This window comes from Streptomyces sp. NPDC057623 (assembly GCF_042800355.1).
Lineage (GTDB): Bacteria > Actinomycetota > Actinomycetes > Streptomycetales > Streptomycetaceae > Streptomyces.
The window spans coordinates 1-56006 of sequence record NZ_JBHVGZ010000065.1 but is presented as its reverse complement, the minus strand read 5'-3'; the positions used below and the strand labels follow the sequence as shown (position 1 = coordinate 56006).

Sequence of the window (56006 nt, the reverse complement as noted above, 5' to 3'; positions counted from 1 at the left end):
GGTGTGGGGTCAAAGCGAGCCCGTCAAAAACAGGAAAAGCCGCGCGGGGTGTGTCCCAGGTTTGTTTCACCGGAAACGAAAAGCCTCCCCTCGGAGACCCTCCGGCGCCCCGCTTCGTCAGGGGCTGGGAAGCGATCTGGGGCCCGGGCTATCGCTGGCTGTACTTGAAGCAGACGCCGATCGGCTTCCACGCTTCCTTGTTCTTCTGGATGATCCCCATGGTCACCGTGTCAAGGACGTCGAACTTCTTCCCGGAGTACTTGGTGTAAGCCGTCAGGGTGCCGTACTTGCCATGAGGTACTTCCTTGCTGCCGCTGACGGTGATGCTCCGTCCCTTCGTGACGTCCCACCCGACCCCTGCGTTGATGATCTTGATCGTTGCATTGATGTCTTTTGAGGTCGTGGTGTTCACGGTCCTGGTCTCATCTATGCGCAGCGTCATCTCGCCTCGCCCCGAAGCGGCTGCAAGTGGCTTCTTGCCGCACTTCATCCCGAGCGACTTCACGTGCACGAGCTTGCGCTTCCACGGCATGTTCCAGCTGCGCGTGGACATGTTGGTGGTCAGGTCAGTGGCAATGGATTCGTTGGCAGCGGGTGGAGTCTGTGCCTGCGCCGCGCTTGGAGCAGCCTGTGCCGAGGCGCCCACGCCGAGCAGACTCATGGACAAGACGGCAACGGTGGCCCCGCGCTGGATTGTTTGGAGCTTCAAGTGATCCCCCATGATCATAAGAGAGAAGGCTTTGATCGCCTCCGGTCGAGCTCAGTCGATCAATAGGGGAAACGCTTCTGCAATCGATTTGAGGTGGATCTGGGCGTGTGCATGGCGACTCTGGTGGGCTCTCGGGCTCCCTACTCCTCTAGGAAGCCCGCGATTCCCTGAGAGATCCCTTTTGCCGCCTTCTGTCGCCACGCGCCGCTGGTGAGCAGTGTCGCGTCCTTGCTATCGCGCATGTTGCCGCACTCGATGAACACCTTGGGAACCGTTGACAGATTGAGACCGCCCAGGTCCTCACGCGTGACGAGACCGGTGCCGCCGCCGACGTAGTTGGAGGGGGCGCTGCCCGTGACGCGGACGAAGGAACCCGCGATGCGCTCGCCGAGGTCGCGGGACGGGGCGACGATGGGGCCGGTGTCGGCGGCGCCCGCGTTCACCTTGCCGGGGAGGATGACGTGGAAGCCCCGTTGGCCGGTGCCCGCGCCGTCCGCGTGGATGGAGACGACGGCGTCGGCGTCCGCCTTGTTGCCGATCTGGGCGCGTTCGTCCACGCACGGACCCCAGGAGCGGTCGCCGTCCTGCGTGAACTCGACCGTGGCGCCCTGCTTCTCCAGCAGGGTGCGCATGCGGTGGGCGACGTCGAGGGTGAACTTGGCCTCGGTGTAGCCGTCGTTCGTGGAAGTCCCTGTCGTGTCGCACTCCTTCCAGTTCGTGCCGATGTTCACCTTGCGGTTGATTTCGGCCGTGTGCTGGAAGTTGTTCGGGTTGTGGCCCGGGTCGATGACGACGACCTTGCCCTTGAGGGGGCCGGAGGCGGACGTGGAGTCCGCGGTGGGGGTCGGGCCCGGTGGCTTGTCGTCGTTCGTGGAGGACACCGTCGGCGCGGCGTCCGACGCGGGCGACGACGGCCGTACGGCAGCGGTGCCGGAGCCGTCCCCGTTGCCGGGGCCGCCCACGGCCTCGTAGATCACCCATCCGAGCAGTGCCCCCGGCACCAGTGCGGCGACCGCGACGGTCAGGGTGCGGCGGCGGCTGCGGCGGGGCTGGGGAGGATCGAAGTCCGGACCTGCGTACGACACGCCTGACACCTTACGGGCCGAACATGGCCTGCGCCGGGAGGCACGGTCGAGCGGCGCCGGAGATCAGACGCCCGCGCCCGTCCGCCTCAGCACGCGCAGCGACTCCGTCACGGACACCTCCGTGAAGGCCCCGGACTCCAGTGCCCGCAGGTACACGCGGTAGGGAGCCTGACCCGTGAATTCGTCCGCCGGGTCCGGGAACACGTCGTGGATGACCAGCAGGCCGCCCTCGGTGACATGCGGGGCCCAGCCCTCGTAGTCGGCGGTGGCGTGCTCGTCGGTGTGACCACCGTCGATGAAGACGAGGCCGAGGGGGGAGTTCCAGATCTTCGCGACCTGCGGGGAGCGGCCGACGAGGGCGACCACGTGCTCCTCCAGGCCGGCCCGGCGCAGGGTCCTGCGGAACGTCGGCAGCGTGTCCATCAGGCCGATCTCGGGGTCGACCGTTTCCGGGTCGTGGTACTCCCAGCCCGGCTGCTGCTCCTCGCTGCCGCGGTGGTGGTCGACCGTGAGGGCGGTCACGCCGGCCTCGCGGGCGGCGTCGGCGAGCAGGATCGTGGAGCGGCCGCAGTAGGTGCCGACCTCCAGGAGGGGGAGGCCGAGCCGTCCGGCCTTCACGGCTGCCGCGTACAGGGCCAGGCCCTCGCCCGCGGGCATGAAGCCCTTCGCGGCCTCGAAGGCGGCCAGGATCTCGGGCTTGGGGGCCGGGGTCATGGGGAGGGGCCTTCCGGTCGTGCGTGCGTCTGGGCGCCCCATGCTGCCGTACCCCCTGGTCGGCAGGCGACAGGGGGTACGGCGATACGGCGGGGTGGATCAGGGCGCGTCGGAGCTGTCGAGCCTGTTCACCTTGATGCGGCTGGTGTCGTACTCCCAGACGACGAAGAACTTGCCCGGGGCGTACTCATCGGCCATCGCGTAGGTGTCCCAGCCCTCCCCTGTGGTGCCGGGAGAGTCGACCTGGGGCTCCGTGCCGTTGGCGAAGAGCGTGGGGGCGCTCCAGCTTCCGTCGCGGCGTTTGGTCTTGTAGTAGAGGACGTCGCGGTAGGTGGGGTCCGGTGGGTTCGCGCTCCGCACGGGGCCGTTGTAGATGTACAGGTACTGCCCGTTGCTGTCCTTGGTGAAATAGGCCTTGGACGTGTCCGCGCTCGGCAGGCTGGTGTCCCGTTCGAAGGGCGACCAGCTGACGCCACCGTCGGGGCTCGTGGACTTCATGGCGTAGTCGTTGGTGCTGCGGGCGACCATGACCAGTTCGTTCGCGGGCGTGCTGCTCTGGGAGAGGGCGATCTGGTTTTCGCCGGCCTTGACGGTGTCGGCGTTTCCATTGATCACCGAGCCGGCCTTCGACCAGGTCTTCAGGTCCTTGGAGGTCAGCACTCCGTTCTCCCGCTTGCTCGCCCAGTACGGCATGACGTGCCGGACGTCGTCCGGTTCGGTGGGGTTCGTCCACTTCAGCGGGTGTCCGGCGAAGACCATGTTGGGGATGTCCGTCGGGAAGGTGGCGGGATAGGTCTGCCAGGAGTGGCCCTCGTCGGTGCTGCGCTTGACGACGGTGTCGCTGATCGGAAGGCCGTCGTGGTTGATCCCGTCGTCCGCGCTGTCGTTCCCGTCGTCGTTGTCCGTGTCCGCGATCGGGGTGCGCCCCATGAACGCGAACAGCTCGCTGCCCGACTTGTAGAGGATGACGTAGTGCCAGGCGAACGCGCTGGTCTCCTGGGCGAGCATCTGGGGGCGGCTCCAGTTGGCGCCGCCGTCGGTCGTGTACGAGTACCGGATGTACCCCATGTCGACGTTGCCGGGCCGCAGGCCCTCCCGCCAGGCGACGACAGCGTTGTTCGCGCTGGTGCTGACGATGTCGGGGGTGCGTGTCCCGTCGCCCCCGGTGACGACGTTCGCGTAGACCGTCGACTCGGACGACGTGCCCTCGGCGGCGGCCGACCCCTGCAGCAGCAGGCCGGACACGACGGTGAGGACGAGCGCGGTCAGGAGTACGGGCCAGGCCCGTCTGCGCGTCACCACATCCACTGCTGGCTCCCGCTTGTCGAGCAGGTCCACTGAATGGCCTCCGTTCCCGGGGTCTGACTGGAGCTTGGGATCGCGAGACACAGCCCGCTGTTCTTGTTCTGGAACCGGTCCAGACTGATGCGGACCCAGACCTGCTCGTCGCCGCCGCCGCACGGCCACTGCACGACCTTGGCGCCGTTCTGCGTGCTCGCGCCCGCGAGAGCCAGGCACTTGCCGTTCACCTTGTTGACGACCCGGAAGCCCCCGGACACCGATTGGAGCGCCCAGTAGTTGCTGTCGCTGTTGCTGCACGACCACTGGATCATCGCGACGCCGTTGTCGTAGCTGGAGCCGGGGTTGGCCAGGCACTGGCCGGTGCCGAAGTTGTAGAGACGGGCGTAGGTGGAGGTGTCCTCGGACCACACCCAGCGCTGGTCCAGGTTCGTCGAGCAGGTCCACTGGATGATCGCGGCGCCGTTGGCGGTGGTGGAGTTGGGGACCGCCAGGCACTTGTCGCTGTTCAGGTTCCGCAGCCGGTTCCAGCTGTCGTGGACCCAGACCTGCTCGTCGCCGGTGCTGTCGCAGGGCCACTGGATGGCCTGTGTGCCGTCGGCCACGCTGGAGTTGGGCATGGCGAGACACCGGTCGCTGAAGCGGTTGCGGACCAGGTAGCGATCTCCATTTCCGCCCGCCACCTTGGTGAACGTCCAGTCCTGGTCATGGTTCTCGCTACAGGTCCACTGGACCAGGCCCGTGCCGTCGGCCGTACTGGAGTTGGGGACGGCCAGGCATCTTCCCGCGTTGAGGTTGCGGAGGTTTCGCCAGTCGTCCTCCGCCTTCGCCGGGGTGGACGAGGCGAGCGTGTACACCAGCGTGGCGGCGATCGAGCACACCAGCGTGGCCAGGACGGCCAGTACGCGCGTCGGTTTTTTCATAGACATGACATCGAGCAATCTCTCCGTTTCCGTTGCCGCATGGCTGGCAGGTCGAATCTCCGTACATGCGACGGATGTTGGGTGTTGTTGTGTGCATGCGGGCACCGAGTGACAAGCCGATGCGGACGGGGTGACGTGGCGAGGAACGGTTGGCCACGGGTGCGCGGCGTGGCGGCAAACTCTCCCCCGGTGTTCGAGGGCTCCCGGGCGTGCGAAACGCCGTACCCCCCTGCCGGGTGGCGGCAAGGGGGTACGGCGTCAGCGAGAGGCGAGCGGCGAGAGGGGAGAGGCGGGAAGCGAGAGGCGAGAAGCGGGGCCGGTTACGCCGAGACCGCTGCCTCCGGCAGTGCCAGATCCACGTCCACCGCGCTGTCGTCGCCCTTGTGCGTCGCCGACGAGGCGAGCGGAGCGTGGCCGTCGGCTCGGGCGGCCAGGACGTAGGCGCCCTGGGCGGGGACGGTGAGGGCGTAGCGGCCGTCCTCCGCGGAGAGGGTGGCGCCCGCCTGGCGGCCCCGGCGGTCGATCAGGGTGACCTTGGCGCGGGCCACGGGGGTGCCGGTGGCGTCCAGGACGCGGCCGCGGAAGCCGCGCAGGACCTCCTCGGCGTGCTTCAGGTTGGCGTCCTCCTCGCTGCTGGCGCGCAGCTGCGGGTGGGCGGTGGCCGGGCGCTGCTTCGGGAGGAAGAGGGCCAGGAGCAGGCCGACGGCGACCGCGGCGGTCGCGATCAGGAAGGAGACGCGGAAGCCGTGCATCGTGGGGATCTCCACGCCGCCGACGTCGTTCGCGGTGTTGGCCAGCACCATGCCGATGACGGCGCTCGACACCGACGTACCGATGGAGCGCATCAGCGTGTTGAGGCCGTTCGCCGCGCCCGTCTCCGAGGCGGGGACCGCGCCGATGATCAGGGCGGGGAGGGAGGAGTAGGCCAGGCCGATGCCGGCGCCGAGGATCACGGAGATGACGAGGCTCTGCCAGGGGGCGCTCATCAGGCCGAGGCCGGCGCCGTAGCCGATGGCGATGATGAGCAGGCCGAGGATCAGGGTGGTCTTGGGGCCGTACTTCGCGGAGAGACGGGCGTAGACGGGGGCGGTGAACATCATCGTCAGGCCGAGCGGAGCGACGAGCAGGCCCGCTACGACCATCGACTGGCCGAGGCCGTAGCCGGTCTCCTTCGGCAGTTGGAGCAGCTGAGGGAGGACCAGGGAGACGACGTAGAACGAGACCCCGACCATGATCGAGGCGAGGTTGGTGAAGAGGACGGCCGGGCGGGCCGTGGTGCGCAGGTCGACGAGGGGGGCCTGGGCGCGCAGCTCGTAGACGCCCCAGAGGAGGAGCACGGCGGCCGACGCGCCGAACAGGCCGAGGGTGGTGCCCGAGGCCCAGCCCCAGTCGCTGCCCTTGGTGATCGGCAGGAGGAAGAGGACGAGGCCGGCGGAGAGGCCGAACGCGCCGAGGCCGTCGAAGGAGCCTTCCGCGCGGACCTTGGACTCCGGTACGACGAGGAGGGTCAGGGCGATGGCGAGGACGCCGAGGCCGGCGGCGCCGTAGAAGAGGGCGTGCCAGTTCGCGTGCTGGGCGACCAGGGCCGCGGCGGGCAGCGCGAGTCCGCCGCCGACGCCGATCGAGGAGCTCATCAGGGCCATCGCCGAGCCGAGCCGCTCGCGGGGCAGCATGTCGCGCATCAGGCCGATGCCGAGGGGGATCGCGCCCATGGCGAAGCCCTGGAGGGTACGGCCGACGATCATGGGGAGCAGGGTGCTGGTGAACGCGCTGACCAGGGCGCCGACCACCATCACCGACAGGCTGGCTATCAGCATGCGCCGCTTGCCGTAGAGGTCGCCGAGGCGGCCCATGATCGGGGTTGCGACGGCGCCGGAGAGCAGCGTGGAGGTCAGGACCCAGGTGGCGTTGCTGGGCGCGGTGCTCAGCAGTTGCGGCAGGTCCTTGATGACGGGGACGAGCAGGGTCTGCATCACCGCGACAACGATGCCCGCGAAGGCGAGGACCGGGACGAGGGGGCCGGTCGCTCTGCCGGTGGGCTGTTCGTTCGTCGTTTGTGTCATGTGGGGGATCAACCCGGTGTGCCTGGGCAACTATTCCGATGCTTTGGCCAGCTAACGATTTCTTGACCTTCTCTTGGGGAACGGGCGTGGACCTAGGTCCGGCCTGGGTCCCTGTGAGGGGGGCCTAGGCCCAATTCCTGATGCCAGGAGCGTCGGTCGTTGAGAGCATGACACTCATGCTCCGAGCCGCTGACACCACCACCCGTATGTCCCGCCGCAGCGCGCCCCCCACCTGGCTGGTGGTGGCGCTCGCGTGCGCCGGACAGTTCCTGGTCGTGCTCGACGTGTCCGTCGTGAATGTGGCCCTGCCCTCCATGCGGGCCGACCTGGCGATGAGCGCGCAGGGCCTGCAATGGGTCGTGAACGCGTACGCGATCGCTTTCGCCGGGTTCATGCTGCTGGGCGGGCGGGCCGGTGACCTGTACGGCCGTAAGCGGATGTTCCTCTTCGGGCTCGCCGTGTTCACCCTGGCCTCGCTGGCCGGCGGACTGGCCCAGCAGGACTGGCAGCTGCTGATCGCACGGGCCGTGCAGGGGCTGGGCGCGGCCGTGCTGGCGCCCTCGACGCTGACGATCCTGACGGCGGCGGTACCGGAAGGGGCGGCGCGGGCGCGGGCCATCGGCACCTGGACGGCCGTCGGCGCCGGGGGCGGTGCGGCGGGCGGGCTCGTCGGCGGGGTCCTGGTGGACGTGCTGTCGTGGCGCTGGGTCCTGCTGATCAACGTGCCGGTGGGCGCGGTCGTGCTGGCCGGTTCCGTGCTCTGGCTCGCGGAGAGCCGGACCGGGGCCGGGCGGCGGCTGGATCTGCCGGGGGCGGTGCTGGTGACGGCGGGGCTGGCGACGTTGGCGTACGGCATCTCGCAGACGGAGGCGTCGGGCTGGACGGCGACGGCCACGGTCGTGCCCCTGCTCGCCGGTCTCGCCCTGATCGGCGCCTTCGTGCTCGTGGAGTCGCGTACGGCGGCTCCGCTGATGCCGCTCGGGCTGTTCCGGGTGCGGGCGGTGTCGTCGGCGAACGGGGCGATGTTCCTGTGCGGGTCGGCGATGTTCTGCATGTGGTTCTTCATGACGCTGTACGTGCAGAACGTGCTCGGCTACACCCCGCTGGAGGCCGGCCTCGCCCTGGTGCCGAGCTCGCTGGCCGTGCTCCTCGGCTCCAAGCTCGCGCCGCGCCTCATGCCACGGCTCGGCATACGCGACCTGGCGGCGGCCGGCACGCTCGTGGCGGTCGTCGGCTTCGGCTGGCAGTCGACGCTGAGCGCGCAGGGCGCGTACGTCACGTCGATCATGGTGCCGGGCATCCTGATGATGCTGGGGGCGGGCCTGGCGGCGACCCCGCTGGCGGCGCTGGCCACGTCCGGGGCAGAGCCGGGGGAGGCCGGGCTGGTGTCGGGGCTGGTCAACACCTCGCGCACGATGGGTGGTTCGCTGGGCCTCGCGATCCTGTCGACGCTGGCGGCGGCCCGCTCGGGCGGCGTCGCGACGCCTGAGGCGCTGACGGAGGGGTACGCGCTGGCGTTCCGGACGGGGGCGTGGGTGCTGGCCGGGGGTGTGGTGCTGATGTTGGTGTGGTTGCCGCGGAGGCCTGCCGGCCACTGAGGGGAGCGATGGGGTTGGAGGCAGCAGGGGGGCAGCTGGGGGGCAGCTGGGGGGGGCAGCTTGAGGGGCGGTGATCACGGCCGCCGACCTGAGCGACTCCGGCCGACCTGGGCAGACCCGGGACTGGCCGTCGCCGCAGGGTGGGTTCGGCCGGGAGCGGCATGACTCGGGCCGTCGGCGCCGACAGCGGACACGGCCAAAGCAGCGCCGTCGTAGCAGCCCCGTCAAAGCATCCCGCCAAAGCAGCCGGTCAAAGCAGTCCGCCCGCTACCGGACATCATTCGCAGTGTTCCGGCCTTCAGGCCGGGGGCGAAGCGAATCTTGCGCCTGCGACGCGGGTTCGGCTTTCCTAGTGTGATCGTCATGCAGCTCCGGTACTCCTTCAGGGTGTACCCGAACACCGTCCAGCAGGCCGCTCTGGCCCGGGCGTTCGGGTGCGCGCGTGTCGTGTTCAACGACGCCGTGCGTGCCCGCGAGGACGCCCGTAAGGCCGGGCAGTCGTTCCCGACGGCCGGTCAGCTGTCCCGGGAGCTGATCACGGAGGCGAAACGGACGAAGGAGCGGTCCTGGCTGGGAGGGGTCTCCGCGGTCGTCCTCCAGCAGTCCCTGCGCGACGCCGAGGCCGCCTACCGCAATTTCTTCGCCTCCCTCACGGGTATGCGGAAGGGCCGAAAACTGGGCTCGCCCCGTTTCAAGTCCCGCAAGGACAGCAGGCAGTCGATCCGGTTCACGGCCAACGCCCGCTGGAGCATTTCCGACCGGGGACGGCTGAACCTGCCGAAGATCGGGGCGGTGAGGGTGAAGTGGTCCCGTACCCTGCCCGCCACGCCCACCTCCGTCACCATCGTCTAGGACGCGGCCGGAAGATTTTTCGCCTCCTTCGTCATCGACACCGACCCCCCGCCGCCGACCAGGCGCGGATGCCGGAGACCGACCGCACCATCGGTATCGATCTCGGCCTCACTCAATTCGCGGTGCTCTCCGACGGCACGAAGATCGACTCCCCGCGTTTTCTGCGGCGCGCGGAGAAGAAACTGAAGAAGAACCAGCGGGAACTGTCCCGCAAGCAGAAGGGATCAAAGAACCGGGCCAAGGCCCGCCACAAGGTCGCCCGCGCCCACGCCAAAGTGGCCGATGCCCGCCGCGAGTTCCACCACCAGCTCTCCACGAAGCTGATCTCCGAGAACCAAGGAATCGCCGTGGAGGACCTGTCGGTGGCGGGACTGGCCCGTACCAGGCTGGCCAAGTCCGTGCATGACGCCGGATGGGCTCAGTTCCTCGGCATGCTGGCGTACAAAGCAGAACGGTACGGCCGCACGCTGGTCATGATCGGCCGGTTCGAGCCGACCTCCCAGACCTGCTCGACCTGCGGTATCAAAGACGGACCCAAGCCCCTGAACATCCGGGAGTGGACCTGTACCGCCTGCGGCACCGTCCACGACCGGGACACCAACGCCGCACTCAACATCAAAACGGCCGCCGGACTGGCGGTGACGGCCTGCGGAGCGCCGGTAAGACCAGGAGCAATCCCGGCACAGCGCGAAGAAACAGGAAGCCACGGATTCCCGACCGGAAACCGGGCCGCGTAGCGGCACAGCAACCAGTCAAGGAAGGCCAGAATCCTCGTCCTTCAGGGCGAGGAGCAAGTCAAAGCCACCCCTGCTGCCGTGCCTCCCGCAACGCCTCCATCCGGTTGCGGGTGCCCGTCTTGCCGATGGCGGAGGAGAGGTAGTTGCGGACCGTGGACTCGGACAGGTGCAGCTTGCTCGCGATGTCGGCGACCGTCGCGCCGTCCGTCGAGGCGCCCAGGACGTCGCACTCGCGGGCGGTGAGCGGGTTGGGGCCGGCGCTCAGCGCGGCCGCGGCGAGGGCCGGGTCGATCACCGTCTCGCCGGTCAGCACCCGGCGGATCGCGACCGCCAGGTCCTCCACGGGGCCGTCCTTCACCAGGAAACCGGCGGCTCCCGCCTCCATGGCCCGGCGCAGATAGCCCGGGCGGCCGAAGGTCGTCAGGATCAGCACCCGGCAGTCCGGGACCTGGTCGCGCAGCTCGGCCGCGGCGTCCAGTCCGCTGCGGCCCGGGAGTTCGATGTCGAGCAGGGCGACGTCCGGGCGGTACACGAGGGCGGTGTCCGCGATCGTGTCCCCGGCCGACACCTGCGCCACGACGTCGATGTCCGGTTCCATCGCGAGCAGTAAGGCGAGAGCGCCGCGCATCATGCCCTGGTCCTCGGCGAGCAGCACCCGGATGGACTTGGCGGGACGGTGGTCCCGCGGCATCTCGTTCACGGCCCAAGAGTAGGTGCCACGGTGCTTTATGGATCGTGCCGTGCGGCGTGGGGCGGCCGTGTGGTGTCTCGCCCCCGCCGCCCCTACCCGTCCCGTCCCTTGAAGGGGCTTCGCCCCTTCGACCCCACTGGGGCTGCCGCCCCAGACCCCGCTTCGGCCCTGAAGGGGCCTCGTCCTCAAACGCCGGACGGGCTGAAGGTGCCTGGGCCGGCGTGGTGTCCCGCGGGTGGGTGGGGGTTCGGGATGGCGGTGGCCTTGTCCTCGAACGCCGGACGGGCTGACATGCCGGGCCCGGTGCCGAGAGGTGGTCGTGTTCGGTCTCAGACGCCGGACGGGCTGAAAGGGCGATCGCTCGTAGGTGTCGGCTCGCGCACGTCCGTCAACTCCCAGGAGTCCACCGGGAGTTCCGCCGTCACCACGAAACCGCGCCGGGGCCCCGGGCCCGCCGTCAGGGTGCCGCCGGCCGTGGCGAGGCGTTCCGTCAGGCCCCTCAGGCCGGTGCCGCCGATGCCCTCGCGGGGGGTCGTGACGGGCGTGCCGGTGCCGTCGTCGGTGACGGTGAGGCGGACGCGTTCCGGGGTGCCGGAGAGGGCGATCTCGCAGTGGGCCGCGTCGCTGTGCCGTACGACATTGGTCACCGCCTCGCGCACCACCCAGCCCAGCAGGGCCTCGGTCCGCGGGGCGAGCGGCGGGCCGGACCGGTGGATCCGCGGAGTGACACCCGCCGCCGACAGGGCCGAGCCCGCGCGGTCGAGTTCCGTGGCGAGGGTGGCGTCGCGATAGCCCGTCACCGCCTCCCGGATCTCCGTGAGCGCCTGTCGGCCGACCGACTCGATGTCGCCGATCTGGGCCAGCGCGGCATCCACGTCGCGGGCCGCCAGCCGTCGCGCCGCCTCCGACTTCACCACGATCACCGACAGGGTGTGGCCGAGCAGGTCGTGCAGATCGCGGGAGAAGCGCAGCCGTTCCTCCTCGACCGCCCGCCGCGCCAGCTCCTCGCGGGCCGCCCGCAGTTCCCGTACCGCCTCCGACAGGGACAGGATCGCCGCCGTCACGATCGTCGAGATCCATGTGGCGTACGCGATGTCCAGGCCGCCCCAGCCGTCCCGGACGAACGCCGTCACACCGGAGAGCACGGTCACCGCGCCTCCCGGCAGACGCAGCCGCGGCATCCGGACCGCCGCCCCCGTCGCCAGCCCGAGCAGCGGGAAGAACAGCAGCCAGGAGCCGCCGTAGCCCATGCCGAGTGCGCAGGTCACGGCCGCCAGCGCGGCCAGTGCCAGCTGGGTGGAGCGGGCCTCCCGCTTCTCCTTCACGAACGCGCGGGTCGCGATGTAGATGTAGAGCGAGTTGAAGGTGAGCAGCCCCAGGCCGCCGATCCACGGGTTGGGCGCGTGGCCCTGGAAGAGGTTGGAGAAGGAGCCCATCCCCAGCAGCAGCCAGGGGAGCAGGGCGAAGCCGGTGGGGTGCGGACCCGGGGTGTCCGGGAGCCGGCCGGCCCGCAGCGGGGTCGGCGTGCACGACACCTTGCGCATCCAGGACATGTCCCGTCCCCCGTTCGTCGGTTCCGTCCTCAGTGTCATGCCTTCGACGCTACGGATCGAGGCCCGCGCGCGGCAGGTCCGCCTGTCCGCACTCCGGCAGGACAAATGTCACGGGGGCCGGAAGGGAGGAACCGCGCGGACTCAGCTGACGCACCGTCAGGAGCCTTCACAAGTGCGGTGCGCTCGGCTATACAGAGGGCGCCGGACTGGAACGCGTTCTAGATCGGCCCGCGACGACCTCGGTGCGGCCGACGGTGCGGACGGCCGTACCGGGGTCTTGACCGAAGCCACCTGTCAGGAGCCGTATGCCCATCGACGCAGCCAAGGCGCTCGCCGCCGGACCCCGGACCGGCGAGATCTCCTGGAACTCCAAGGACGTCCAGCTCTACCACCTCGGCATCGGAGCGGGCGTGCCGGCCACCGACCCCGACGAACTGCGCTACACCCTGGAGTCCCGGCTGCACGTCCTGCCCAGTTTCGCCACCGTCGCGGGCTCGGGCTCGCCGGGCGTGATCAGCGGACTGTCCATGCCGGGCATCGAGGTCGACCTCGCCAAGGTCCTGCACGGCGGCCAGTCACTGACCCTCCACCGCCCCATCCCGGTCCAGGGCACCGCCACCGCCACCCACCGCATCGCCGCCGTCCACGACAAGGGCAAGGCCGCCGTCCTCGTCCTGCGCACCGAAGTCGCCGACGCCGACGGCCCGTTGTGGACCAACGACGCCCAGATCTTCGTACGGGGAGAAGGCGGGTGGGGAGGAGACCGGGGCCCCTCCGCCCGCCTCGAACCCCCCGTCGGTGAGCCCGAGCGGACCGTCGAGCGGGCGATCCGCGAGGACCAGGCCCTGCTCTACCGCCTCTCCGGCGACTGGAACCCCCTGCACGCCGACCCCGAGTTCGCCAAGGTCGCCGGATTCGAGCGGCCCATCCTGCACGGACTGTGCACCTACGGCATCACGCTCAAGGCGGTCGTCGACACGCTGCTCGGTGGCGACGTGACCCGGGTGCGGTCGTACGCCACCCGGTTCGCCGGGGTCGTGTACCCGGGGGAGACCCTGCGGATCCGCGTGTGGCGGCAGGAGGGTGCCGTACGGGTCGCCGTCAGCGCGGTCGAGCGGGACGACGCGCCCGTCCTCGCCGACACCGTCGTCGAACACTCCTGAACCCAGAACGCCGTACGAGGGGAGCCGCACCATGCGCGCAGCCGTACTGCACGAGATCGGCCAGGACAAGCTGGAGGTCCTCGACGACGTCGAGGCGGTGGGCTTCGGGCCCGGCAGGGTGCGGGTCCGGGTGCGGGCCACCGGGCTGTGCCACTCGGACCTGTCCGCGATGGCGGGGGTACTGCCCCAGCCGGGCCCCTTCGTGCCCGGTCACGAGGGGGCGGGCGAGATCCTCGAAGTCGGGGAGGGCGTCCGCGATCTGAAGCCCGGCGACCGGGTCGTCGTCTGCTGGCTGCCCGCCTGCGGTGCCTGTCCCGCCTGCAAGCGCGGCCAGACCGAGCTGTGCCTGGCCGGGTTCATGAACGCCGGCACCCCCAACTTCAGGCGCCCCGCCGGTGACGTCTTCGGCTTCGCCGGCACCGGCACCTTCGCCGAGGAGGTCATCGTCGACGCCGGCTGCGCGGTGCCGATCCCCGACGACGTCCCCTTCGACATCGCCGCCCTCATCGGCTGCGGGGTGACCACCGGACTCGGGGCCGCCCTCAACACCGCCGACGTGGAGGCCGGTTCGTCGGTCGCCGTCATCGGCTGCGGCGGCGTCGGCATCTCCGCGATCCAGGGCGCCCGGCTCAAGGGCGCCGCGGAGATCGTCGCCGTCGACCCGGTCGCCTCGCGCCGCGAGTCCGCGCTCAGGTTCGGCGCCACGAGGGCCGTCTCACCGGACGAACTGGCCGACGCCAAACAGCAGGTCACCGCAGGCGAGGGCTTCGACTACGTCTTCGAGGTCGTCGGCAGGTCCGCCACCGCCCGCACGGCCTACGAGAACACCCGGCGCGGCGGCACCCTGGTCATCGTCGGCGCGGGCGCCATGGACGACTTCCTCCAGCTCAACATGTTCGAGCTGTTCTTCGACGAGAAGCGGATCCTGCCGTCCATGTACGGCGGCGGAGACGTCCTGCGCTCCTACGAGCGCACGATCGCCCTGTGGCGGGCGGGCCGCATCGACCTCGCCGGCCTGATCACCCACCGGGTGCCGCTGGCCGACATCAACGAGGCCCTGGACCAGATGCGGACGGGCACGGCGCTGCGCACGTGCATAGAGATCTGACCTGGAAGAGGTCGCATGACGTCGAAGGGGTCGTATGTCACTGCCACTTGAGGGCCTGTCCGCCATCGTCACCGGCGCCGGGCGCGGACTCGGCCGGGCCGAGGCGCTGGAACTCGCCCGGCTCGGCGCGGCCGTCGTCGTCAACGACTACGGACAGCCCGGCCGGGACGGCTCGGGCGAGGCATGCGCCGGGCCCGCCGAGGAGGTCGCCGCCGAGATCCGCGCGGCGGGCGGCACGGCGGTCGCCCACACCGGGGACATCGCCGACTTCGCCCAGGCGGGCGCGCTCGTCGAGTCGGCCGTCGCCGAGTTCGGCAAGCTGGACATCCTGGTCAACAACGCGGGCATCCTGCGCGACCGCATGGTCTTCTCCATGGCGGAGGGGGAGTGGGACTCGGTGATCCGGGTCCATCTCAAGGGCCACTTCAACACGACCCGGTTCGCCGCCGCGCACTGGCGCGAGCGGTCCAAGGCGGCGGGAGGCCCGGTGTTCGGGCGGATCGTGAACACCTCCTCGGAGGCGTTCCTCGCCGGGTCCGCCGGGCAGCCCAACTACGCGGCCGCGAAGGGCGGAATCGTCGGGCTCACCACCTCCACCGCCCTCGCGCTCGCCAAGTACGGCGTGACCGCCAACGCCATCTGCCCGCGCGCCCGCACCCGCATGACCGAGGACGTCTTCGCGGGCCTGGCCCGGCCGGAGGACGGGCTCGACCCGCTCGCCCCCGAACATGTCGCCCCCCTCGTCGGCTACTTGGCCTCGCCGGCCGCCGCCCGGATCAACGGCCAGCTGATCGTCGTCCACGGCGGCATGGTGGCGATCGCCGAACGGCCGCGGATCGCCGCGAAGTTCGACAGCAAGCAGGAGACGTTCACCTACGACGAGCTCGACGCGCTGCTCACCCCGCACTACGAGCAGCGGCCGCCGGGAGAGACGTTCGCGGCGGCTGAGGTGCTGGGACTGAAACGGGGCTGAACGCGGAGGCGGACAGGGAGGCGGACAGACGGGCGGGCACGGGAACGGCCCCGTCCCCCAGCGGGGACAGGGCCGTATGCCTTTGCCGGTGCGTGGCCTCAGGCCGCCGCCTCGGTCTTCTCCTCGGCCGGCTTGCGGTGACGGCCGCGGGGAGCCGTCTCACCGTCCTGGACCGACACCGGACCCCGGTGCCTGCCGTGACCGGCGGCCTTCTGAACGTCGTGAACGTCGGCCGGCCCCGGCTGGGTCGTGCTGGCGTTGCTCATCGGAAAACTCACCCCGTCAACATGATCTTTCTTACAGCCGGGCGAGTTTAACCAGACGACCACGGGCCGAATCCAGGCGGCCGCGCCAACCGCCACTAGTTCGTTACAAGACCACCCAACGGCGCTTGCTGCAAGGGCACGGGGCGCGTGCGCGCGGGGACCGCAGGTGCCTCCGTGGGTGCCGGGTCAGGTCGGTGGTCATGTGCGGCGCCGTCGTGGCTTGTCGCGCCCGCGCGGCGGTAGCCGCAATTCGAATCCAGCCCCGCGCCCCTGGGGGGTGATTCCGTGCCCGGGGTTTGCCAGTGCGCCACCCCGCAGCGTACCTCCGCCGTCGCATACGGCAGTTGGAGCACCCCGTCCCGCGTCCACCACCCGGTCCCCGTCAACCACCCCTCGGGCGCCGCAAGATGACGCACCTGTCGTTCGGCGGGGCGCCACACCCCGACCCAGCTGTCCGCCGGCCCGTCGATGCGCAGTGCCACCCCGCAGCCCTCCGGCGTCAGCATCTGCCCCGGCTGGATCGCGAACGGCGTCACCGTGCGGTCGGGCATCCGCAGGCACTCCGGGAACCGCACCGGCAGCGTGCTGCCCAGCACGCCCCAGCCCAACCGATCCCGCCCCGGCGACGGAGCGTCCGAGCGGATCAGCAGCAGCCCGCTGTCCGGGTCGGCGAGCAGCAACCGGTCGTCACTGTCCTCCGTGATCTGGAGCAGCGGCGAGACCTCGCCGCCCCGCTCCAGGTCGACCACGACGCTCTTCGTGCGGCCCCCGGACTCCCGGTCCAGGGCCAGCATCCGCTCGCCCCGGTCCAGCCACACCCCGCCGGAGCAGCGCCCGGGGACCTCCGCGAGCTGCTCCGGCCCGAAGGCACCCCCCGCCACCAGCCACACCGCGCTGGAGTGCCGGCCCACCGCGAGGGCGTACGCCTTGTCGCCGCCCGGCGCCGGGGGCAGCAGCCGCAGCCGGGTCCGCTCGTCCGGGCACTGGACCGCGCCCAGCAGCAGTTCACCGGTGCCGGGGCCGGTCGGATACAGCAGTGAGAAGACGTGCCGTCCGTCGGTCGGGCGGCAGATCAGGACCCGCCCGTCGCCCATCGGCTGCACCTCGGTGCCGGGCTCCTCCGGCTGGTGGGCGGGCAGTGGCACGGCGTACGGCTCGGGGCCGTCCAGGGTCCAGCGCTCCGGGAACCAGCAGTCGCCGGCCGGCGCGAGGCGGGCGGCGTAGGAACCGTCCGCCGTGATGGTGCATCCCGCCCGGGGCGCGTCGTCGTCCTCGTGCTCCGCCGCAGGCTCGATCGCACAGGCCGTCATGGTCCGGTCACCTCCGGTCACGAAGCTAGTTTTCGCACGCACAGGCGTGGGACCGGCAAGGTTCCGCTTCACACAAAGGGGTGGCCGAGGAACGATTCGCCTGAGGTGACGGGGGTGAGTGTGCTGGGCGGGGCCGGGACGCGGCGCAGGTTCAGGCGCACAGAGGGGCCCAGGTAGCCTTGCCCTCGTGCCCCGTCTGTCTGAAGTCATCGCCGCGCTGGAGAACCTGTGGCCCGCCGAGCGGGCCGAGTCCTGGGACGCGGTCGGCACCGTCGTGGGCGACCCCGACCAGGGCGTCTCGCGGGTCCTGTTCGCCGTCGACCCGGTCCAGGAGATCGTGGACGAGGCGGTGAAGCTGGGCGCCGACCTGCTGGTCACGCACCACCCGCTCTATCTGCGCGGTACGACGACGGTCGCGGCCTCCACCTTCAAGGGCCGGGTCGTCCACACGCTGATCAAGAACGACATCGCGCTGCACGTGGCACACACCAACGCGGACACCGCCGACCCGGGAGTCAGCGACGCGCTGGCCGGCGCCCTGGACCTGCGGGTCGTACGGCCGCTGGTGCCGGACGCGACGGACCCGGAGGGTCGCCGGGGCCTCGGCCGGATCTGCGAACTCGACCACCCGCTCACCGTCCGCGAACTCGCCGCCCGCGCCGCCGAGCGGCTGCCCGCCACCGCACAGGGCATCCGCGTGGCCGGCGACCCCGGGGCGACGGTCCGCACGGTCGCCGTCAGCGGCGGCTCGGGCGACAGCCTGTTCGACGACGTACGCGCCGCCGGCGTCGACGCCTTCCTCACCGCGGACCTCCGCCACCACCCGGCGTCCGAGGCGCTGGCCCACAGTCCTCTCGCGCTGCTCGACGCGGCGCACTGGGCCACCGAGTGGCCCTGGTGCGAGCTGGCCGCCGCCCAGCTCGACGAGATCTCCGACCGCGAGGGATGGGACCTGCGCGTCCACGTCTCGAAGACGGTCACCGACCCCTGGACCGCCCATGCGGCGTCCTCCGTCACCGACACATCTGGAGCCCCCAACTGAACGCCGAGCCCGCCGACCAGATCCGCCTCCTCGACGTCCAGGCCCTCGACGTCCGCCAGCAGCAGCTCGCGCACAAGCGGAGGTCGCTGCCCGAGCACGCCGAGATCGAGTCGCTGACCAAGGACCACACGCAGCTGCGCGACCTGCTCGTGGCCGCGCAGACCGAGGACAGCGACTGCGCCCGCGAGCAGACCAAGGCCGAGCAGGACGTGGACCAGGTGCGCCAGCGCGCCGCCCGCGACCAGCAGCGCCTGGACTCCGGTGCCGTCACCTCCCCGAAGGACCTGGAGAACCTCCAGCGCGAGATCGCCTCCCTCGCCAAGCGGCAGGGCGACCTGGAGGACATCGTCCTGGAGGTCATGGAGCGCCGTGAGTCCGCGCAGGAGCGGGTCGCCGAGCTGACCGAGCGCGTCGGCGCGGTCCAGGGCAAGGTCGACGACGCGACCGCCCGCCGGGACGCCGCGTTCGAGCAGATCGACGGCGAGGTGGCCTCGGTGACCAAGGAGCGCGAGGTCATCGCCGCCGCCGTCCCCGCCGACCTGCTCAAGCTCTACGACAAGCTGCGCGGGCAGCAGGGCGGCATCGGCGCGGCCAAGCTGTACCAGCGCACCTGCCAGGGCTGCCGCCAGGAACTCGCCATCACCGAGCTCAGCGAGGTCCGCGCGGCCGCGCCGAACACCGTGGTGCGCTGCGAGAACTGCCGCCGGATCCTGGTGCGTACCGCCGAGTCCGGCCTCTAGGAGTCTGTGCCGTGCGGGAGTTCATCGTCGAGGCCGACGGCGGGTCACGGGGCAACCCGGGGCCCGCGGGCTACGGTGCGGTCGTGATCGACGCGGCGACGGGGGAGACCCTGGCCGAGGCGGCCGAGTACATCGGCGTCGCCACGAACAACGTCGCCGAGTACCGGGGCCTGGTGGCCGGGCTGCGCGCGGCGTACGACCTCGACCCGACGGCCACGGTGCACGTGCGCATGGACTCCAAGCTCGTCGTCGAGCAGATGTCGGGCCGCTGGAAGATCAAGCACCCCGACATGAAGCCGTTGGCGTTCGAGGCGGCGCGCGTCTTCGCCGCTCCCCAGGTGACGTACGAGTGGATCCCCAGGGAGCGGAACAAGCACGCGGACCGGCTGGCCAACGAGGCGATGGATGCCGGGAAGCGCGGCGAGCAGTGGTCGGCGGCGGCTTCCACGGCGGAACTGCGGGCGGCTGACGCGAGGTCCGCGAGGGCGGCCGCCGGGCCTGAGCCGTCCGGCCCGCCGGGAGACGCCGCCGCGGGCGCGGCGCGGGCGCGCGCGGCGCTGGCGCAGGTGCGCGGCCCGGCCGCTCCCGCTGTCGACGCCGACGTCAAGGCCGAGGCCGATGTCGGCGCCGCCCGCACCGTGGCCGCGCCCTCGTCCGGCTGGGCCCCCGCCGACATGGGCGCACCCGCCACCTTCGTACTGCTCCGGCACGGGGAGACCCCCCTCACCCCGCAGAAGCGGTTCTCCGGCAGCGGCGGTACCGATCCGGCCCTCTCCGACGTCGGCCGGGACCAGGCCGAGCGCGTCGGCGCCGCCCTCGCCCGGCGCGGCACCATCCAGGCCGTCGTGGCGTCGCCGCTCGCCCGTACCCGGGAGACCGCCGGCATCGTCGCCGCCCACCTCGGCCTGGACGTGAGTGTCGAGGACGGCCTGCGCGAGACCGACTTCGGCGCCTGGGAGGGGCTCACCTTCGGAGAGGTCCGCGAGCGCTACCCCGACGACCTCACCACCTGGCTGGCCGACCCGGAGGCCCGCCCCACCGGTGGCGGCGAGAGCTTCGCGGCGACCGCCACCCGTATCGCCGCCACCCGCGACAGGCTGATCCCGGCGTACGCCGGCCGCACGGTCCTCCTCGTCACGCACGTCACGCCGATCAAGACGTTCGTCCGCCTCGCCCTGGGCGCCCCGCCCGAGTCCCTGTTCCGCATGGAACTCTCGGCGGCCTCCCTCTCGGCGGTGGCGTACTACGCCGACGGCAACGCGAGCGTACGGCTCTTCAACGACACGTCACACCTGCGCGCCTGAGCTTCTGAGGTCGGCGGCCGCCCGCGCCAGCTCCTCCACTCGCGTCCAGTCCCGCGCCGCCACGGCGTCGGCCGGAAGCATCCAACTCCCGCCCACACAGGCGACGTTGGGGAGTGCGAGATAGTCGGGGGCGGTCGCCGGACCGATCCCGCCCGTCGGGCAGAAACGGGCCTGCGGCAACGGCCCGTTCAGCGACTTGAGATACGCCGTACCCCCCGCCGCCTCGGCCGGGAAGAACTTCATCTCCCGCACCCCGCGCTCCAGGAGCGCCACGACCTCCGACGTGGTGGACACCCCGGGCAGGAACGGCGCCCCGGACGCCCGCATCGCGTCCAGCAGTACGTCCGTCCAGCCCGGGCTCACCAGGAAGCGGGCCCCGGCGGCGACGGAGGCGGTCACCTGGTCCGGCGTGATCACGGTGCCGGCTCCGACGACCGCGTCCGGCGCCCCGGCGGCGATCTCCCGGATCGCGTCCAGCGCCGCCGGCGTCCGCAGCGTCACCTCGATCGCGGGCAGCCCGCCGGCGACGAGCGCCCGCGCCAGCGGCACGGCGTCGGAGACGTCCTCGATGACGACGACGGGCACGACGGGCGCGAGATCCAGCACGGAGGCGGGCAGGGGAGAGGCCATGGCCTCATCCTGCCGAGGTCATGCACCGTGCGCAAAGGCGGTTGCGCATGTTGCAATGCGCGGCTCTTGTGGATCCCGCTAGTGGATCTCCGCCACCAGCACATCCAGCGACCATGCCTTCCCGGCCCTGGCCGGCGCCTCCACCTCCACCTCGTACCCGAGGTCCCGCAGCGCCTCCACCAGCTCGGCCGGCCCCTTGGGCACGGCACCCGCCGTCAGCAGGCTCCGCACGATCCGCCCCTTCGTGGCCTTGTTGAAGTGGCTGACGACCTTCCGCGTCGGAGCGTGCAGCACCCGCACCGTCGCCGTCCGCCCGGCCACCTCGCCCTTCGGCTTCCACGCCGCCGCGTACGCCGACGACCGCAGATCCAGCACCAGCCCGTCCCCGGCCGCCTCGGGCAGCACCTCCGCCATCGGCGCCCGCCAGTGCGCGCCGAGCGCCCCGAGACCGGGCAGCTTCACGCCCATCGAACAGCGGTAGGAGGGGATGCGGTCGGTGACGCGCACCGCGCCCCACAGCCCCGAGAAGACCAGCAGCGACCGGGCCGCCCGCTTCTTCGCCGCCGCGTCCAGCGACGCCAGGTCGAGAGCGTCGTACAGCACGCCCGTGTAGATCTCCCCGGCCGGCCGCGCCCCCGCCGTGGGCAGCCCGACGTTCTTCGCGACCTCGCCCCGCAGCCCCTCACTCAGCCCGAGGACGTCCCGCGCCTTGTCCTCGTCGCCGCGGCACAGCTCGACCAGTTCGTCGAGCACGGCCGCACGTGCCTCGGTGAGCCCCGGCAGGGACAGCGACTCCAGCTTCAGCGAGGCACCCCGACCGGATGAGGCCTTGCCTTCGGACGGCGGCAACAGGACAAGCACAGGTACTCCTTCTCTCAAGCTCCGCCACAGAGGGTACGGCGTGCCGCCCGGCCGCCCTCGCCCTACGCTCGACTCATGCCCCGCCGCCACATCCGCGTGACCGGCGCCCCCGAAGCCCCCCTCCGGGCCGCCCTCACCGCGCTGCGTACCGAACTCGGCGTCCCCGCGAGCTTCCCGCCCGAGGCGCTGGCGGAGGCCGAGCGGGCCGCCAAGGCTCCAGTCCTGCCGTCCCACGACGCCACCGACATCCCCTTCTTCACCGTGGACCCGCCCACCTCCACCGACCTCGACCAGGCCATGCACCTGTCCCGCCGGGGCGCCGGAAGCGGCTACCGCGTCCGGTACGCCATCGCCGACGTCGCCGCCTTCGTCGTACCGTCGGGCGCGCTCGACCAGGAGGCCCACCGGCGGGTGACGACCCTTTACTTCCCCGACGGGAGGATCCCGCTGCACCCCGCATCGCTGAGCGAGGGCGCGGCGAGCCTGCTCCCGGACCAGGACCGGCCGGCCGTCCTGTGGACGATCGACCTCGACGCGGAGGGCCGTACGTCCGCCGTGGACGTCCGCCGAGCCCTGGTCCGCAGCCGGGCCAAGCTGGACTACGCGGGCGTGCAGAAGGAGATCGACGGCGGGACGGCCGAGGAGCCGCTGGCGCTGCTCAAGGAGATCGGGGAGCTGCGGGAACGGCTGGAGGTCGAGCGGGGCGGGATCTCGCTCAGCGTCCCCGAGCAGGAGATCGTCGAGCGCGACCACACCTATGAGCTCGTCTACCGCGCCCCGCTCCGCGCCGACGGCTGGAACGCCCAGATCTCCCTGCTGGCCGGAATGGCCGCCGCCGACCTGATGCCGGCGAGCGGCACGGGCATCCTGCGCACCCTCCCGCCCGCCCCCGACGGCGCGGTCGGCCGGCTGCGCCGCACCGCCCACGCCCTGCGCATCGACTGGCCGCACCACGTCTCGTACGCCGCACTCGTCCGCTCCCTCGACCCGCACCGCCCGGACCACGCGGCCTTCCTCCAGGAGTGCACCACGCTGTTGCGCGGCGCCGGTTACACGGTCTTCCGGGACGGGGCCCTGCCCGACATCACCACCCACTCCGCCGTGGCCGCCCCCTACGCGCACTGCACGGCCCCCCTGCGCCGCCTCGCCGACCGGTACGCCTCCGAGATCTGCCTCGCCGCGGCGGCAGACCGGCCGGTGCCCGACTGGGTGGGGGCCGCCCTCGACGGACTGCCCGCCCGGATGGCCGAGGGCTCCCGCCGCGCGGGCACGGTGGAACGGGCGTGCGTGGACCTCGTGGAGGCGGCGCTGCTCAAGGGCCGGGTCGGGGAGGTGTTCGACGGCTGGGTGGTGGACGTGCAGGAGCGTCAACCCGCCGTAGGGACCGTGCAGTTGGAGTCCCCGGCGGTCATCGGCCGGATCGAGGACACGAACGGGGACCGGCTGCCGCTGGGGGAGCGGCTCCGGGTCCGCCTCACACCATCGGATCCGGGAGGGGCGAAGGTGCGCTTCGAGCCTGTGTGACGGCCTTCACGAAGCTGTCGGCGTCCTCGGCGTGGAGGCGTACGAGACGGACATCCTGACGGCGGCCGAGGAAGGTGGAGTGGGCGACGGGCTCGGTGAGTTCCAGCGTCACGGTGGTCTGCGCGCCGACAGCGAGGTTGAGTTCGCCCTCGGCCCGTTCATGGGTCGTGCGCAGCTCGCGGCGCACCTGCGCGATCTTCTCCAGCGGTATGCGCAGATCGACGTGCGCGGCACGGCGCACGCGCAGGAAGCCGGTGTCGAGGACATGCGGTCGTACGACGGAGGCGGCGTGCATCCCGATGATGATCACGAGGGTGTACATGTCCACCATGAACCACACTCGTTGCACCGCCGGGTAGTTCCGCAGCAGCACGGACATCGTGATCGACTCGATCGTGATCACGAACCCGAACCCCAGCATCATCGCGCCCTGCCCGCGCGCGTACCCGAAGCCGGTGCCGTCACCGAGCCCGTGCCGCCGCCGGGCCACCCAGAGCGCGAGACTGACGAGGAGCCGCAGCTCGTGCCGGGCGAGGACGAGCACGGTCCGCATCACGGCCCGCCTCCTTCCATGAGGAGGCGCAGGGTACGGCGGATGGCCTCCGCCTGGGCCGGGGCGAAGTCGGCGTAGAAGGCACGCAGGAAACTGTTGTCGGGGTCGACCTCCAACGCCCCCGGCAGCAGATCGCGGGGCAGACACTCGGCGAGAGCGCGGGCCGCCTCGTCCACGCGCGGGTCGCCGGGGTCGGCGTCGACGAGCTGATCGAGCAGGGCGTAGGCGGCGAGGGCCCGCTCCTGCCCGCCCGGCCGGGCGAGCGCGCTCCCCAGCGCGCCCATGAGCTGCTCCCGCCCCTCGGGATCGGCCGTGGTCTCGATCAGCGCGAGCATCTCGCGGTCCTTGGCGGCCATGGGGGAGTCGGGGAGGACGTGCGCCATGTCCTGGAACAGGGCGGTTAGCCGAGGTGAGACAGGCCCCTCGGCGGGCAGCCCGCCCTCCGTCTCCAGCAACGCCCGCAGCCGCGCCCGCCGCTCCCGGACGGAGGCCTCCTGCCGGGCCAGATCCTCGTCGAGCTCGGTGAGCACCTCGACGAGATCCTTCCCGGCGTCCTCGGCGAGCACGTCCCGCACCTCCGCGAGCCCCAGCCCCAGCTCCGTGAGCCGCCGGATCCGCGCCAGCACGACCGCGTGCCGCAGGGTGTAGTCCCGGTAGCCGTTCGGGCGCCGCTCGGGCTCGGGCAGCAGCCCCTGATGGTGGTAGTGCCGCACGGTCCGCGTGGTGACGCCGACGGCGGCGGCGAGTTCTCCGATCCGCATGGGATCAGTAGAAACGCTGACGTCGCGGCAGGGTCAAGCGGACGCCTGTGGCGGACTCTCGTACTGGGGACGAGGCCGCTGTTTCGCCCTGATGGGTTGCTCGGAGGCGTTTCATGGGGGCCATGGCACAGGATCCGATCACGCAAAAGCTGCTGCTGGACCGGTTCGTCGACCTGGACACCCCGGAGGGGCTCAGGGCGGAACTCGTCGAGGGCGAACTCGTGGTCACACCGGTGCCGGACGGGCATCACGAGCACTGCGTCAGCCGAGTCGTGGACCAGACGCATCGGCGATCTCAGACCGACATGCAGTTCTTCGCGAACAACGGGCTGAAGCTCGGGAACGCCGATGGCTACCCTCAGGACCACGTGATTCCGGACGGCACGGTCGCGCCGAGGGATCTGAGACTCTCCCGGGGGGCCGATCCCTGGATGTCCTGCTCAGGAGTCGCCATGGTGCTGGAGGTCACATCCTCGAAGCCGCGGACGGACCGGGAGGTCAAGCGCCGTGGTTACGCTCGTGGCGGCACCCCGCTCTACCTGCTCGTCGACCGGGAGACCTCGTGGGCCACGCTGCTCGGCGACCCGGAATCGTGCGACTACCAGGACCTTCGCGCCGTGGCCTTCGGCAGACCGCTCCCCCTGCCCCAGCCCTTCGCCTTCGACCTGGACACGGAGGACTTTCTCTGAGGATCCCCGTGTTGCACTGCTGAGAGGAGCGAAGGGGGTGCGAAATGGGCGAACAGGCGCTGTGGACCAGAGCGCGGCTGGGCCGAGGCGGGACCCCACTGGACCTTCTGACCGCCCGCTTCGACCGGCACGTCTACGCCCCGCACGCCCACGACGAGTTCACGATCGGCGTCTGCGTCGCCGGCAGCGAGATCATCGACTACCGGGGCGGCCGCATCCGCCCGACCCCCGGCTCCATCGTCGTACTGGCCCCGGGCGAGATGCACACAGGCGGCCCGGCCGAGACCGGGGGCTACGCCTACCGGGCCCTGTACGCCGAGACGTCCCTGCTGACCGACGGCACCCTGGGCCCCGCCGTGCCGCACTTCCACGAGCCCCTCCTCGACGACCCCGAACTGGCCGCGGCCCTGCGCCTCGCACACACGGAACTGTCCACCACCCCCGACCCCCTGGAAGCCGAGTCCCGCCTCCCCTGGCTCCTGACGGCCCTCGCCCGCCGCCACTCCACGGCACGCGCGGCGAGCGACACGGTGCCGGGCGCCGCCCACATCGCACACGCCGTACGCGACCGCCTGGCCGACGAGCTGACAGCCCCGCCCTCCCTCGAGGCCCTCGCCACCGACCTGGGCCTCTCCCGCTACCAACTGCTCCGCGCCTTCCGTACGGCGATGGGAGTACCGCCGTACGCCTGGCTCGCCCAGTACCGGGTGAACAGGGCCCGCACACTGCTGGAGACCGGTCTGCGCCCGGCCGAGGTCGCGGGCCTGGTGGGCTTCGCGGACCAGGCACACCTCACCCGCTGGTTCCGCCGGGTACTGGGCGTGACCCCGGCGGCGTACCGCAACAGCGTTCAAGACAGCGGGCGCTGATCCGGCCGAGAGTGCACCGTATGAGTGCACGCGGCTGGTTTCTGTTCGCCCTGATGAGCGTGGTCTGGGGCATCCCGTACCTGATGATCAAGGTGGCGGTGGAGGCGGTGTCCCCGTCGATGGTGGTGTTCACGCGCTGCGCGCTGGGAGCCGTACTGCTGCTGCCGTTCGCGATCCGGCAGGGGGGCCTGCCCCGGACGGTACGACGGCACTGGCGGCCCATGCTGGCCTTCGCGTGCATCGAGATCATCGGCCCCTGGTGGACCCTGACGGACGCCGAACGCCACCTGTCCAGTTCGACGGCGGGGCTGCTGATCGCGGGCGTACCGATAGTCGGCGTGGCCCTGGCCCGCTTCTTCGGCGCCACGGAGCCCCTGGGCGTCCGCCGCCTGACCGGCCTAGCCCTGGGCCTGGCAGGCGTAGCGACCCTCACGGTCCCGCACCTGACGGGCGGCGACGCGCGCTCCTTGGGGGAGGTGCTGCTGACGGTGCTCGGCTACGCCACCGCCCCGTTGATCGCGGCGCGCTGGCTGAAGGACGTGCCGTCCCTCCACCTGACGGCGGCGTGCCTGACCCTGGCGGCACTGGTCTACGCCCCCGCGGCGGCACTGACCTGGCCGGCCGCCGTGCCCTCCGCCGAGGTCCTGGCCGCCCTGGCGGCACTGGGCGCGATCTGCACGGCCGTCGCCTTCGTGGCCTTCCTGGAGCTGATCAAGGAGGTCGGCCCGACGAGGGCGACGGTGTTCACGTACGTCAACCCGGCGGTGGCGGTCGCGGCGGGGGCGGTGTTCCTGGACGAGCCCCTGACGGCCGGGGTGGTCGCCGCTTTCGTCCTGATCCTCGCCGGATCGGTCCTGGCGGCGGCCGCCCCTCGCAGGCCGGTAACATGGTCCCCACGGCAGACGAGCCGGGCGGGCGGCCGCGTGGAGTCCCTCAGGGGGCTTCCCGAGGAACGTCCGGGCTCCACAGGGCAGGGTGGTGGCTAACGGCCACCCGGGGTGACCCGCGGGACAGTGCCACAGAAAGTAAACCGCCCAGCGCTTCGGCACTGGGTAAGGGTGAAACGGTGGTGTAAGAGACCACCAGTGCTCAGGGTGACCTGAGCAGCTAGGTAAACCCCACCCGGAGCAAGGTCAAGAAGGGGCCGCCTTCTCGCAAGAGAGGCGTCCCTGCGCGGACGTTCGAGGGCAGCCCGCCCGAGTCCGCGGGTAGACCGCAGGAGGCCGGCGGCAACGCCGGTCCTAGATGGATGGCCGTCGCCGGGGGGTTCGTGAGGACTCTCCGGAACAGAACCCGGCGTATAGCCCGACTCGTCTGCCGCTACCTGCGGCTTTGCCTTGGAAAGGGCCTCTGATCTGGGACGGAGGCCCTTTCCGGTCTTTCGGGGGCTTGCCGCGTTACGCGGCGGAAAGTCCCTCGGAAGTCCCTCGGACAGTGCTGAAAGTCCCTGAAAAGTCCCTGAAGCGGAAGGACGGGTGGGGCCTCTGAGTTGGGCTTTCGCGACAGCCGTCGGAGGATGACGCTGGAGTCGCGGACCTCGGGTGGTCTTGGACTGGAGGGATCACGCGGCCTCGGTATTGGTAGTCGTGGCGGTCCGTGCGGCCCATTCGGCGCGGGCTGCAGTGAGCTGGCGGGTGCATCGCGCGAAGCACCTGTCCCAGGTCAACAAAAAGACGCCCGGAGTCCACATGTGCGTGGTGTTGTGCTGGCGACGCGGACCTTGATGCCCCGGCGGGCGGCGGCCCCGGAACGGGACTCGGACGGAATGGCCGGCGCCCTGGTACGCCAAGTCGCCCAGCAGTTGAGTCCTGCGGCGGGCGAGTGCGTCGATGGTCTTGTGAGTGCAGGCCGCGGTCAGATCGTGGGTGGAGCCGGGCAGCGCCGCGGAGGCCCACAGCAGCTGCCCGAACGGATCGGCGAGGACGATGCCGTGATGCTGGTGTTTCCCGGAGTAATAGGGGGTGTCGGCGGCGATCCGGTCGATCGGCAGCAGAGTGCCGTCGAGGATGGCGAGCGCCTTCGTGCGCGCCGTTGTCATCGCCTCGTCCAGCGTCGGTGTGAGAGCGGCCAGGAGGTCGACAGACTCTTGTACATAGCGGTACACGGTCGCGATGCCGACGTCGGACCCGGCGGAGAGTTGAGGATATGTGTCGCCGCACCGCAGGTGGGCCAGGGTGAGGAGGGCCTTACGGTCGACGTCAGGCGCCTTCCACCGTGTGCCGATCTCCCATCGCCGGGCTGTCAGTCGCCCGGTTAGCCTCGCGCTTTCATGAGCGTGCTCGTCCATGCCTTGATCAAATAAGCGGAGAGTGCTTCTGACCTGCAACGATGGGACTTGTCTAGGGTCCTGTTGGCTGCACGGAAAGAAGCACTCTCCAGGTGAGCAAGCGTATCGGGTTGTACCCGCGTGTCCGCGTCGAGGGCGGTGGCAGAGGGGCGGTCTCGCAGGCCGGGGCGGTGCTGCTGGTCGAGACGGTCCGCAAGTCCGGCCTGGACACCGCGATATCGGCGGCAATGGCGCCGTGGCGCAAGCCGCGGACGGTGCACGACCCAGGCAAGGTCCTGCTGGATGTCGCGCTCGCGACGGCTCTGGGCGGGGACTGCCTCGCCGATGTCGCCATGCTGCGGGCCGAGGCCGACGTGTTCGGCCCGGTGGCCTCCGACCCCACGGTCTCCCGGCTCATCGACACCCTCGCCGCAGCCGGGCCGAAGGCCCTCACCGCGATCCGCACGGCGCGAGCCGAAGTACGCACGCGGGTCTGGGAGTTGGCCGGTGAAGACAGTCCGGCCGCCGGTGGCAGCGTGATCGTGGACATCGACGGCGTACTGGTCCTCGCGCACTCCGAGAAGCAGGACGCCACCGCGACCTGGAAGAAGAGCTTCGGCCATCACCCGCTCGTCGCGTTCGTCGACCACGGTCAGGCCGGCTCCGGGGAACCGGTGGCCGCACTGCTGCGGCCCGGCAACGCAGGCTCCAACACCGCGAGCGATCACATCACCACCACCCAACTCGCCCTGGCCCAACTCCCCAGACACCTGCCCTGCACCCCCAGCCCTGCCCAGCCATCCCAGCACCCCGGGCTCCGCAGAAGCCGGCCCCGGAGTTGGGACCACGCTCTCCTGTCCGACCCCGCCCTGACCGGCATGTCCCGGCAGCAACTGAGCGATCTCACCGACACTTTGGCTCCCGACGGCGACGTCAAGCGCGGCCGCCCGCCCCGGCTCGCCTTCTCCGACCAGGTCCTGGCAGCCGTCCTTCACCTGCGGGTCGCCCTGGCCGCGGAACCGCTCGCCGTGCTCTTCGGCAGCAGTCGGACCGCTATGCATCGCACTCTGCTGAAGATCAGGAGACTGCTCAAGGCGCACAGCATCGTCATCCCGCCGGCGGCCACTCCGCCCTCCGCCCTCACAGCCCTCCAGGCTCGGGTTCGAGTCCTGAGCAGCGACTCCAGCAGCATGATCAAGACGACGTGTTAATGATCTGCAAGCCCTTAGTGACGATCTATGAGGCGATCATCGCCGGAGTAATCAATGGCGACATCACCGTGGACGTACTCAGGGGAGTGCGAGCTGAGCCCTGAAGCCGGCGGCGGCTCTTTCTGCGGTGGGCACGACGGGCGATGACGGCTGTGGAACACGTCCCGGTGGTCAGGGACAGGAGTGTGGGGCCACCGAGGTCCCAGAAAGCGACGCGTGACCCACTTGCGGCGCAGGTTCGCTACTGGTCGCCTCTTCAGGCGTAGCCGCCAGGCCAGCGTCCGAGATGGTTTTGGCGATCGACTCGGACAGCCATTGCTCGGGGCAAAGCTCGGTCGGCAACTCATGCTGTTCGAGTGATTGCTGGCTCCGGCTTGACTACCTTTGAGGGGTACGGGCAGCGATCGACTGCCGAGCGGGGGAACCTGTGCAACAAGTGACGGGACGTGGGCTCGGTCCAGAAGAGACACGTGAAGCGCTGCGGTACGCGGTCTTGTCGATGGGTATGCCTCTGGTGCCGACGGAAGACGGAGATTCGCCGCGCCCGGGGCTGGGCTTGTTAGAGCACGCGTCTGAGCACGCGATGCAGGTTCGAGACGTGCTACGAGAGTTCGGCTACGAGCCATACGCCGATCTTGACAGCGATGACGTCAACCACTTGGAACTGGTTGAGCAGGCCGTTGCCAGCGAGGACGTCGACGTCCTGATTGTTCACATCGTGGGTCACGGTGAATTGGCCGACCGATCGAGCGAGAAGCTGTACGTCTTGAACAGTGCAGGGCAACGGCTTCGGCGGCCGGTGACATCGTGGATCACCGACATCGAGGATGCCCGGGAGCACCGGCCGTTAACACTGTTCATCCTCGACGTTTGCTACGCCGGGGAGGCGGCGGTGACGTCCTGGCACGCTCGGATGGATGTCACGGAACGCAGGTCCTGGGTGCTCGCGGCGACCGGACCTGGAAGCAAGGCGTTCGGCTATCGGCTGAGCCGAGCGGTGGTAGCGGTGCTGCAGAAGTACACGTCTCGAGAGATCCGATTCGATCCATCAGTTCGGTACATCCCTCGGGCCACCGTGTACAGGGAGATCGAGCGCACGGTCAACGCCTTGATCGAGGAGGACAGGGGCCTGCCACAGTCGGTCCTCACCAGTCTCGTTCCTGAGCACACTGACCTGTCGCACCTGCCGTTCTTCCCCAACCCATCCTTTCGTCAGGACCAGGCAGACGGGCTAGAAGCAACTGTGCCGCCTGAGCTGGCCAGGCTGACTGGCTGGGCGTGGGATCCGGAGCATTTCATGCGGCGTGGCGGCGGTGGCGAGCCGGTCGGCCGTGGCTGGGAGGAAGGCTACTTTTCCGGCCGGGAGCGGGAGCTGCAGGAGCTCTCCACCTGGCTCGACGACGACACAGCTGGCCCTGGCATGCGCGTGGTGACGGGCAAGCCGGGAGCGGGGAAGTCGGCCCTGCTTGGTGTTCTGGCCTGCGCAGCGCACCCGATGCTGCGCCAATCGACGAAGAACTTGTGGCGCGGGCTTGACGATTTGGCCCCCGGTGCGAATGACCGGATCGCTGTCATCCACGCGCGCCGACTTGGAGTCGACGAGGTCAGAGCAGCACTTGCCCAGCAACTCCGGCATATGAGCGGCGCCTCCCAGGTACGGGAGCCGGAGCCTGGCACCTCAATTGGAGACCCGGCCGATTACCTCGTTCGTCTCTTGCCCGCAGACGATCGCTCCGTCACGGTGATCATCGACGCTCTTGATGAGGCAATTCGGCCCGAGGACATCACCGCGGTGCTTCTCCTACCGCTTGCCCAGCGGGCACAAAGGCCCGGCAGTCGGCTCCGTCTACTCATCGGCACTCGTGAGGAGAGTCAGATCCGCGATCTGATGGCTCTCGCGCGGAGCAGTAATGGGTGCACAGACCTTAGTGCCGCACCAGCGGAATCCGTGTGCCATGGAGTTGCCAAATATGTGGAGCGGCTCCTCATGGCCGATGGCTCCTACGCGCAGGGCAGCAGGCGAGGGGCCAGGCATGCACTCGCCTGGGCCGTCGCCAAAGAACTCACAGGATCCGACCGCCTCGCCCCAGCCGCAGAACCGTCGGACCTGCCGTGGGGCGAGTTCCTGACAGCAGGCCTGTACGTGCATCACCTGCTATCCGCGGGCGAGCTTCCCGGCGACGCTGAAGCGGCAGCCGAACTGGGTCGGCAGGTGCCTCGAACGGGTCCCGAACTGCTTCGGCTGGACATCGCACGCCATTCACGCCTGCCGCTCCTGCGTCCCATACTCACCGCCCTTGCTTTCTCTCAGGGCCGTGGGATGCCCGAAGGTGTCCTCGCCTACGCCGCTGCCGCCTTCACCCCGATCCCCGCCGAGAACGGACCGCTCCCTCTGCCGCCTTTGTACAGGCTTCTAGACCACGAGGCACGCTTCTACCTGCGCCGCAGCGTCGACGACGACGGCACTACCCTGTATCGCCTCTTTCACGAGGGTCTCAGCGAATGGCTCCGGCAGGACGCGGCGGCCGGAGAACGTGAGCCCTTCGAAGTCACAGCGGAGCCCACGCAACGCCTCTACCAAGAGCTCCTGCACTCCGTGCCCCGTGACGGAGAAGGAAGGCTCTGGCACCTGGCCACCCCCTACCTTCGGCGGCACGCAGCTCAGCACGCCATCGATGCAGGCCGTTTGGATGACCTTCTCCAAGACACCGAGTTCCTCGTCTACGCAGACCCGTCTGCCATGGAACATGCAACGGGGCATGCCGACTCCGCCCAGGCGCGACGCACCTCTGAGGTGTATGGCGCCGCTTTCCGAAGCCGACGCCCCTCTGAGCGTCGCCAACTCCTGGCCTATGCGGCCGCACGCTCGCGACACGAGCCTGTACAGGTCGATCTGCCTGGCGACACCGACTGGCAAGTGAGGTGGGTTGAGGGAGGACGAGAGTCGACGGCTCGCTGGGAGGGCCCTGTAGCCGGGGCAGTTGCAGCGAGCGAGGTGGCCGGCCGTCCTGTGGTCATCAGCGGTGGACATGACCAGCCGGTAAGGGTTTGGGACTTGGCCAAGGGGCGCCAACTGTGGGAGCTGGACAGTCATATGGGCGGCATCTACGCGGTGGCGGCAGCGGACTTGAAAGGACGCCCGCACGCCCTCGCTGGTGGTGATGATGGGGCATTGTTCTGGGATCTGACTACTGGGGGGCCGGCTCAACTGATCGGCACCACCAGCCCAGTGAAGTCGATGGCGGTGGCGGGTCTGAATGGAGGCTCACAGGTCCTCACCGGTTGCCTTGACGGGGTGGTGCGGGTGTGGGACCCGATGACAGGAACCCAGGTTCGCGAGCTGATCGGGTACGAGGTGGCGGTGACGGATCTAAACGGGCGCCCGCACGCCGTCACAGGAGGCGGCAACGGCACGGTGCAGGTCTGGGACCTCACGACCGGGGACCAAGTACGCGAGTTGAAGGCGAAGCGCGAAGGCCTCGAACCGGGCCGGCTCTACGGCAGCTGGGTCAGTGCGCTGACGGTGACCCAGCTCGACGGCCGCCCGCACGCCATCGCAGCGAAAAACAGCGACGGGTGGGTGTGGGTTTGGGACTTGACCACCGGGGCGACGGCTCAGAATCTTGTCGGCCATACATCCCCAGTCAGGGCACTGGCGGCATTTCAACTGCACGGCCGCTCGCATGCCATCACGGGCGGCGATCACGACCATTCGGTGCGATTGTGGGACCTAACCACCGGGCGTTGTGTCAGCCGCTTTGAGCTTCCTGACTCCGTGCGAGCTGCAACTATCGGCTCTGACGGCTCTGTAATTCTAAGCGTTGGCGAAGAAGTGGCCGCTCTCAGTTTGGAACCGTTCACAAGGAGGTTTCGTTGAACAGTCCTGGCATTGACCCACTCCGGGTAGTTGCGGTACACGGCGTCGGCAATAGCTTCGGTACCGATGTGACCGAGACACGCCTGGAAGAGTTACGTGCACTAAAGGCGTCCGCTTGGACGCGGGAATTGGCCCTCAGTGTCGGCATCACGCCGAGCCGGTTCGATCTCGACTTTGCGTACTACGCAGACAAGCTCGTCACCGGCCCGGAAGCCCAGGGAATTGACGACGACGACTTCTCAGACGACCCGCTGGCTCAAGAGCTGGCCGCAGCCTGGGCGCAGGAATTGGGCGTCGCAACCGAAGTAATGCAGGGCCACGCCACCGTACCGCTGAGGGAACTGTCTTCGTGGATTGCACGCAAGTTCGATCTGGCTGAAGGGCCACTGCGGGTCTTCATCCAGATTCTCTTCCGTGAGGTCGTCGCCTACCTGAGGGCTGAAGACTGCACGGAACGCCTTGCAGCGCGGGCGGAAGTAGCAAAGCGTATCGAGCAACACCAGCCTCAGATTGTCATTGCGCACTCGCTCGGGTCGGTGGTCGCCTACGAAGCATTGCACGCGGTCCCGGATTTGGAGCCGCAGCTTTTCCTAACCCTGGCATCGCCTTTGGCGCTGCCCCGCGCAGTCTTCGAGCGTCTCATCCCACGGCCCAACGGCGTCGCTCCAGCGCTGCGGGGGGCACGCCCGCCTGGAGTGCAACGATGGGTCAACATCGCCGACCCTGGCGACCCAGTGGCCATCCCTCCCAGACTGAGCAGCTACTTCGATGGCATCGCCCTGGACCACACCACCGTCGTAGGATTCCTGTTCGACTTCCACAATGCGGCCAACTACCTGCGGTCCTCGACCACCGGTGCCACCATCGCCCCTTACCTCGATCTCTAGCCTCGCGCTTTCATGAGCGTGCTCGTCCATGCCTTGATCAAATAAGCGGAGAGTGCTTCTGACCTGCAACGATGGGACTTGTCTAGGGTCCTGTTGGCTGCACGGAAAGAAGCACTCTCCAGGTGAGCAAGCGTATCGGGTTGTACCCGCGTGTCCGCGTCGAGGGCGGTGGCAGAGGGGCGGTCTCGCAGGCCGGGGCGGTGCTGCTGGTCGAGACGGTCCGCAAGTCCGGCCTGGACACCGCGATATCGGCGGCAATGGCGCCGTGGCGCAAGCCGCGGACGGTGCACGACCCAGGCAAGGTCCTGCTGGATGTCGCGCTCGCGACGGCTCTGGGCGGGGACTGCCTCGCCGATGTCGCCATGCTGCGGGCCGAGGCCGACGTGTTCGGCCCGGTGGCCTCCGACCCCACGGTCTCCCGGCTCATCGACACCCTCGCCGCAGCCGGGCCGAAGGCCCTCACCGCGATCCGCACGGCGCGAGCCGAAGTACGCACGCGGGTCTGGGAGTTGGCCGGTGAAGACAGTCCGGCCGCCGGTGGCAGCGTGATCGTGGACATCGACGGCGTACTGGTCCTCGCGCACTCCGAGAAGCAGGACGCCACCGCGACCTGGAAGAAGAGCTTCGGCCATCACCCGCTCGTCGCGTTCGTCGACCACGGTCAGGCCGGCTCCGGGGAACCGGTGGCCGCACTGCTGCGGCCCGGCAACGCAGGCTCCAACACCGCGAGCGATCACATCACCACCACCCAACTCGCCCTGGCCCAACTCCCCAGACACCTGCGGCGGGGCCGGCAGACACTGATCCGCACCGACTCCGCCGGCGGCACCCACGCCTTCCTCGACTGGCTCTCCCGCCGGGGCCGGTGGCTGTCGTACTCCGTCGGAATGACCATCACCGGACACCATCCACCAGGCCGTCCTGAAGATCCCGAAGAAGGCGTGGACACCGGCCTACGACGCCGGCGGCACCGAGCGGGTGGGCGCCTGGGTCGCCGAGATCACCGACATCCCCGACCTGAGCACCTGGCCAAAAGGCATGAAGCTGATCGTCCGCAAGGAACGGCCGCACCCCGGCGCCCAGTTGCGCTTCACCGACCTCGACGGGCTGCGGCTGACCTGCTTCGCGACCAACACAAAGGGTGGCCAGCTCGCCGACCTCGAACTGCGTCACCGCAAGCGGGCCCGCTGCGAGGACCGCATCCGAGGCGCCCGCGACACCGGCCTGCGCAACCTGCCCCTGCACGACACCGCCCAGAACCGGATCTGGCTGGAGATCGTCTCCATCGCGCTCGATCTCCTCGCCTGGATGCCGATGCTCGCCCTGACCGGCAAGACCCGCCGTTGGGAACCCAAGAAGCTCCGCCTGCGGCTGTTCTCCGCCGCCGCCCAACTCGTCACCACCGGCCGCCGACGCTGGCTCCGCTTCTCCACCCGATGGCCATGGACCGGCGAAATCACCCGGGCCATCGACCGGCTCAATGCCCTGCCGAGCCCCGGCTGACCAGCCACACCGACCGCCCCTACGATCCGTACGACCCCACCGGGAAAGTGGAACCCGGCGCCCACCCGACGCGACAACCGGGCCATCAACCTGCCCCAGCCCCGAAAAGACCACCCCCCGCAAACACAGAGTCCCCGTCAGCACACCGACGAGAACTCATGAACGATCGAGGTTAGGTAGCACAGGGTCTAGCCGGACAGGTCGAACGACGAGGGGTACACCAGCACGCGAAGCTGCTGGCGGCACGGAGATCTTGATCGTGACACCGTCTACCAGGAGCTTCGCCTTCCGCCGCGTCATCCAACTCGCCTCCTAACCCGCCAGGTTGGAAGAGGCTCACTGGTCAAGGTTGACAACGCTGAATTACCGGCAGCGGGCCCTGGCGTCGGCGAGCTGACCGGCAAGCGTGAGCCGATCGCCCCGCACTGTAGCCCAGTTGTCGCATCCCCTCAGTGTATTTACATGGGCTGCTACTCCGAATGGCCTACGAGAATCCGCTCGGATCGCTTGCTCTTACTAGCATGACCTCTGGAGCTCTACAGTTAGGAAAGAGGATGAATATCACCGGGGCTATGGCCTCCGCACTGGTGGCCGGGGAAGAACTTTCAGCCGATAACATCGCTCCCCGGCTAGAGAATATGGAACCCGAAGCCCGTCAGGCGGCGCTGGAGTGGCTGCCAAACTTGGACCATTCCATTCCGCGTGAACTGTTTGTTCCTGTATCGCTAGACGATATGCGATATACCGGCAGGGCTGGCCCTCTCGTCTTCAATAAAGAAGAGATCGATAGAACCTTGAGCGGCGTGCGCGATGTTGCAGAGCCTATCGGCCACTCGTGGATGGAGTTGCTGCTGACAGAGGACGGCCGGGCAGTTTCTTGTCCTCAGAATGATGTGGCAAAGTTCCCCGAACTAGCGCTTTGGCTCCCTGTGCCGGCAGGGCCCGATGCCACAAGGCTAGTGGCTCTCGACCTGGGATTCACAGTGGGTACCGAGCCTGGAGGTATCATGCCGAGCCTATACGGCTCGCTTGAATGTCAGATTCAATATGAAGGTTCGGGTAGCAACCTGAAGATGACTTGCGGCCAAGGTACCTGCCGAGGGGGATGTAAAGGTAGTTGGCTATACATTAAAGGAAAGGTGATCCTTGTCGGCTGCGAGTGCCCGACATGACTCAGCCCCAAACCGCATCCTTTGTCGATTTGGAGACCGCCCTCTGGGCGGACTGGGCAGCTATCGTTAGATCGCTGATCCTCATCCTCCTAGTCGGGGTGGGCCTATACTTTTGGATTAGGCACAAGTTCTCCCCACTAAAGGTGGAGGGGTACTATGTAGGCCCTAAACCATACGGGGATCGCTTTGCGACCGTGGTGACAGCACGCTTGAGGAATCGCACAAAGTATCCCAAAACCGTGAGCGTTTTCGTGCTGGTCAGGAAGCCTGATCTGTCATACCGCCTGCGCCACCCCTTCTGGAGGGGCCGTTTGGAGGCAATCCCTTTCGAGTCCCAAAACCCCAATGTGGACGCAGTTACAGTAGAAGCCCTGGATTGCAGAGACTTGGAAGGTAATTATGTGGCGCTAGCCAAGGAAGAGTTCCCTCCTTTCGGTGATCAGACGAGAATTCTCGTGAAATCTGGAAGGAAGAGGCCTTGGATTGTCCGGATGAATCGATTGGATCGTTGAACACGGCAGCCTGCGACGGGTGGAGAAGTTCTCCCTATCCCGCCCAGTCAGCCGCTTTGCATATGCCGCGGCCGGGATTCGGTCGGCATGGCACGAGAGCCTCCTACTGGATCTGGCTTAGGCGCGTTCGCGGGATTTACTTCTATCGAGAGAACCGAAACGACGGGGCTTGGAGGTCGAAAACTAGCGATTCGTTTCCGCTGGCAAAGTCCTGTTGTTGAATATCGCGCCTACCAGTGTTCCCTATGATCAGGGTTACAAGGCGGGGGCTAGTCTTCTGATTCATGAGTTCCTCCTATATATGTAGGCTTGGGGCATGGCTCGTACGGGGCGGCCGAAGGCCGAGTTGGTGCTGTCAGTGGAGGAACGGGCGGCGCTTGAGGGGTGGGTGCGGCGTCGCTCGACCCCTCAGGCGTGGGCTCTGCGATGCCGGATCATCCTGGCCTGCTCGGATGGCATGTCCCACAAGGATGTCGGTGCCCTGGTGGGCATGACGGGGCAGTCGGTGGGGCGGTGGCGGGCGCGTTTCGTCGAGCATCGGATCGCCGGCCTGGGTGACCTGCCCCGATCCGGTGGCCCCCGCTCGGTGAGCGACGAGCGGATTGCCGCAGTGGTGAAGCGGACGTTGGAGTCGACGCCGAGGAATGCCACGCACTGGTCGACGAGGGCGATGGCCAAAGAACTGGGCCTGTCCCAGTCGACCGTGTCGCGGATCTGGCGAGCCTTCGGCCTGCAGCCCCACCGCTCAGAGACGTTCAAGTTGTCGACGGACCCGTACTTCGTGGACAAAGTGCACGACGTCGTGGGTCTGTATCTGGACCCGCCCGAGCGGGCGTTGGTGTTCTGCATGGACGAGAAGACGCAGATCCAGGCCCTGGATCGCTCCCAGCCGGTGCTGCCGATGATGCCCGGGGTTCCTCAGCGGGTCACCCACGACTTTGTCCGTGCCGGCACCACGACCCTGTTCGCGGCACTCGAGGTCGCCACCGGGAAAGTCATCGGTTCCCTGCACCGCCGGCACCGTGCCGAGGAATTCAAGAAGTTCCTGATCAAGCTGGACCAGGAGATCCCGGCAGATCTGCAAGTGCACCTGATCCTCGACAACTACGCCACCCACAAGACGCCTGCCATCAAGACGTGGCTGATCGCCCACCCCCGCTTCCATCTGCACTTCACGCCTACCGGCTCGTCCTGGCTCAACCTGGTTGAGCGGTGGTTCGCAGAACTGACGAACAAGCAGATACGACGAGGCGTCCACAAGAGCGTCCAAGCCCTCGAGGAAGACATCCGCACCTGGATCGCCGCATGGAACACCGATCCCAAGCCCTACATCTGGACCAAGACCGCAGACGAGATCCTCGAACGCCTCGCCACTTATTTACACAGGATTCCTGACTCAGAAGACTAGCGACCGCGGTCCCACTGTGGGTGATCGCGCAGGGCGTCGAGGATTTCTCGGGGAAGGGCCCAGCTGAACGGAGTTCCCCGGTGGTCGATGTCCGAGTCGACCCGAGAGCGGTGAAGTAGGTGGATCGCTCGGCGTGACATGGGCCAGGCAGGCATTGCGACCGGGGATTCAAATCCCGGGGCACCCCTCTGGGGCCGTCAAAGGGTCCGCGCCCTGCCCGCAGCGCGGCCAGGGTTTGTCATGGCTGACAGCCATCTCAGCTTTCTTCCGATGCACCTGAAGGGCGCCCAGACTGTCACACAGGATCCAGCAGGGGGGCACGCCGTGGGCGGGGACGGTCGTGGAGTCGACCGACACCAGTCTGCTGATCGTTGCCTGCGTTGTCCGCCTGGGTGCTCGGTATGTCCCGTCATGCGCCGTGCCCGTACGCAACTTTCACCGCTTGTGCCCCACACAACGACACGGCAGTAATGGCCGGATGAACTCCCACTCCGCGTCCGACAGCTCATGGCGGCGTATCACCCCACCGTGATCCACCACCCGAGATCGTTTGAACTTACCGCCTAGGGCACGGTCGGCTCCGGCGGTTATGCCTGCTGCTTGAGGTGTTGGGTGAGGTGCTGGAAGGTGGTCCAGGCCTTGGGGTCGGTTCCGTCCCCCAGGGCGTAGTGGAGGGCGCGGCCGAGCCGTACGGGCATGGGGCCGTGAGGAGGGTGGCTGGCATGGGCACGGCCGATGGTCCGAGCCTTATCGCTGCCGAGTGTGAACGCGACGGGAATGGGCGGGTATTCGAGGCGTGCAGGGGCGGTGAGGTCGCGGCGGGCGGTGCGGAGAGCCGTGAGCAGGGTGGCCAGGTTGTGTTGGGCGTCGAGTTCGGTTGCGAGTTTTTCGATGGCGTCCAGGGGCGGTGTCTCGTCCTTGCCGTAGCCGAGGGTGAGGGTGATGTCCTCCTCGACGCCCGCTGGTGTACGGAGCACGCGGATGATGGCGAGGGCAGGGCGGTCGGGGTGCCCGATGGCGATCAGCCAGGTCGGCTGCGGGGCTCGGGTGCGGGCCAGGTCGGTCAATTGGCGGGTTGACCAGGGAAGGTTGACCGGTTCGGCAGTGCTCCATCCTGTGGGCGGGGCGCCGGTGAGGCGCCGAAAGGTGGTTTCCAGGGCGCGGCCGAGGACGAGGTCTGGGTCGGCGGGGTGGCGGGTGCGCAGGGTGAGGATCAGTTGGCGTTCGCCGGTGTAGGGAGTGGGGGTGAAGGCTTCGGCGACCTTCGTGTTGCCTTTGTCGTCGTGTATGGGGGTGAAGGTGCCGTTCTTCCAGTGGAGCACGGCGCCGGACAGACCGTCGAAGTAGCCGTGCTCGGGGTCTTGGACGACCCAGCGGTTGGGCAGGCCGCGCAGAGCGGTGCGGGTCGCCAGGGTGAGGCGGGCGGTGGGCGGAGTGACGATCTGCAGGGCCCGGTCGGCGGCGGTCGCGGTCCGCAGGGCGTCGGAGAGCCAGCTGGTCATGGCGACCAGGGGGCGGTCCTGGATGACCACGGCCGTCGTGGCGGTGAGGACGTCCACTGCGGGGGTGCCGGTGGCCGGGACAGGGATCGCCGAGACGTCTGTGGTGAGGGGGACTACGTCGGTGGTGGCGGCCTCCGGCGGCCAGACTGTGCCGCCCAGCACAGTCGCCAGCCGCCCGGCGAAGGAGCCGGCCAGCCGTCCGGCCTCGGCGACGGCGGTGGAGGCGCGGGCCTCGGTCCACCACACCGACCCTTCCTCGACTGCGTGACCAAGCAAACGGGCGGTCTCGCCCGGGACCTGGATGAGGATGGGCGCCTCCACCGAGACCAGGGGGCGGCCGTCGGGGGCGCAGAGCTGGACGACAGCACCGTCCGCGGTGGTGTTCATGCCGAGGTTGGGGCCGCCGGCGTAGAGGCCCGCGAGGAGGGTGGGCAGGTCCGGCATCTTGGGGGTGAGGGCGATGACGTCCTTGGTCACGCTTGGGGGGCCTCTTCGGTGGGTTCGTCGGTGAGGGCGGTCTGGATGAGCTGGTGGGGGCGGCCTCGGCGGACGAGGGTGCCGCGGCCGGGCGGCTGCTGGGAGGCGTAGAGGCCGGGGAAGAGCTGGCCCTCGGTGCGCTCTCCGGTCATGAGGAGGGTGGTGGCGCCGGTCTCGCGCAGGGCGGTCAGTAGCGGCTCGTACAGGGCGCGGGAGGCGCCGGCGATGCGGCGGGCGAGGACGAAGTGCAGGCCGATGTCCTGGGCGGAGGAGAGGTACGGCAGGAAGGGCGTCAGCGGCTGCTGGCCTGCGGTGGTGAGGATGTCGTAGTCGTCGATCAGGATGACGATCCGCGGCCCGGTGAAGGTGGGCTCGGTGGTTGGCGGTGCGTCGGGGTCGGCGGTCTCCGGGAGGCGTTTTTCCAGTTCGGTGGCGATGCCGGTGGAGAGGGCGGCGGCGAGTTTGGCGTTGTGGGCGTAGCCGCCCCGGTAGGGCTCGGGGATTACGCCGCGCAGGCCGCGGCGGGGGTCGTAGATGCCGAAGACGAGTTCCTTGTCCGTGTGGCGCTCGATGAGCTGGGTGGCGATCAGCTTGAGAAGGTTGGTTTTGCCGCATTCGTTGTCGCCGAGGATCAGCAGGTGCTGGTCGGTGCCGAAGAGGTCGAGCATGACGGGCGAGAGGGTGTCCTGGTCGACGCCGATGGGTATCCGCGTCGGCTCTGCTGCCTGGGTGGGCAGCTTGGCGGCGGAAAGGCGGGTGGGCAGGACCCGTACGGGTGGGGCGAGTTCGCCGTGCCAGGAGGCGCGGATGGTGCGGGCGGTGCGCTCCAGGGCCGGGCCCAGGTCGTCCGTGGCGGGATGGTTGTCGATGCGGGGCAGGGCCACCTGCGTGAAGAGTTTGCCGTCGGTCAGCGCTCGGCCGGGGGTGTCGGGGGTGAGGGTCTCGGAGAGCTTGCGGTCAATGGAGGAGTCGGCCGGGTCGTTCAGGCGCAGCTCGATGCGGGTGCCGAACATCGACTGAGTGGCGATGCGGACGTCGTTCCAACGGAGCATGCCCGCCACGACGTGGATGCCGTAGCCGCCGCCGCGCTTGAGCAGGTCGGCCACCGCGTCGTCGAGACCGGCGAACTCCTCGCGCAGGGCTCCGAATCCGTCGATGAGCAGCACGATGTCGGTGGCGCCGAGATGCGGGAGCTTGCCCTGGGCGCGCAGGTGGCGCAGTTGGTCGACGGAGTCGATGCCCAGTTCGCGGTACGCCTCCTCGCGCTGGGCGAGCATGGCGCGCATCTCGGCGACGGTGCGGGCGGCGCGTTCGTGGTCCGCGCGTCCGGCGATGCCGCCGACGTGCGGCAGCCCGGCCAGTGCGGACAGGCCGCCGCCGACCAGGTCGAGGCCGTACACGGCGACGTCGTAGGGGGTGTGGGTGAGGGCCAGGGAGAGGGCGAGGGTGCGCAGGAGGGTGGTCTTGCCGGATTGCGGGCCGCCGATGACTGCCGCGTGGCCGCCGGCGATGGTCAGGTCCAGCAGCCACGGCTGTTGCCATTGTCGGGCGGGGTCGTCGAGGGTGCCGAGCGGGACGCGCATCGGGCCTGCGCCGTGGGCGAGGCGGAGACCGTCCGTACCGGCCTGGAGGGGGCCTGCGGCCGTGTCCAGGGTGGTGGCGTCGGGCAGCGGGGGCAGCCAGATCCGCCGTACTGACGGTGCGGCGGTGGCGAGTTGGTCGACCATGACGGACAGCACGGTCGGGCCGGTCTCGCGCTTGGTGGCGGCTGGCTCCTCCACGGCGTCGGCCCCGGGCCCTTGCGGGGTGTTGTAGGCAGGGTAGGGCCGCACGAGCGGCTCGTCGTTTCGCTCTTCGCGCAGGACCGTGCCGCGATATGCGCCGGAGACGTAACCGGCCTTGAAGCGCTCGTACGTGGAGGTGTCGACCTTGAGGTAGCCGAATCCGGGCAGCGGTGGCAGGTGGAAGGCGTCGGTGGTGTCCAGGACGGTGCGGGACTCGTCGGCGGAGAAGGTGCGCAGGCCGAGGCGGTAGGAGAGGTAGGTGTCCAGACCCTTGAGCTTGCCGCCCTCGATGCGCTGGCTGGACAGCAGCAGGTGCACGCCGATGGAGCGGCCGATGCGGCCGATGGACAGGAACAGATCGATGAAGTCCGGCTTGGCGGTGATGAGTTCGCCGAACTCGTCGATGACGACGAACAGGTGGGGCAGGGGCTCCAGGTCCGGTCGGGTCGAGGCGCGCAGTGTGGCGTAGTGGCCGATGTCGGCGACGTTCCCGGCGTCCTTCAGTACCTGCTGGCGGCGTTTGACCTCGCCGACGAGGCTGGTGTGGACGCGTTCGACGAGGCCGGCCTGGTTCTCCAGGTTCGTGATCACCCCAGCGACGTGCGGGAGTTCGGCGAACGGGGCGAAGGTGGCGCCACCCTTGTAGTCGACCAGGACCAGGGCCAGGTCCTCCGGGGAGTGGGTGGCTGCCAGGGCCAGGACCAGGGTGCGTAGCAGTTCGCTTTTGCCGGAGCCGGTGGCGCCCACGCACAGTCCGTGCGGGCCCATGCCGAGCTGCGAGGACTCCTTGAGGTCCAGCAGCACCGGCTCGTGGCGGTCGGTGAGGCCGATGGGGACGCGCAGGAAGTCGCGCTCACCGCGCGGGGCCCACAGCCGCGCCAGGTCGAGGGCGGCCGGGTCGTCGATGCCGAGCAGGGCGGGGAAGTCGACCGGGCCGGATACCGGCGTTCCCTCGGCCACGGACTCGGCAGAGAGCCGCAGTGGAGCCAGCATGCGGGCGAGGCCCTCGGCGCCGGGGACGGTCACCGGGTCGGAGATCCCGTGCGCCGTGGGCGCGTTCGGGGTGCGCAGGTCGTCGACGACGATCCGGTCGCCGTGGACGGTGATGCGCACGCTGACCTGGTCGGGCTCGTGCACCTGCTGCTGAAGCAGGTGCAGCACGGTGACGCCCATGTCGGGCAGGCCGATCGCCGAGTCAGGGCGGGGCAGTTCGGCAGCGGTGTCGCCGTAGGCGTCGCTGATCACGAGCATGCGAGACGTCAGGCGCAGGGCATCCGTGCCCCGGCCGGACAGGCCACGGCGCACCTCTGCCGCGTACCCGGCGCGCTGTCGCAGGTCGGGCGCGCAGAGCCGGGAAAGCTCGGCTAGGTCGCGGGCGATCCGGCGGGTGGCGACGGGGCCGTCGTACACCTGGGTGTCGAGGACGTGGGGTAGCCACTTCGCCCAGGACCACTTGGACTCGTCGGCCGTGGCGAGCGCGACGGCGACGTCGTCTGGCGCGTGCGTCACGGCCGTCTGCAGCAGGAGCGCGCGGGCAACGCGGAGGACGCCGTCGCGGTCGCCGATGATGCTGACGTTCCCGGCCCGGTCCAGCGGCACGGTGAGCGGGAGGTCGGTGGCCGTGCTGAAGCGGTGTTGGAGGGCGCGGGCCTCGTTGAGCATGAACGGGTCCGGCGGGGTCAGCACCCCGCCCGTACTGTTCAGCCCGATGGTCAGCTCCTGCGCCGGCACGTCGCCGGTGCCCGCCCGCACCTGCAGGAAGTCGGCATCCTGCCGCCGCCGCTCCCACAGCCGGGCGGGATCGCGTACGAGGTCGTACAGAGCCTCCGGCGGGGGATTCAGCAGCTTCGATCGCTGCCTGCGCCCCCGTTCGGCCGTGCCCAGTTCCTCGCGCTGCTCCTCCAGATACTCCAGGTATCGCTCCCGCTGGACGCGCCGGGTGCGCTGTGCCTTGCCCCGCTGGGACAGGAACAGCGCCACCGCGCCGAGCAGCGCCACGACGAGCACGATGGCGCCGATCGCGGCGAACTGGCTGTTGCGGATGACCGTCATCAGCACCACGGAGCTGAGGACGCCGGCCATGGGCAGCAGCGCGGTGGCCGCGTTGCCGATCTTGCCCTCGGGGAGGTTCGGCGGTGCCTCGATGGTGCGAGGCTCGGCAGGAGGGAGCGCGCGGGACGAACGTGCGGGCCGATGGACGATCTGCTGGGTCACTGGACGCGAACCGCCAACTGCATCACTTCGGCCGCCAGGCGGACGGCCGCATCGCGGGTGGCTTGGCCCAGCATGGCGGTGTGGATGGGGCCTCCTTGGGCGAGATGACGGTCGTAGGGCAGGGGGACCACGGGCACGCCGGGCTCGCGCAGGTGCGCGGCGGCCGACTTCACGTCCAGCGTGGTGTCGGGCGAGGCGGCGCTGAGCGCCACGACCGTGGTGGCCAGGGCGGAATGCGGCAACTGGCCGAGCCAGTCAAGAACTTGTCGGGTGCCGTGCACGCCCTCCGCGGTCATCGGCGCGACCACGACCCGTGCGTGGGCGGTGTCCATCGCGGCGCGCGCCACCTCGCCGGGCAGGGTCTCGCAGTCGACCACGGTCACCGCGAAGTAGCGGCGCAGGGCCAGCGTCACCGTCATGTAGGTGCGTAGGTCCAGCGGGGCACCGACCCTGCCCTGGCCGGCGGGCAGCAGCCAGCCGCCGTCGGCCACCGGCACCAGGTAGCCGGTGACATCGGTCAGCCGCATGGAAGGAGTCAGAATCCGGGCCAGGTCCGCACAGCACCAGCGCACCGTGTCCGCGCCCATCCGCACCGGCAGGGTGCCCAGGGCCGCGTCGGCCTCCAGGGCGAGCACCGGGTCATGCCGGTAGTGGTTGAAGGTACGCCCCAGCAGCGCGGACACCGTCGACTTGCCGACCCCGCCGCGGATCGAGGTCACAGCAATGACCCGACCAGTCGTGACCGGCTGCTGCAACTCCTGGGCGAAACGAGTCTGTTCGGTGACGTCCTGGCTGGCGGAGGCGGTCAGCTGGCGCAGCGTGCGTCCGGTGCGTTGGGCGAGGGAATCCCCGTGCTGGGGGCTGCCCAGGGCGATGGCGAGGCGGGGGTCGACGGTGGGGAGCGATTCAGGGGTCGGCGCGGGAACGACCGGGTTGTGCACCTGGCGCTTGACCGGACGGGCGGTGGGGGACAGCTCGGGAACCGGTGCCGCTTCCGCTTCCGTTCGTATGGGCGAAGCGGGGAGCGGCTCAGGCTTGGCTGCGGAAGACTGGATCGGCGTGTCGCCAGGGTTGCCGTCGGTCAGGTCGCGCAGTAGGTCCCTCTGCCAGTCCCCTCCTCCAGTCATTCCGATCCCCACGTTCCTGTGTCTACGCGAAGGTGCCGAGCAGTCGCCCGTACACCCCGAACGCGCCGATGACGAGCGGAAGCATGGCGATCACGGAGACCGACTCCAGGACATCGCCGACTCGCCGCAGTCTCACCCGCACATGCTCGGCGGGCTCCACGCTCAGCACCACGAGGGGGACGACCGCGAGCAGGGCGAGTGCGACGACGGGCCCAGCCGCCGCGGTCTGCTCCAGCCACACCACGACGAGCCGCACCGCGACAACGGATGCAGCAACGAGCAGCACCACGACCTCGGCGGTGAGCGGAAACGCACGCGCCCGCAGCCCGAGCGCCACCATGACGGCAACGCCGAGCAGCACCGTCCACACCGATACCGAGCGCAGCACGAGAACCCCGGCGGCGGCTGCGGAACCGGCCAGCACGGCGGTCGCGATCGTCAGCCCGCGATGGGTGGCCGCGAGTGCGGTGGCTACCTGGTACCGGCTCACCGAAGCTCCGCCCGTACGGCGGTCATCCAGCCCGGACAGCCCCGACGCCATCAGCGCGAGCCGCGGCAGCACACCCAGCGCGACGACGCAGGCCACGGCGAGCAGCGCACCGACCCGGGCCTGCCCGGTCAGGCTCCCGGCCCCGCCCTGAAGGGCGATGGCCGCTTCCCACAACACCAGGCAGCCGCCGACCGCCCCGGCGCCGATCAGCGCCCCGCGCCCCAGCGGTGTGAACCACCCGGCGAGCAACAGCGCGACTGCGGCGGACACGGCGAGACCCGCTAGCCGCAGCGCGCCGGACCAGTCGTAGGCGTCGGCGTAGGTCCAGGTACCGAGAACGGCCACGGCACCGGCGGTAACGATCAACGTGGTGGCAAGCCCTTGCCGCCGAGCGCGCCCGCACAGCACACCGGCGAGTGCACCCACGCCCGCGACGACGAGCAGCCCGGCACCGACCGCCGACAGATCGAACTCCCTGCGCGCCACGATCCCGGCGGTCACCGCCCAGAACACGGTGGCGAGCCCGGCGACAACCCTGCGCACCGCAGGCCGCCACCGCCACGCCCGCACGTCCAGATCGTCGGCGACCTCGTCGCTCACGTCATGCACGACAGGAGCCGACGGCGCGTCCTCGACGCGTACCAGCCGCAACACAGTCCCGTCCGGCACGCCTGCCGACTCCAACGAAGAGTCGTGCGCCAGCGCGGAACCGTCCGCGGTGACCAGATGCCGCAACTCGGGGCGCGAGCCCACGCGATCGTCCAGCAGCCGCATGATCTCCGGCAGCAGAACCCCGACCGGCTCCCGCGAGGGCAGCACGAGGTCGACCCGGCGTCGCTCGCCGACCAAGGTGACCCGGCTGAGCACCGTACGGTTGCCGGTCGCTGAGCGGCTCAAAGTCCCCGTGGGTATCACGCGTTCGAACCTATCACCGGGTAGAAGAGGTCAAAGAGGGAGAGGGCGACGGCGATTCGGAGGGCTGGGACGACGGTACGGAAGCCCCGTACGGGCTCTTGCCGATGACCCGATGCGACACGAACGACCATCCCACGCACCCCGCGCACACCACCGCCGCGATCACCACACCGGCGAGCACCTTCCCCAACCGCTCATCGAGCGATCGCCGCTGCCGCTGCGCACCGAACAGCAGGGCATCCCGCAACCGGCGGCGGCGTACTGACACCGACTCCAGCAGCTGGTTGTCGTAGTCCTGAGCTGTCACGGTCTTCGGCCGCCTGTCTCGCGGAGAACCTGGGTCACGTTTGGAACTCGCCAACCCATGAACGCCTCAGTAGATGCTTGGGCAAGTACTCGGACTCGACCTCGATCGGGAATTCGTTGTCGTAGGCCATGCAGGCCAAGGCGAGGGGACCGAGGGCCACTAGGCCTTCACCGCTCAGGGCACGCGCCTCGTCGCCGGCCCAGTACTGCTTGTGCCAGGTGACGGCGTCAACCAGTGCGCTGTTGAACTGCTCGGTTTCTCGCAGCTGGAAGCGATGGAAGAGTTCGAGCGGCGGATAAAGGATTTTCAGCATCATTTCCTTGTCAACGACGCCCTCCCGCTCGGGATCGGTGCCTTTGACGGCCGCTACTAGCTTGTCCCACATCTCCGTGGCTCGACCGGCCCAGTAGCTTTGGAGAGTCTCTACCCAGTCGTAGACGTAGTCATCGAAAACCGCGCCCTCGGGAACAGAGGCACGCAGAAACGACACAGGTACCCGCATCAGTCGATCGAGACGGTAGTTCTCGCGGCAGATCGTCGCCAGATAGACTGACGTGAGCCACGCCCCCGCGTGCGTATAAGGCGTCGGCCCCGTCGCAGGCAGGTTCTTCACCTCGCCCGTACTCCCGATCCGGCACGGTACGGGGTCCTCGGCGGCTGTGGCCGAGTCGAACAGTGCGGAGCCTACCTGCATGGCTGTGACCCACGCTTCCCATGTCGGGAATTCCCCCGCCATGGGGTCAGTCAGGCAGCGCCATTTCGCGACAGCCAGCGTGAGCATCTGGGCGTCGTAGCGGTAGTCCGCCGACGTCTCGATCTCGTCGAGCACTTCCTTGGTGCTCTTGACGATTGGTGCGATGGCTTCGGCAGCGTTGCCCGTACGGAAGTCATGGCGCAGGATCCGGGGGACATTGGCGGTCACGGAAGGGTCCTCCATCGACGGCATCCTCCCGCTCCGGCTATGGGCTGCGTCATTCGCCCTCGCCGGCCTGGGATGCGAGGTGCAAGGTGAGTTCCGCGCTGGCCAGCATCCGGGTGATCTCGATCGGGAGACTGCCGAATTCCTTGCTCACCACGTCGAAGGGGTCGACCCGACGGGTCTGTCCGTCACGCCCCGTTGCCTCGATGACAAAGCGGTATCCGCGCGGCGCTGCGGGATCGTCCGCAACACTCCAACTCGCACCGTGGTTCTGAATGAGGTAATCGGCAACATAGGACATCAGGTCGGCGTGCAGTGTAATCCAGTCAGACTGCTCGAATTCATCAAGCGGGGCACGTGAAACGTAATCCTGGAGGGCCGGAATAAGACTCATCGGGTCACGAGTGTAGACGTCAGATGGCACCCCGAGCATGTCTGCCATGCCGATGATGTTCCGACGTTCCCCTTCGATCCATCCTTGCAGGTCCGATGCGCTTACCGCCGCCACGTCTTGTACCTTCCGTGGTATTTCTAGTTATTTGGGAGCCGGTCCATATTCGATGAATATGATACGGGCCTGGATGAGATAGTTCCTCAGAGCCTGCGAGGGAGGCGCGTGCAGGAAGACCCATCGCGGATCGTATGTGGGATCCTGGCGTCGCAGCGTAAGGTCCTTGTTGATTTGCTCGATGATGCCGTCATTCAAGGGGACTTCGCCCTTCACAGGGCGCGTGCTGCCATCGCTGAGTTTGATCGTCCGCCATTCAAGATAGTGCTTTACCTCCACGGCCAGCGTACGGCCGTCCGGCATATCAACCGGGACGTCCACGTTGCGCCCCCCTGTCCCTTGCACAGGGTAGTAGGGGTGGTCGTGGGACGGAACACGGTAATGCCGCTCAGGTGCGCCGCCCGTCATCTCGCGAACATAGTCTTCGGCACCCTTGTACCGGTCCCGGCTGTGGTTCATGGCCCGCATTTCGCGCAGGGTGCGGCGCGCTGTGCCGGGGGGAAGTTCGCCCGGCGTGGGGCCAGGGTCGTCAGCGGGACTGCTGTGCGGGTGTGTTGCGGAGGGCGTGCCCTCGCCGTCGGCAGCGTCTGGGGCATCGTGCCCCTGGTGCGGTTCCTGAGTGTCCGCCCGAGCTTCGCCATGATCGTGGGACGAAGGGTGGGGACTGCCGGTTTCCGATCCTCCTGCCCCAGTGGCGCGCTCTGGTCTCTGCCCGTCGCGGCCGACTGAGGAGGTGTTGCCCGGGCCAGTACGACCATGGCCGTTGCTTGCCGTGTCGTGGCCCGGTGTGGGGGTGCCAGCACCACCTGCGTGTGTAGCTCCAGTTCTGCCAGATGCTGGCCCTGTACTGCGAGTCGTGTCACCGCTGCCGTGCCCCGAGGAAGCCTCATGGCTGGCCTTGGGCGGGAGGCGGTCGTCGGCACCAGCAGCGGCCTCCGGGGCACGTGATGTCGCAGTGACCCCAGCAAGTTCCCGCTCCCGCACTGGCGTCGACTCCGGTGTTGCCTCCGCGGCTGCGGATCGCTCCTGCTTCGGCATGTCGCTGACGACGTTGCCGTGTTTGTCGTAGGGGATGAACTCGCCGTTCTCGACGACGACCTTGGAGCCGTCGTCGAGTTCGATGACGCTGTGCGGAGCGCGCAGGTCGGGGATGCCGTTCACGCCGCGCAGGTTCTCCGTGACCTGGGCGATTGTGGGTATGGCGTGCCCCGTCACCTTGACCGCCGCATTGATCGGGTCGATGGCGTCGCCGACCTTCGCGACCGTCGTGGCGACCTTCGCGGCGGTGCCAGCTCTGCCCGCGGAGGCGACCTTGAGCGGGCCGGCGCCCAGAGTGAGGCCGTTGAAGACGACGGTGGCCGCGGCGCGGGCCGGGTTCTCCTTCCACATGTCCCAGGCGACGAAGGACTTGCCAAACTCCTTGGCGTACACCTTGCTTTCCTGGGCGAAGTCGGACGCAAAGACCCCGGTCGGCTCCTTGCCACCCGACTCCATGAGATAGGTCTCGGCCCCGACTATCGCCCGCACCACGCCTTCCCATGCCTGTCCTGCTTTGTCCGAGCCATGGACACCGACCAGTGTCGCGAGGCCGTCGATGGTGCCCCAGACGTTGTCGACGATGAACCCGTCCCAGAAGAAACTCTTGGCGTAGTAGCCCAGGTCGTCCGGATCCCACCAGTCATGGGACTGCGTGACCGGTGTGCCCCACGGAAGTTCCTTGGCCTGATCGAGCACCTCAGCGCTGTAGCCGTAGAGTTCCGCGCCGAGCGGCATGAACTGCTTGGCGCCCGTGCTCATGACGTACTGGGTACCGCCCACCAGTGCCGTGATCTTGTTGTTGCATTCGATCTCAGCAGCCGTGAACGCAGCCTGCGCGACGTTCACGTCATGCATCAGCGCCTGATGCTCTTCGACCTTGTCCGCGTCATCGGTCCAGTTCTCGTCGAACTCCCCGCTGGGCATCTTGAGCCCCGCCACGAAGGCGGACGCCTTGCTCTGCAGGTGCTCCAACCGCTTGACGATCGGAGCCACTTCGGCCGCGTAGGTCTGCAAAGCGCTGGCCACCTTGGCGACCTTGTCCGCGAAGGCGTCGGCGGCATCACGTGCCGGCGCGGTAGACGCGAAGAGGTCCTCCGCCTCCGGCGCCTCGTAGAAGGCCGAAAGTCCCTGGAACTGGCGATGGGCCTCCCCGCCGGCCTGGCGGATGCCGTCCGCGTCGAGCCGCAGGGCATCGATGTGCTGATCCAACTGGCCGAGATCACCGGTGAACAGCGGGATCGACTCGGGCTTGATCACAGGCGGCCTGCCTCCCAGCCAGTCGGCATGTCGGGCATGACCAGTCCGGACGCCTTGTTCTGCACTTCGGCCGCCATCTCCAAGTCGCCTTCCTGGTACGCGACGGTGGCCTCCACCGCGCCGTTTACCGACTTGCCCACGCGCACGCCGATGAACTGCAACTCGTCCGCCGTGCCCTCCATGAACTCCGCGAGGGCGGCGGCCACCAGCCCGGTCTGCCCCTTGTGCTCCCCGCTCGCCCCACCCGGAGCGAGAGTCCCGGCTGAGGTGGCCGCGCCTTCCAGATCACCCGAGTACGCCTGGACGATGTCGTCCAGGACCTTCATGACGTCGCCCACATGCGAGACCACGGCTCCGACCCCGTTCGGAGTGATGTCCCACCTCGGCATGCGTCAGCCCCCGTTCCTCTGCCTTCTGTCCCCGTTGCCGCACTGCCGTACCGGAGGTGATGTCAGCCGATGTTGTCGACGGCAGCCTTCGCCTTGGCCAGGGTTGACTGCGCAGTGCCGTCGTTCTGCTCCAGCGTCGTACGGACGAGCCGGATGATCTCGCGCACCTCGCCGGCGGCGCGGTGCCAACGCATCTCCTTGCCGTGGTACTCGTCGGCGACGCCGTCTGCGTTGAAGTCGGCCATCGCGGCCTTCACCGCGCGCTCGCGGTCGGTCAGCACGCGCTCCAGCCGACCGATGACTGAGTGCAGGCTGACCTGCACCTCGCCCGAGGCACCGGTGTCGAACGAGCGGCGGTCCTGGTTCTGCCCCATGATCAAGCTCCCCCTATGTCCGATGCGGTGTCAGCGCGCACCGAAGCGCGCGGCGTCGAAGTTGGCGGCACCCAGGTTCTGGTTCGCGTTGTCCTCCAGCTCCAGGTCACCGGAGCCGAACGCGGTGTCCATCCCGGACTGACCGCCCAGGATCGCGCTGAGGGAACTGTTCAAGGCGTCCGTGATCTCGTCGGCATTCACCTTGAACGTATCGAACGCGGCCTTGCCCGCCCCGTTGAACTTCCCCTCCAGCGGCTCCGCCGCCTGGATCAGCAACTGGATCAGCGTGCCCAGATCCTCGCCCGAGCCGACGGTGCTCTTCCCGAGTTCCGACAGGGTCGTCGACCCCATGTCGAACTTCATCTATCCACCCCCGTACGTGTGCCATGCACTGCGGTTGCTCGATCGCCACTGCGCAATCGTGTGTTACGCGCGACTTACAGAACATCGAACATGCTCTCGCATCACGTGTTGCAGGCGCAACGCGGGAGAGGTCCCTGTGGCGTGATCCAGCTCATGAGCGGTCTTGAACACCGAAGTTGTGAGGGGCCAAGGAGGAGGTCTGAAGCGAGGCTTTGCCGGGTACGGTGTCCGCGATGTGTCTCCTGGCATCGACCACGTGGATAGCCGGGCTCTACCACAACTAGCCGAAGCGTCAATGCGTCTTGCCTGTTGTGCCTACGGACAGGCTGTCCTCTCACAGCTCTTGTCGGATGGAAGGCTTCCGTTCACTGAGGTCACACCAAGGTGAGGTTGTCGTCATGGCACGTAGCAATGCCGAACGTCCGACGCACGGATTCACGGTTGCGGCTGCCGTTGACGCTGTCCCGTCCGCACGCCGCCAAGTCGCTGCGCTGGCCCAGAATTTGGGTCTCCCTGTTTCGGATGAAACGTTGGAAACCGTCGAGTTGCTGGCGAGCGAGGTGATCGCCAACGCCGTCCTGTACTCAGGCGCTCCGTGCGACGTCGCTGTGACGCGAAACGATGAACGCCTTCGTGTCGAAGTCACGGACACCGACCCGTCGTTGCCGAGCGCCGTTGAGGCCGGACCGAACGACGAGAGCGGCCGGGGCCTTCTGCTCGTGGACGCCTTGGCGGATGCCTGGGGGACGCAACTGGAACCCTGCGGCAAAACGACATGGTTCGAGATCAGGCCCGAACCACCCTCGACCGAGGGCCTGGGCAACAGCTCCGTGGGTGCACTGTCCTCACCTCGTACGCGTGCAGCTGCCGTGGGACGAACCGATCGCCAGGCACGCATGGCATCGCCAGCTAACCCGGGGCCGTCGTACACCCCAGCAACTGCTGGGAAGCAACATCAAGCTGCCTGAGGTTGACGCTTAACGACTCAGGCTGAACGTCGCCTCAGCGCTCTGTCGGCGGTCCCGGGTGGGCCCGTTCTGAGCGTGCGTGTCAGCTCGTGTTGCCCAGGGTTCTGCTGGCTGCGATACGGAAGTCCTTGACTGCTTGGTAGAGGATTCGCTCTCTTTCGGCAGCCAGGGCTGAGTCTTCGGCCTTGCGGGTGGTGTCTCTCGCACGGGCGTCCTCGGTCATCCGACGCATGACCTGTGAGAGATCGCTGGAGGTGTGGGTCACCCGTTCGGCGACTTCCACGACGGAAGCCGGCCCTTCGAGGATGACGACCTCGACTGCGCGATGGACCTCGCGAGCCAGCATGACGAAGCGGCGTATCTTCTCCTCGACATCGGGTAGATCGGGTTCGTCTGAACGCAGCGCGTCGAGGATGGCGTCCATGGCGATGTCGCGGTCATGGAGGGCGCTGAGGTAGCTGGCGTATGCGTCGCGGCGGTACTGACGGCGCCACTGATCGTGTTGAGATCGTGCCTGAGCCCGGCCGTTCACGATCGCGGCTCCAAGGGTCGCAAGCGAACCGACGGCGGCACCGAGCAAAGCGGCGAGTCCTGCGTCCATGCGCCCAGTTTGCTGGTCACGTCGCTCATCCAGTACGTCGGGGCTTTGTTGCTAACGTCGCGCACAACCGCCGAGGAGTCATATGAAAGCCCCATTGTCCACCGCCACTCACGTCGACTTACGGGACCAGCCCGTCGATGCGGTGCTCGACAGAGTGGAGCATTCTCTTCAAGTGCGTCTCGACCGGGACACGATGGTGCGCAAACGCCGGACAGTGGGCGCGCGTACGGACCACGACACCTGGGTCCGGATCGAACGCCGGCCGTTCAACAAGATCGAAGGCCAGGGGTGGAACGGTGCCGAGTGCGCCGCATTGCTGGACGGGATCGAGAAGCCTGCCTGGTTCGGAGGCGTCGCCTGGCGTGACACTGCTGAAGCGGTCATGTGGCGCGCCGATGAGACCGAGCTTCTCCCCGGATCCCCGGTGAATCCGGGTGTGGCTTCGGCACTTTCGGATGAGTGGTGGGCGGCGCTGAACGCCTCGCTCGATGCGCTTGCGGCGCACCACACGACACGCGTCGCTACGCCGGACACCGTGACCGTCACCCAAGCCCGGGTCACGGAGTCCATCCAGGCTGTGTTTCCGAGCGTCCTCGACACGACGATCAGGGACTGGGCGCCGGCGCACGCGGATCTCACTTGGGCGAACATGACAGCCCCGCAGTTCTGTCTGTTCGACTGGGAAGACTGGGGGATGGCTCCCCGCGGACTGGACGCAGCCTGGCTGTGGGGGAACTCGCTTGCCATCCCGGAGTTGGCCGCGCGTGTACGCCGTGAGAGGCGCCACGACTTGGAAAGCCGGGACGGAAAGCTGATGGCGCTGTTCTTCTGCACCTCGATAGTGGGCTCGCATGCTGACCCGGATGACTCCCGGCTGGAACTCGCCCAGCTGGAGACGGAACGGCTTGTGGCCGAATTGCGGACCAGTTGAAGTGTGGCCTGGTCGTAGAGGAGCGTGGGGACCGAGCCGATGCAGGACTACCTGAACGTCTTCCGTTACGGGTGCCCGCCCCACGGAGGCCTGGGCACGGGCCTGGGTCGGGTGCTGATGGTGATGCTCGGCCTCGAGTCGATCCGGGAGGCCACATTCTTGTTCAGGGGGCCGAACAGGCTCACGCCGTAGCGGGTGGGCGCCTCCACCATCACTGCCCAACGTTGATCACACGATGGTGGGGGCGTTCTCCCTCCCAAGAAGTTGCTGCGGCGGATCATCAGCCAGGTCCACAATGATCACTTCCACGTCATGCCCCCCAGCACAGCGATGGCGTTCGCAACGTCGACTATCCCGTCCGGGGGCGTGGGTGCTCCTCTCTGAGAAAGGGTCTAGGGCTCATGTCGGATATCAAGGTGGCGATGTGTACGGGGAACTCAGGGAAGTTCCGTACGGCTCAGGAACATCTCGCGCCTTGGGGTATCGAGGTGGAGCAGGTGGCATTGGAGCTGGATGAGATCCAGACGACGTCCGTCGCGGAAATCGCGCAGCACAAGGCCCGGCAGGCCTTCTCGGTCCTCGGACGACCGCTGTTCGTCGAGGACTCAGGGTTCTACATCGAGGAGTTCGGCGGCTGGCCGGGGCCCATGGTCAAGCAGGCACTCGAAGCGTTCGGGCCCGGCGGGTTCACGCACCTGGCAGACCTCACGGAGAAGCGGACGTGCCGTTTCGCGAGTGCCGCTGTGTACGCCGACGAGCGAGGTGAACTCCACACCTTCGCGGACGACTCCCGGAAGCCCGGCTCCATCGCCTCTGCCCCCGATCGCGGTGATGGGCCGCGGTCCTGGTCGGATCTGTGGTCGATCTTCGTCCCCGAGGGCGCCACGTCGACGCTCGCGGCCCTGCCGCCGTCTGAACAGGAGCAGGTATTCGCCGAGTGGCGGGCGGACTCGGTGGTCGCCGCGCTGGGCGCCTGGCTGTCTGGGAAT

Annotated in this window: 47 protein-coding genes, 1 other RNA gene and 5 pseudogenes; 26 read left to right on the top strand and 27 right to left on the bottom strand. The window is 68.8% G+C overall.

Annotation, left to right across the window (positions count from 1 at the left end; all coding sequences use genetic code 11):
• Positions 1 to 148: 148 nt before the first annotated feature.
• The 6 genes from ACFU95_RS40340 to ACFU95_RS40315 form a co-directional block, all read right to left on the bottom strand.
• Positions 149 to 661, bottom strand: a complete 513-nt coding sequence (locus ACFU95_RS40340) for a hypothetical protein (protein WP_383839208.1) — start codon at positions 659 to 661, stop codon at positions 149 to 151.
• A 188-nt stretch (positions 662 to 849) separates the two neighbouring features.
• The gene (locus ACFU95_RS40335) at positions 850 to 1794 is read right to left on the bottom strand and encodes an N-acetylmuramoyl-L-alanine amidase (protein WP_383839205.1); all 945 of its coding nucleotides are present in this window, start codon (positions 1792 to 1794) and stop codon (positions 850 to 852) included.
• Between the two features lie 63 nt (positions 1795 to 1857).
• Positions 1858 to 2508, bottom strand: a complete 651-nt coding sequence (locus ACFU95_RS40330) for a class I SAM-dependent methyltransferase (protein ID WP_383839202.1) — start codon at positions 2506 to 2508, stop codon at positions 1858 to 1860.
• Between the two features lie 99 nt (positions 2509 to 2607).
• Entirely contained in the window at positions 2608 to 3846 is a 1239-nt protein-coding gene (locus ACFU95_RS40325; protein WP_383839199.1) for a sialidase family protein, read from the bottom strand.
• The gene (locus ACFU95_RS40320; RefSeq protein ID WP_383839196.1) at positions 3804 to 4730 is read right to left on the bottom strand and encodes an RICIN domain-containing protein; all 927 of its coding nucleotides are present in this window, start codon (positions 4728 to 4730) and stop codon (positions 3804 to 3806) included. Before ACFU95_RS40320 ends, ACFU95_RS40325 begins: the two co-directional genes overlap by 43 nt.
• Positions 4731 to 5050: 320 nt before the next feature.
• Complete coding sequence (locus tag ACFU95_RS40315; protein WP_383839193.1) at positions 5051 to 6793, bottom strand: MFS transporter; 1743 nt, start codon at positions 6791 to 6793, stop codon at positions 5051 to 5053.
• A gap of 176 nt (positions 6794 to 6969) precedes the next feature.
• Here ACFU95_RS40315 and ACFU95_RS40310 point away from each other — a divergent pair, with 176 nt between their 5' ends.
• The 3 genes from ACFU95_RS40310 (at position 6970) to ACFU95_RS40300 (ending at position 9980) form a co-directional block, all read left to right on the top strand.
• On the top strand, positions 6970 to 8391 hold the full coding sequence (locus ACFU95_RS40310; RefSeq protein WP_383839190.1) for a DHA2 family efflux MFS transporter permease subunit: 1422 nt from the start codon (positions 6970 to 6972) through the stop codon (positions 8389 to 8391).
• A gap of 363 nt (positions 8392 to 8754) precedes the next feature.
• Positions 8755 to 9243 (top strand): RNA-guided endonuclease InsQ/TnpB family protein, encoded by a 489-nt coding sequence (locus ACFU95_RS40305; RefSeq protein WP_383839187.1) that lies wholly within the window; start codon positions 8755 to 8757, stop codon positions 9241 to 9243.
• 68 nt (positions 9244 to 9311) lie between these two features.
• Positions 9312 to 9980 carry an RNA-guided endonuclease TnpB family protein gene (locus ACFU95_RS40300; protein ID WP_383839184.1) on the top strand — a complete coding sequence of 223 codons (669 nt, stop codon included), beginning with the start codon at positions 9312 to 9314 and terminating at the stop codon, positions 9978 to 9980.
• A 58-nt stretch (positions 9981 to 10038) separates the two neighbouring features.
• Here ACFU95_RS40300 and ACFU95_RS40295 read toward each other — a convergent pair whose 3' ends face one another.
• Together ACFU95_RS40295 and ACFU95_RS40290 are read right to left on the bottom strand one after the other, a co-directional pair.
• Positions 10039 to 10671 (bottom strand): response regulator, encoded by a 633-nt coding sequence (locus tag ACFU95_RS40295; protein ID WP_383839226.1) that lies wholly within the window; start codon positions 10669 to 10671, stop codon positions 10039 to 10041.
• 329 nt (positions 10672 to 11000) lie between these two features.
• Positions 11001 to 12224, bottom strand: coding sequence for a sensor histidine kinase (locus ACFU95_RS40290; protein WP_383839223.1), 1224 nt, complete (start codon positions 12222 to 12224; stop codon positions 11001 to 11003).
• Positions 12225 to 12529: 305 nt separating this feature from the next.
• Between ACFU95_RS40290 and ACFU95_RS40285 the strand changes: the two genes are divergently transcribed.
• From ACFU95_RS40285 to ACFU95_RS40275, 3 genes are read left to right on the top strand one after another with little or no spacing between them, the layout of a single operon-like run.
• Positions 12530 to 13387: a MaoC/PaaZ C-terminal domain-containing protein gene (locus ACFU95_RS40285; RefSeq protein ID WP_383839181.1), complete on the top strand. Its 858-nt coding sequence runs from the start codon at positions 12530 to 12532 to the stop codon at positions 13385 to 13387.
• A gap of 31 nt (positions 13388 to 13418) precedes the next feature.
• Complete coding sequence (locus ACFU95_RS40280) at positions 13419 to 14495, top strand: Zn-dependent alcohol dehydrogenase (protein ID WP_383839177.1); 1077 nt, start codon at positions 13419 to 13421, stop codon at positions 14493 to 14495.
• A gap of 34 nt (positions 14496 to 14529) precedes the next feature.
• A complete protein-coding gene (locus ACFU95_RS40275) occupies positions 14530 to 15468 on the top strand; it encodes a 3-oxoacyl-ACP reductase (RefSeq protein WP_383839174.1) in 939 nt (312 codons plus the stop codon).
• Between the two features lie 98 nt (positions 15469 to 15566).
• Here the strand turns inward: ACFU95_RS40275 and ACFU95_RS40270 are convergent, their stop codons facing one another.
• A complete protein-coding gene (locus ACFU95_RS40270; RefSeq protein WP_383839171.1) occupies positions 15567 to 15734 on the bottom strand; it encodes a hypothetical protein in 168 nt (55 codons plus the stop codon).
• Positions 15735 to 15829: 95 nt separating this feature from the next.
• A complete protein-coding gene (locus ACFU95_RS40265; protein ID WP_383839168.1) occupies positions 15830 to 17044 on the bottom strand; it encodes a hypothetical protein in 1215 nt (404 codons plus the stop codon).
• Positions 17045 to 17231: 187 nt separating this feature from the next.
• On the opposite strand from ACFU95_RS40265, the gene ACFU95_RS40260 reads away from it, so the two are divergent.
• The 3 genes from ACFU95_RS40260 to ACFU95_RS40250 are packed head-to-tail and all read left to right on the top strand — an operon-like array spanning position 17232 to position 20130.
• The gene (locus ACFU95_RS40260; protein WP_383839165.1) at positions 17232 to 18086 is read left to right on the top strand and encodes a Nif3-like dinuclear metal center hexameric protein; all 855 of its coding nucleotides are present in this window, start codon (positions 17232 to 17234) and stop codon (positions 18084 to 18086) included.
• Positions 18083 to 18826, top strand: a complete 744-nt coding sequence (locus tag ACFU95_RS40255; RefSeq protein WP_383839220.1) for a zinc ribbon domain-containing protein — start codon at positions 18083 to 18085, stop codon at positions 18824 to 18826. Before ACFU95_RS40260 ends, ACFU95_RS40255 begins: the two co-directional genes overlap by 4 nt.
• Before the next feature lie 11 nt (positions 18827 to 18837).
• Complete coding sequence (locus tag ACFU95_RS40250) at positions 18838 to 20130, top strand: bifunctional RNase H/acid phosphatase (RefSeq protein ID WP_383839162.1); 1293 nt, start codon at positions 18838 to 18840, stop codon at positions 20128 to 20130.
• Here the strand turns inward: ACFU95_RS40250 and eda are convergent.
• Together eda and yaaA are read right to left on the bottom strand one after the other, a co-directional pair.
• Positions 20113 to 20760 (bottom strand): bifunctional 4-hydroxy-2-oxoglutarate aldolase/2-dehydro-3-deoxy-phosphogluconate aldolase, encoded by a 648-nt coding sequence (gene eda, locus ACFU95_RS40245; RefSeq protein WP_383839159.1) that lies wholly within the window; start codon positions 20758 to 20760, stop codon positions 20113 to 20115. The two genes, ACFU95_RS40250 and eda, sit on opposite strands and share 18 nt — an antisense overlap.
• A 78-nt stretch (positions 20761 to 20838) precedes the next feature.
• The gene (gene yaaA, locus ACFU95_RS40240) at positions 20839 to 21621 is read right to left on the bottom strand and encodes a peroxide stress protein YaaA (protein WP_383839156.1); all 783 of its coding nucleotides are present in this window, start codon (positions 21619 to 21621) and stop codon (positions 20839 to 20841) included.
• 75 nt (positions 21622 to 21696) lie between these two features.
• Here yaaA and ACFU95_RS40235 point away from each other — a divergent pair, with 75 nt between their 5' ends.
• Positions 21697 to 23145 carry an RNB domain-containing ribonuclease gene (locus ACFU95_RS40235; RefSeq protein WP_383839153.1) on the top strand — a complete coding sequence of 483 codons (1449 nt, stop codon included), beginning with the start codon at positions 21697 to 21699 and terminating at the stop codon, positions 23143 to 23145.
• Here ACFU95_RS40235 and ACFU95_RS40230 read toward each other — a convergent pair.
• A complete protein-coding gene (locus ACFU95_RS40230) occupies positions 23096 to 23698 on the bottom strand; it encodes a hypothetical protein (protein WP_383839217.1) in 603 nt (200 codons plus the stop codon). The two genes, ACFU95_RS40235 and ACFU95_RS40230, sit on opposite strands and share 50 nt — an antisense overlap.
• Positions 23698 to 24459, bottom strand: coding sequence for a MerR family transcriptional regulator (locus ACFU95_RS40225; protein ID WP_383839150.1), 762 nt, complete (start codon positions 24457 to 24459; stop codon positions 23698 to 23700). The genes ACFU95_RS40230 and ACFU95_RS40225 overlap by 1 nt, the downstream gene beginning before the upstream one ends.
• Before the next feature lie 113 nt (positions 24460 to 24572).
• Here ACFU95_RS40225 and ACFU95_RS40220 point away from each other — a divergent pair, with 113 nt between their 5' ends.
• From ACFU95_RS40220 to rnpB, 4 genes and pseudogenes are all read left to right on the top strand, one after another.
• Positions 24573 to 25148 carry a Uma2 family endonuclease gene (locus tag ACFU95_RS40220; RefSeq protein ID WP_383839147.1) on the top strand — a complete coding sequence of 192 codons (576 nt, stop codon included), beginning with the start codon at positions 24573 to 24575 and terminating at the stop codon, positions 25146 to 25148.
• A gap of 44 nt (positions 25149 to 25192) precedes the next feature.
• Positions 25193 to 26017, top strand: coding sequence for a helix-turn-helix domain-containing protein (locus ACFU95_RS40215; RefSeq protein ID WP_383839144.1), 825 nt, complete (start codon positions 25193 to 25195; stop codon positions 26015 to 26017).
• Positions 26018 to 26037: 20 nt separating this feature from the next.
• A pseudogene (locus ACFU95_RS40210) lies at positions 26038 to 26817 on the top strand (DMT family transporter); the annotation flags it as partial.
• 103 nt (positions 26818 to 26920) lie between these two features.
• Positions 26921 to 27334: RNase P RNA component class A (gene rnpB, locus ACFU95_RS40205), an RNA gene on the top strand.
• Between the two features lie 244 nt (positions 27335 to 27578).
• Here rnpB and ACFU95_RS40200 read toward each other — a convergent pair.
• Positions 27579 to 28304, bottom strand: a complete 726-nt coding sequence (locus ACFU95_RS40200) for a transposase family protein (RefSeq protein ID WP_383839142.1) — start codon at positions 28302 to 28304, stop codon at positions 27579 to 27581.
• Between the two features lie 92 nt (positions 28305 to 28396).
• On the opposite strand from ACFU95_RS40200, the pseudogene ACFU95_RS40195 reads away from it, so the two are divergent.
• The 8 genes and pseudogenes from ACFU95_RS40195 to ACFU95_RS40160 form a co-directional block, all read left to right on the top strand.
• Positions 28397 to 29050 (top strand): annotated as a pseudogene (locus ACFU95_RS40195) (transposase); the annotation flags it as partial.
• 5 nt (positions 29051 to 29055) lie between these two features.
• Positions 29056 to 29494, top strand: a pseudogene (locus ACFU95_RS40190) (ISAzo13 family transposase); the annotation flags it as partial.
• A gap of 499 nt (positions 29495 to 29993) precedes the next feature.
• Positions 29994 to 33371 carry a hypothetical protein gene (locus ACFU95_RS40185; RefSeq protein ID WP_383839139.1) on the top strand — a complete coding sequence of 1126 codons (3378 nt, stop codon included), beginning with the start codon at positions 29994 to 29996 and terminating at the stop codon, positions 33369 to 33371.
• A complete protein-coding gene (locus tag ACFU95_RS40180) occupies positions 33368 to 34258 on the top strand; it encodes a serine peptidase (protein ID WP_383839136.1) in 891 nt (296 codons plus the stop codon). Before ACFU95_RS40185 ends, ACFU95_RS40180 begins: the two co-directional genes overlap by 4 nt.
• 122 nt (positions 34259 to 34380) lie before the next feature.
• A pseudogene (locus ACFU95_RS40175) lies at positions 34381 to 35761 on the top strand (IS1380 family transposase).
• A gap of 479 nt (positions 35762 to 36240) precedes the next feature.
• Positions 36241 to 36933 carry a hypothetical protein gene (locus ACFU95_RS40170; RefSeq protein ID WP_383839133.1) on the top strand — a complete coding sequence of 231 codons (693 nt, stop codon included), beginning with the start codon at positions 36241 to 36243 and terminating at the stop codon, positions 36931 to 36933.
• Positions 36930 to 37445, top strand: coding sequence for a hypothetical protein (locus ACFU95_RS40165; protein WP_383839130.1), 516 nt, complete (start codon positions 36930 to 36932; stop codon positions 37443 to 37445). The genes ACFU95_RS40170 and ACFU95_RS40165 overlap by 4 nt, the downstream gene beginning before the upstream one ends.
• Before the next feature lie 316 nt (positions 37446 to 37761).
• The gene (locus ACFU95_RS40160; protein ID WP_383839127.1) at positions 37762 to 38853 is read left to right on the top strand and encodes an IS630 family transposase; all 1092 of its coding nucleotides are present in this window, start codon (positions 37762 to 37764) and stop codon (positions 38851 to 38853) included.
• A 587-nt stretch (positions 38854 to 39440) separates the two neighbouring features.
• Here ACFU95_RS40160 and ACFU95_RS40155 read toward each other — a convergent pair.
• The 11 genes from ACFU95_RS40155 to ACFU95_RS40105 all read right to left on the bottom strand — a co-directional run bounded on the left by ACFU95_RS40155 (position 39441) and on the right by ACFU95_RS40105 (position 52517).
• Positions 39441 to 40832 carry a DUF6177 family protein gene (locus ACFU95_RS40155; RefSeq protein WP_383839124.1) on the bottom strand — a complete coding sequence of 464 codons (1392 nt, stop codon included), beginning with the start codon at positions 40830 to 40832 and terminating at the stop codon, positions 39441 to 39443.
• Complete coding sequence (eccCa, locus tag ACFU95_RS40150) at positions 40829 to 44830, bottom strand: type VII secretion protein EccCa (protein ID WP_383839121.1); 4002 nt, start codon at positions 44828 to 44830, stop codon at positions 40829 to 40831. The genes ACFU95_RS40155 and eccCa overlap by 4 nt, the downstream gene beginning before the upstream one ends.
• The gene (locus ACFU95_RS40145) at positions 44827 to 45957 is read right to left on the bottom strand and encodes a hypothetical protein (protein ID WP_383839118.1); all 1131 of its coding nucleotides are present in this window, start codon (positions 45955 to 45957) and stop codon (positions 44827 to 44829) included. Before ACFU95_RS40145 ends, eccCa begins: the two co-directional genes overlap by 4 nt.
• Positions 45958 to 45979: 22 nt before the next feature.
• Positions 45980 to 47344 (bottom strand): type VII secretion integral membrane protein EccD, encoded by a 1365-nt coding sequence (eccD, locus tag ACFU95_RS40140; protein ID WP_383839115.1) that lies wholly within the window; start codon positions 47342 to 47344, stop codon positions 45980 to 45982.
• Positions 47345 to 47375: 31 nt separating this feature from the next.
• A complete protein-coding gene (locus ACFU95_RS40135) occupies positions 47376 to 47669 on the bottom strand; it encodes a hypothetical protein (protein ID WP_383839112.1) in 294 nt (97 codons plus the stop codon).
• 34 nt (positions 47670 to 47703) lie between these two features.
• Positions 47704 to 48591, bottom strand: a complete 888-nt coding sequence (locus tag ACFU95_RS40130) for an immunity 49 family protein (protein WP_383839109.1) — start codon at positions 48589 to 48591, stop codon at positions 47704 to 47706.
• 49 nt (positions 48592 to 48640) lie between these two features.
• The gene (locus ACFU95_RS40125; protein WP_383839107.1) at positions 48641 to 49030 is read right to left on the bottom strand and encodes a hypothetical protein; all 390 of its coding nucleotides are present in this window, start codon (positions 49028 to 49030) and stop codon (positions 48641 to 48643) included.
• 93 nt (positions 49031 to 49123) lie between these two features.
• Complete coding sequence (locus ACFU95_RS40120) at positions 49124 to 51391, bottom strand: hypothetical protein (RefSeq protein WP_383839104.1); 2268 nt, start codon at positions 51389 to 51391, stop codon at positions 49124 to 49126.
• Entirely contained in the window at positions 51388 to 51780 is a 393-nt protein-coding gene (locus tag ACFU95_RS40115) for a DUF6507 family protein (protein ID WP_383839101.1), read from the bottom strand. Before ACFU95_RS40115 ends, ACFU95_RS40120 begins: the two co-directional genes overlap by 4 nt.
• 62 nt (positions 51781 to 51842) lie before the next feature.
• Positions 51843 to 52154 carry a pore-forming ESAT-6 family protein gene (locus tag ACFU95_RS40110; RefSeq protein ID WP_383839098.1) on the bottom strand — a complete coding sequence of 104 codons (312 nt, stop codon included), beginning with the start codon at positions 52152 to 52154 and terminating at the stop codon, positions 51843 to 51845.
• 30 nt (positions 52155 to 52184) lie between these two features.
• A complete protein-coding gene (locus tag ACFU95_RS40105; protein ID WP_383839096.1) occupies positions 52185 to 52517 on the bottom strand; it encodes a hypothetical protein in 333 nt (110 codons plus the stop codon).
• A gap of 398 nt (positions 52518 to 52915) precedes the next feature.
• Between ACFU95_RS40105 and ACFU95_RS40100 the strand changes: the two genes are divergently transcribed.
• Positions 52916 to 53485 (top strand): ATP-binding protein, encoded by a 570-nt coding sequence (locus ACFU95_RS40100; protein ID WP_383839094.1) that lies wholly within the window; start codon positions 52916 to 52918, stop codon positions 53483 to 53485.
• An 82-nt stretch (positions 53486 to 53567) separates the two neighbouring features.
• On the opposite strand, the gene ACFU95_RS40095 is transcribed toward ACFU95_RS40100, so the two are convergent.
• Positions 53568 to 54086: a proline dehydrogenase gene (locus ACFU95_RS40095; protein ID WP_383839092.1), complete on the bottom strand. Its 519-nt coding sequence runs from the start codon at positions 54084 to 54086 to the stop codon at positions 53568 to 53570.
• Between the two features lie 82 nt (positions 54087 to 54168).
• Here ACFU95_RS40095 and ACFU95_RS40090 point away from each other — a divergent pair, with 82 nt between their 5' ends.
• The 3 genes and pseudogenes from ACFU95_RS40090 to ACFU95_RS40080 form a co-directional block, all read left to right on the top strand.
• A complete protein-coding gene (locus tag ACFU95_RS40090; protein WP_383839089.1) occupies positions 54169 to 55017 on the top strand; it encodes a hypothetical protein in 849 nt (282 codons plus the stop codon).
• Positions 55018 to 55047: 30 nt separating this feature from the next.
• A pseudogene (locus ACFU95_RS40085) lies at positions 55048 to 55209 on the top strand (amino acid--tRNA ligase-related protein); the annotation flags it as partial.
• A 209-nt stretch (positions 55210 to 55418) separates the two neighbouring features.
• Positions 55419 to 56006 (top strand): non-canonical purine NTP pyrophosphatase (locus tag ACFU95_RS40080; protein ID WP_383839086.1); only part of this gene is annotated, 588 nt, incomplete at its 3' end.

What these genes read in the sequence shown, in the direction of transcription:
- ACFU95_RS40225 (WP_383839150.1), bottom strand. Translation starts at nt 24,459, where the DNA reads ATGCGGATCGGAGAACTCGCCGCCGCCGTCGGCGTCACCACGCGGACC.
- ACFU95_RS40310 (WP_383839190.1), top strand. Translation starts at nt 6,970, where the DNA reads ATGCTCCGAGCCGCTGACACCACCACCCGTATGTCCCGCCGCAGCGCG.
- ACFU95_RS40125 (WP_383839107.1), bottom strand. Translation starts at nt 49,030, where the DNA reads ATGGCAGACATGCTCGGGGTGCCATCTGACGTCTACACTCGTGACCCG.
- ACFU95_RS40185 (WP_383839139.1), top strand. Translation starts at nt 29,994, where the DNA reads ATGGGTATGCCTCTGGTGCCGACGGAAGACGGAGATTCGCCGCGCCCG.
- ACFU95_RS40295 (WP_383839226.1), bottom strand. Translation starts at nt 10,671, where the DNA reads ATGCCGCGGGACCACCGTCCCGCCAAGTCCATCCGGGTGCTGCTCGCC.
- ACFU95_RS40105 (WP_383839096.1), bottom strand. Translation starts at nt 52,517, where the DNA reads ATGAAGTTCGACATGGGGTCGACGACCCTGTCGGAACTCGGGAAGAGC.
- ACFU95_RS40275 (WP_383839174.1), top strand. Translation starts at nt 14,530, where the DNA reads ATGTCACTGCCACTTGAGGGCCTGTCCGCCATCGTCACCGGCGCCGGG.
- ACFU95_RS40315 (WP_383839193.1), bottom strand. Translation starts at nt 6,793, where the DNA reads ATGACACAAACGACGAACGAACAGCCCACCGGCAGAGCGACCGGCCCC.
- ACFU95_RS40235 (WP_383839153.1), top strand. Translation starts at nt 21,697, where the DNA reads ATGCCCCGCCGCCACATCCGCGTGACCGGCGCCCCCGAAGCCCCCCTC.
- ACFU95_RS40115 (WP_383839101.1), bottom strand. Translation starts at nt 51,780, where the DNA reads ATGCCGAGGTGGGACATCACTCCGAACGGGGTCGGAGCCGTGGTCTCG.
- ACFU95_RS40270 (WP_383839171.1), bottom strand. Translation starts at nt 15,734, where the DNA reads ATGAGCAACGCCAGCACGACCCAGCCGGGGCCGGCCGACGTTCACGAC.
- ACFU95_RS40320 (WP_383839196.1), bottom strand. Translation starts at nt 4,730, where the DNA reads ATGAAAAAACCGACGCGCGTACTGGCCGTCCTGGCCACGCTGGTGTGC.
- ACFU95_RS40160 (WP_383839127.1), top strand. Translation starts at nt 37,762, where the DNA reads ATGGCTCGTACGGGGCGGCCGAAGGCCGAGTTGGTGCTGTCAGTGGAG.
- ACFU95_RS40165 (WP_383839130.1), top strand. Translation starts at nt 36,930, where the DNA reads ATGACTCAGCCCCAAACCGCATCCTTTGTCGATTTGGAGACCGCCCTC.
- eda (WP_383839159.1), bottom strand. Translation starts at nt 20,760, where the DNA reads ATGGCCTCTCCCCTGCCCGCCTCCGTGCTGGATCTCGCGCCCGTCGTG.
- ACFU95_RS40200 (WP_383839142.1), bottom strand. Translation starts at nt 28,304, where the DNA reads ATGGACGAGCACGCTCATGAAAGCGCGAGGCTAACCGGGCGACTGACA.
- ACFU95_RS40220 (WP_383839147.1), top strand. Translation starts at nt 24,573, where the DNA reads ATGGGGGCCATGGCACAGGATCCGATCACGCAAAAGCTGCTGCTGGAC.
- ACFU95_RS40095 (WP_383839092.1), bottom strand. Translation starts at nt 54,086, where the DNA reads ATGGACGCAGGACTCGCCGCTTTGCTCGGTGCCGCCGTCGGTTCGCTT.
- ACFU95_RS40145 (WP_383839118.1), bottom strand. Translation starts at nt 45,957, where the DNA reads ATGACTGGAGGAGGGGACTGGCAGAGGGACCTACTGCGCGACCTGACC.
- ACFU95_RS40340 (WP_383839208.1), bottom strand. Translation starts at nt 661, where the DNA reads ATGAGTCTGCTCGGCGTGGGCGCCTCGGCACAGGCTGCTCCAAGCGCG.
- ACFU95_RS40300 (WP_383839184.1), top strand. Translation starts at nt 9,312, where the DNA reads ATGCCGGAGACCGACCGCACCATCGGTATCGATCTCGGCCTCACTCAA.
- ACFU95_RS40285 (WP_383839181.1), top strand. Translation starts at nt 12,530, where the DNA reads ATGCCCATCGACGCAGCCAAGGCGCTCGCCGCCGGACCCCGGACCGGC.
- ACFU95_RS40110 (WP_383839098.1), bottom strand. Translation starts at nt 52,154, where the DNA reads ATGGGGCAGAACCAGGACCGCCGCTCGTTCGACACCGGTGCCTCGGGC.
- ACFU95_RS40215 (WP_383839144.1), top strand. Translation starts at nt 25,193, where the DNA reads ATGGGCGAACAGGCGCTGTGGACCAGAGCGCGGCTGGGCCGAGGCGGG.
- ACFU95_RS40280 (WP_383839177.1), top strand. Translation starts at nt 13,419, where the DNA reads ATGCGCGCAGCCGTACTGCACGAGATCGGCCAGGACAAGCTGGAGGTC.
- ACFU95_RS40100 (WP_383839094.1), top strand. Translation starts at nt 52,916, where the DNA reads ATGGCACGTAGCAATGCCGAACGTCCGACGCACGGATTCACGGTTGCG.
- ACFU95_RS40330 (WP_383839202.1), bottom strand. Translation starts at nt 2,508, where the DNA reads ATGACCCCGGCCCCCAAGCCCGAGATCCTGGCCGCCTTCGAGGCCGCG.
- ACFU95_RS40170 (WP_383839133.1), top strand. Translation starts at nt 36,241, where the DNA reads ATGGCCTACGAGAATCCGCTCGGATCGCTTGCTCTTACTAGCATGACC.
- ACFU95_RS40305 (WP_383839187.1), top strand. Translation starts at nt 8,755, where the DNA reads ATGCAGCTCCGGTACTCCTTCAGGGTGTACCCGAACACCGTCCAGCAG.
- ACFU95_RS40090 (WP_383839089.1), top strand. Translation starts at nt 54,169, where the DNA reads ATGAAAGCCCCATTGTCCACCGCCACTCACGTCGACTTACGGGACCAG.
- ACFU95_RS40290 (WP_383839223.1), bottom strand. Translation starts at nt 12,224, where the DNA reads ATGTCCTGGATGCGCAAGGTGTCGTGCACGCCGACCCCGCTGCGGGCC.
- ACFU95_RS40265 (WP_383839168.1), bottom strand. Translation starts at nt 17,044, where the DNA reads ATGACGGCCTGTGCGATCGAGCCTGCGGCGGAGCACGAGGACGACGAC.
- ACFU95_RS40230 (WP_383839217.1), bottom strand. Translation starts at nt 23,698, where the DNA reads ATGCGGACCGTGCTCGTCCTCGCCCGGCACGAGCTGCGGCTCCTCGTC.